The 55,495-nt window shown below is 69.7% G+C and carries 53 protein-coding genes (2 of these 53 cut by a window edge); 30 read left to right on the top strand and 23 right to left on the bottom strand.

Features of this window, described 5'->3' with window-relative positions; translation table 11 throughout:
- Window positions 1-461 carry the 5' portion of a response regulator transcription factor gene (locus BLV57_RS37715; RefSeq protein ID WP_218134969.1) on the bottom strand. The gene continues 247 nt to the left of window position 1, outside the view, so the window shows 461 of its 708 coding nt (coding positions 1-461); its start codon is at window positions 459-461; its stop codon lies off the left edge, out of view.
- Between the two features lie 106 nt (window positions 462-567).
- On the opposite strand from BLV57_RS37715, the gene BLV57_RS37710 reads away from it, so the two are divergent.
- Both BLV57_RS37710 and BLV57_RS37705 read left to right on the top strand, forming a co-directional pair.
- Entirely contained in the window at window positions 568-1,440 is an 873-nt protein-coding gene (locus tag BLV57_RS37710; RefSeq protein WP_091298088.1) for a hypothetical protein, read from the top strand.
- Window positions 1,437-3,650, top strand: coding sequence for a heavy metal translocating P-type ATPase (locus tag BLV57_RS37705; protein ID WP_091298086.1), 2,214 nt, complete (start codon window positions 1,437-1,439; stop codon window positions 3,648-3,650). The genes BLV57_RS37710 and BLV57_RS37705 overlap by 4 nt, the downstream gene beginning before the upstream one ends.
- 7 nt (window positions 3,651-3,657) lie before the next feature.
- Here BLV57_RS37705 and BLV57_RS37700 read toward each other — a convergent pair whose 3' ends face one another.
- Complete coding sequence (locus tag BLV57_RS37700) at window positions 3,658-4,251, bottom strand: hypothetical protein (protein ID WP_245757673.1); 594 nt, start codon at window positions 4,249-4,251, stop codon at window positions 3,658-3,660.
- 155 nt (window positions 4,252-4,406) lie between these two features.
- Here BLV57_RS37700 and BLV57_RS37695 point away from each other — a divergent pair, with 155 nt between their 5' ends.
- From BLV57_RS37695 to BLV57_RS37685, 3 genes are read left to right on the top strand one after another with little or no spacing between them, the layout of a single operon-like run.
- Window positions 4,407-4,949: a DUF1453 family protein gene (locus BLV57_RS37695; RefSeq protein WP_091298085.1), complete on the top strand. Its 543-nt coding sequence runs from the start codon at window positions 4,407-4,409 to the stop codon at window positions 4,947-4,949.
- A gap of 15 nt (window positions 4,950-4,964) precedes the next feature.
- Entirely contained in the window at window positions 4,965-6,086 is a 1,122-nt protein-coding gene (locus BLV57_RS37690) for a sensor histidine kinase (protein ID WP_091298082.1), read from the top strand.
- Entirely contained in the window at window positions 6,083-6,706 is a 624-nt protein-coding gene (locus tag BLV57_RS37685) for a response regulator (RefSeq protein WP_091298080.1), read from the top strand. Before BLV57_RS37690 ends, BLV57_RS37685 begins: the two co-directional genes overlap by 4 nt.
- Here BLV57_RS37685 and BLV57_RS37680 read toward each other — a convergent pair.
- Window positions 6,703-7,092: a hypothetical protein gene (locus BLV57_RS37680; RefSeq protein ID WP_091298077.1), complete on the bottom strand. Its 390-nt coding sequence runs from the start codon at window positions 7,090-7,092 to the stop codon at window positions 6,703-6,705. The genes BLV57_RS37685 and BLV57_RS37680 overlap by 4 nt on opposite strands.
- A gap of 253 nt (window positions 7,093-7,345) precedes the next feature.
- Here BLV57_RS37680 and BLV57_RS37675 point away from each other — a divergent pair, with 253 nt between their 5' ends.
- Together BLV57_RS37675 and BLV57_RS37670 are read left to right on the top strand one after the other, a co-directional pair.
- Complete coding sequence (locus tag BLV57_RS37675; RefSeq protein ID WP_091298076.1) at window positions 7,346-8,830, top strand: PKD domain-containing protein; 1,485 nt, start codon at window positions 7,346-7,348, stop codon at window positions 8,828-8,830.
- Between the two features lie 23 nt (window positions 8,831-8,853).
- Complete coding sequence (locus BLV57_RS37670) at window positions 8,854-10,275, top strand: hypothetical protein (RefSeq protein ID WP_143047248.1); 1,422 nt, start codon at window positions 8,854-8,856, stop codon at window positions 10,273-10,275.
- A gap of 51 nt (window positions 10,276-10,326) precedes the next feature.
- Here BLV57_RS37670 and BLV57_RS37665 read toward each other — a convergent pair whose 3' ends face one another.
- Window positions 10,327-13,959: a CARDB domain-containing protein gene (locus BLV57_RS37665; protein WP_091298071.1), complete on the bottom strand. Its 3,633-nt coding sequence runs from the start codon at window positions 13,957-13,959 to the stop codon at window positions 10,327-10,329.
- 572 nt (window positions 13,960-14,531) lie between these two features.
- On the opposite strand from BLV57_RS37665, the gene BLV57_RS37660 reads away from it, so the two are divergent.
- The 4 genes from BLV57_RS37660 to BLV57_RS37645 all read left to right on the top strand — a co-directional run bounded on the left by BLV57_RS37660 (window position 14,532) and on the right by BLV57_RS37645 (window position 17,894).
- Window positions 14,532-14,732 carry a tautomerase family protein gene (locus tag BLV57_RS37660; protein WP_091298070.1) on the top strand — a complete coding sequence of 67 codons (201 nt, stop codon included), beginning with the start codon at window positions 14,532-14,534 and terminating at the stop codon, window positions 14,730-14,732.
- Window positions 14,733-14,803: 71 nt separating this feature from the next.
- Window positions 14,804-15,835: an L-threonine 3-dehydrogenase gene (tdh, locus tag BLV57_RS37655; RefSeq protein WP_091298067.1), complete on the top strand. Its 1,032-nt coding sequence runs from the start codon at window positions 14,804-14,806 to the stop codon at window positions 15,833-15,835.
- Window positions 15,835-17,013, top strand: a complete 1,179-nt coding sequence (locus BLV57_RS37650) for a glycine C-acetyltransferase (protein ID WP_091298063.1) — start codon at window positions 15,835-15,837, stop codon at window positions 17,011-17,013. Before tdh ends, BLV57_RS37650 begins: the two co-directional genes overlap by 1 nt.
- Window positions 17,013-17,894 (top strand): LysR family transcriptional regulator, encoded by an 882-nt coding sequence (locus BLV57_RS37645; RefSeq protein ID WP_091298061.1) that lies wholly within the window; start codon window positions 17,013-17,015, stop codon window positions 17,892-17,894. Before BLV57_RS37650 ends, BLV57_RS37645 begins: the two co-directional genes overlap by 1 nt.
- On the opposite strand, the gene BLV57_RS37640 is transcribed toward BLV57_RS37645, so the two are convergent.
- Window positions 17,891-18,877 carry a LysR family transcriptional regulator gene (locus tag BLV57_RS37640; protein ID WP_091298058.1) on the bottom strand — a complete coding sequence of 329 codons (987 nt, stop codon included), beginning with the start codon at window positions 18,875-18,877 and terminating at the stop codon, window positions 17,891-17,893. The genes BLV57_RS37645 and BLV57_RS37640 overlap by 4 nt on opposite strands.
- 84 nt (window positions 18,878-18,961) lie before the next feature.
- Between BLV57_RS37640 and BLV57_RS37635 the strand changes: the two genes are divergently transcribed.
- Window positions 18,962-20,356 carry an aminopeptidase P family protein gene (locus tag BLV57_RS37635; protein ID WP_091298056.1) on the top strand — a complete coding sequence of 465 codons (1,395 nt, stop codon included), beginning with the start codon at window positions 18,962-18,964 and terminating at the stop codon, window positions 20,354-20,356.
- Between the two features lie 57 nt (window positions 20,357-20,413).
- Here BLV57_RS37635 and BLV57_RS37630 read toward each other — a convergent pair whose 3' ends face one another.
- Entirely contained in the window at window positions 20,414-21,553 is a 1,140-nt protein-coding gene (locus BLV57_RS37630; protein WP_091298175.1) for a metalloprotease, read from the bottom strand.
- Between the two features lie 196 nt (window positions 21,554-21,749).
- Between BLV57_RS37630 and BLV57_RS37625 the strand changes: the two genes are divergently transcribed.
- Genes BLV57_RS37625 through BLV57_RS37600 form a run of 6 tightly spaced genes read left to right on the top strand, consistent with a single transcriptional unit; the run spans window position 21,750 to window position 27,017 of the window.
- A complete protein-coding gene (locus BLV57_RS37625) occupies window positions 21,750-22,349 on the top strand; it encodes a helix-turn-helix domain-containing protein (RefSeq protein WP_176968989.1) in 600 nt (199 codons plus the stop codon).
- Window positions 22,350-22,409: 60 nt separating this feature from the next.
- The gene (locus BLV57_RS37620) at window positions 22,410-23,570 is read left to right on the top strand and encodes an NAD(P)/FAD-dependent oxidoreductase (protein WP_091298053.1); all 1,161 of its coding nucleotides are present in this window, start codon (window positions 22,410-22,412) and stop codon (window positions 23,568-23,570) included.
- Between the two features lie 5 nt (window positions 23,571-23,575).
- A complete protein-coding gene (locus BLV57_RS37615; RefSeq protein WP_218134971.1) occupies window positions 23,576-23,827 on the top strand; it encodes a (2Fe-2S)-binding protein in 252 nt (83 codons plus the stop codon).
- Window positions 23,824-25,107 carry an NAD(P)/FAD-dependent oxidoreductase gene (locus BLV57_RS37610; protein ID WP_091298047.1) on the top strand — a complete coding sequence of 428 codons (1,284 nt, stop codon included), beginning with the start codon at window positions 23,824-23,826 and terminating at the stop codon, window positions 25,105-25,107. Before BLV57_RS37615 ends, BLV57_RS37610 begins: the two co-directional genes overlap by 4 nt.
- On the top strand, window positions 25,104-26,015 hold the full coding sequence (locus BLV57_RS37605; RefSeq protein ID WP_091298044.1) for a dihydrodipicolinate synthase family protein: 912 nt from the start codon (window positions 25,104-25,106) through the stop codon (window positions 26,013-26,015). The genes BLV57_RS37610 and BLV57_RS37605 overlap by 4 nt, the downstream gene beginning before the upstream one ends.
- Entirely contained in the window at window positions 26,016-27,017 is a 1,002-nt protein-coding gene (locus BLV57_RS37600) for a proline racemase family protein (protein ID WP_091298043.1), read from the top strand.
- A 197-nt stretch (window positions 27,018-27,214) separates the two neighbouring features.
- On the opposite strand, the gene BLV57_RS37595 is transcribed toward BLV57_RS37600, so the two are convergent.
- Complete coding sequence (locus BLV57_RS37595) at window positions 27,215-27,550, bottom strand: hypothetical protein (RefSeq protein ID WP_143047247.1); 336 nt, start codon at window positions 27,548-27,550, stop codon at window positions 27,215-27,217.
- Window positions 27,551-27,696: 146 nt separating this feature from the next.
- On the opposite strand from BLV57_RS37595, the gene BLV57_RS37590 reads away from it, so the two are divergent.
- A complete protein-coding gene (locus BLV57_RS37590; RefSeq protein WP_143047246.1) occupies window positions 27,697-27,951 on the top strand; it encodes a hypothetical protein in 255 nt (84 codons plus the stop codon).
- Window positions 27,952-28,152: 201 nt separating this feature from the next.
- Complete coding sequence (locus BLV57_RS37585; RefSeq protein ID WP_245757672.1) at window positions 28,153-31,287, top strand: TIM-barrel domain-containing protein; 3,135 nt, start codon at window positions 28,153-28,155, stop codon at window positions 31,285-31,287.
- A 117-nt stretch (window positions 31,288-31,404) separates the two neighbouring features.
- Here BLV57_RS37585 and BLV57_RS37580 read toward each other — a convergent pair whose 3' ends face one another.
- The 11 genes from BLV57_RS37580 to BLV57_RS37530 form a co-directional block, all read right to left on the bottom strand.
- The gene (locus BLV57_RS37580; protein ID WP_091298036.1) at window positions 31,405-32,172 is read right to left on the bottom strand and encodes a DeoR/GlpR family DNA-binding transcription regulator; all 768 of its coding nucleotides are present in this window, start codon (window positions 32,170-32,172) and stop codon (window positions 31,405-31,407) included.
- Window positions 32,173-32,201: 29 nt separating this feature from the next.
- The gene (locus BLV57_RS37575; protein WP_091298034.1) at window positions 32,202-34,037 is read right to left on the bottom strand and encodes a DUF5107 domain-containing protein; all 1,836 of its coding nucleotides are present in this window, start codon (window positions 34,035-34,037) and stop codon (window positions 32,202-32,204) included.
- Window positions 34,034-35,098, bottom strand: coding sequence for an ABC transporter ATP-binding protein (locus BLV57_RS37570; protein WP_091298032.1), 1,065 nt, complete (start codon window positions 35,096-35,098; stop codon window positions 34,034-34,036). The genes BLV57_RS37575 and BLV57_RS37570 overlap by 4 nt, the downstream gene beginning before the upstream one ends.
- Window positions 35,099-35,106: 8 nt before the next feature.
- Window positions 35,107-36,036: a carbohydrate ABC transporter permease gene (locus tag BLV57_RS37565; protein WP_091298030.1), complete on the bottom strand. Its 930-nt coding sequence runs from the start codon at window positions 36,034-36,036 to the stop codon at window positions 35,107-35,109.
- A gap of 19 nt (window positions 36,037-36,055) precedes the next feature.
- Complete coding sequence (locus BLV57_RS37560; RefSeq protein ID WP_091298028.1) at window positions 36,056-36,976, bottom strand: carbohydrate ABC transporter permease; 921 nt, start codon at window positions 36,974-36,976, stop codon at window positions 36,056-36,058.
- Window positions 36,973-38,373 carry an ABC transporter substrate-binding protein gene (locus BLV57_RS37555; protein WP_245757671.1) on the bottom strand — a complete coding sequence of 467 codons (1,401 nt, stop codon included), beginning with the start codon at window positions 38,371-38,373 and terminating at the stop codon, window positions 36,973-36,975. Before BLV57_RS37555 ends, BLV57_RS37560 begins: the two co-directional genes overlap by 4 nt.
- Window positions 38,374-38,407: 34 nt before the next feature.
- Window positions 38,408-39,247, bottom strand: a complete 840-nt coding sequence (locus tag BLV57_RS37550) for a class II fructose-bisphosphate aldolase (RefSeq protein WP_091298026.1) — start codon at window positions 39,245-39,247, stop codon at window positions 38,408-38,410.
- Window positions 39,248-39,257: 10 nt separating this feature from the next.
- Window positions 39,258-40,139 (bottom strand): 1-phosphofructokinase family hexose kinase, encoded by an 882-nt coding sequence (locus BLV57_RS37545; RefSeq protein ID WP_091298023.1) that lies wholly within the window; start codon window positions 40,137-40,139, stop codon window positions 39,258-39,260.
- Window positions 40,136-41,020, bottom strand: coding sequence for an ROK family protein (locus BLV57_RS37540; protein WP_091298021.1), 885 nt, complete (start codon window positions 41,018-41,020; stop codon window positions 40,136-40,138). Before BLV57_RS37540 ends, BLV57_RS37545 begins: the two co-directional genes overlap by 4 nt.
- Before the next feature lies 1 nt (window position 41,021).
- Window positions 41,022-41,903 carry an SIS domain-containing protein gene (locus BLV57_RS37535; RefSeq protein WP_091298019.1) on the bottom strand — a complete coding sequence of 294 codons (882 nt, stop codon included), beginning with the start codon at window positions 41,901-41,903 and terminating at the stop codon, window positions 41,022-41,024.
- 927 nt (window positions 41,904-42,830) lie between these two features.
- Window positions 42,831-43,412 carry a TetR/AcrR family transcriptional regulator gene (locus BLV57_RS37530; RefSeq protein ID WP_091298016.1) on the bottom strand — a complete coding sequence of 194 codons (582 nt, stop codon included), beginning with the start codon at window positions 43,410-43,412 and terminating at the stop codon, window positions 42,831-42,833.
- Between the two features lie 196 nt (window positions 43,413-43,608).
- On the opposite strand from BLV57_RS37530, the gene BLV57_RS37525 reads away from it, so the two are divergent.
- The 5 genes from BLV57_RS37525 to BLV57_RS37505 all read left to right on the top strand — a co-directional run bounded on the left by BLV57_RS37525 (window position 43,609) and on the right by BLV57_RS37505 (window position 48,850).
- Window positions 43,609-44,061: a (2Fe-2S)-binding protein gene (locus tag BLV57_RS37525; RefSeq protein ID WP_091298014.1), complete on the top strand. Its 453-nt coding sequence runs from the start codon at window positions 43,609-43,611 to the stop codon at window positions 44,059-44,061.
- Window positions 44,048-45,007, top strand: coding sequence for an FAD binding domain-containing protein (locus BLV57_RS37520; RefSeq protein WP_091298012.1), 960 nt, complete (start codon window positions 44,048-44,050; stop codon window positions 45,005-45,007). The genes BLV57_RS37525 and BLV57_RS37520 overlap by 14 nt, the downstream gene beginning before the upstream one ends.
- Window positions 45,007-47,175 carry a xanthine dehydrogenase family protein molybdopterin-binding subunit gene (locus BLV57_RS37515; RefSeq protein WP_091298010.1) on the top strand — a complete coding sequence of 723 codons (2,169 nt, stop codon included), beginning with the start codon at window positions 45,007-45,009 and terminating at the stop codon, window positions 47,173-47,175. Before BLV57_RS37520 ends, BLV57_RS37515 begins: the two co-directional genes overlap by 1 nt.
- A gap of 113 nt (window positions 47,176-47,288) precedes the next feature.
- The gene (locus BLV57_RS37510) at window positions 47,289-48,395 is read left to right on the top strand and encodes an acyl-CoA dehydrogenase family protein (RefSeq protein WP_091298008.1); all 1,107 of its coding nucleotides are present in this window, start codon (window positions 47,289-47,291) and stop codon (window positions 48,393-48,395) included.
- Window positions 48,392-48,850 (top strand): winged helix-turn-helix transcriptional regulator, encoded by a 459-nt coding sequence (locus tag BLV57_RS37505; RefSeq protein WP_091298006.1) that lies wholly within the window; start codon window positions 48,392-48,394, stop codon window positions 48,848-48,850. Before BLV57_RS37510 ends, BLV57_RS37505 begins: the two co-directional genes overlap by 4 nt.
- On the opposite strand, the gene BLV57_RS37500 is transcribed toward BLV57_RS37505, so the two are convergent.
- Window positions 48,840-49,664, bottom strand: a complete 825-nt coding sequence (locus tag BLV57_RS37500; RefSeq protein WP_091298004.1) for a family 1 encapsulin nanocompartment shell protein — start codon at window positions 49,662-49,664, stop codon at window positions 48,840-48,842. The genes BLV57_RS37505 and BLV57_RS37500 overlap by 11 nt on opposite strands.
- A 1-nt stretch (window position 49,665) precedes the next feature.
- The gene (locus BLV57_RS37495; RefSeq protein ID WP_091298001.1) at window positions 49,666-50,229 is read right to left on the bottom strand and encodes a hemerythrin domain-containing protein; all 564 of its coding nucleotides are present in this window, start codon (window positions 50,227-50,229) and stop codon (window positions 49,666-49,668) included.
- 128 nt (window positions 50,230-50,357) lie between these two features.
- On the opposite strand from BLV57_RS37495, the gene BLV57_RS37490 reads away from it, so the two are divergent.
- The 4 genes from BLV57_RS37490 to BLV57_RS44290 are packed head-to-tail and all read left to right on the top strand — an operon-like array spanning window position 50,358 to window position 51,607.
- A complete protein-coding gene (locus BLV57_RS37490) occupies window positions 50,358-50,564 on the top strand; it encodes a hypothetical protein (protein ID WP_091297999.1) in 207 nt (68 codons plus the stop codon).
- A 54-nt stretch (window positions 50,565-50,618) separates the two neighbouring features.
- Entirely contained in the window at window positions 50,619-51,089 is a 471-nt protein-coding gene (locus tag BLV57_RS37485) for a DUF6328 family protein (protein ID WP_091297997.1), read from the top strand.
- A 21-nt stretch (window positions 51,090-51,110) separates the two neighbouring features.
- Window positions 51,111-51,443 (top strand): DUF3140 domain-containing protein, encoded by a 333-nt coding sequence (locus BLV57_RS37480; RefSeq protein ID WP_091297994.1) that lies wholly within the window; start codon window positions 51,111-51,113, stop codon window positions 51,441-51,443.
- Between the two features lie 29 nt (window positions 51,444-51,472).
- Entirely contained in the window at window positions 51,473-51,607 is a 135-nt protein-coding gene (locus tag BLV57_RS44290) for a hypothetical protein (RefSeq protein ID WP_281244467.1), read from the top strand.
- 58 nt (window positions 51,608-51,665) lie between these two features.
- Here the strand turns inward: BLV57_RS44290 and BLV57_RS37475 are convergent, their stop codons facing one another.
- Window positions 51,666-53,243 carry a tannase/feruloyl esterase family alpha/beta hydrolase gene (locus BLV57_RS37475; protein ID WP_091297991.1) on the bottom strand — a complete coding sequence of 526 codons (1,578 nt, stop codon included), beginning with the start codon at window positions 53,241-53,243 and terminating at the stop codon, window positions 51,666-51,668.
- 65 nt (window positions 53,244-53,308) lie between these two features.
- On the opposite strand from BLV57_RS37475, the gene BLV57_RS37470 reads away from it, so the two are divergent.
- Window positions 53,309-53,884 carry a CGNR zinc finger domain-containing protein gene (locus tag BLV57_RS37470; RefSeq protein WP_091297988.1) on the top strand — a complete coding sequence of 192 codons (576 nt, stop codon included), beginning with the start codon at window positions 53,309-53,311 and terminating at the stop codon, window positions 53,882-53,884.
- Here the strand turns inward: BLV57_RS37470 and BLV57_RS37465 are convergent.
- Window positions 53,871-55,409 carry a cytochrome c biogenesis protein DipZ gene (locus BLV57_RS37465; RefSeq protein ID WP_091297985.1) on the bottom strand — a complete coding sequence of 513 codons (1,539 nt, stop codon included), beginning with the start codon at window positions 55,407-55,409 and terminating at the stop codon, window positions 53,871-53,873. The genes BLV57_RS37470 and BLV57_RS37465 overlap by 14 nt on opposite strands.
- Before the next feature lie 48 nt (window positions 55,410-55,457).
- Window positions 55,458-55,495: the 3' end of a YdcF family protein gene (locus BLV57_RS37460; RefSeq protein WP_091297983.1), read on the bottom strand. It continues 976 nt past the right edge of the window; the window shows 38 of its 1,014 coding nt (coding positions 977-1,014); its start codon lies beyond the right edge, outside the window; it ends in the stop codon at window positions 55,458-55,460.

Below are 55,495 nucleotides of genomic sequence, written 5' to 3'. Positions count from 1 at the left end.
CGGCGGCCGCGGCGGTCGATGAGCAGCCGCCCGCCCGCGTAGCTGTCGGGCCGGTACTCCGTGGTCTTGGCGCTCTGGCTCCGGCGCAGCACCGCGCGCATCCTGGCGACGACCTCCCGGACACCGAACGGCTTCGAGACGTAGTCGTCCGCGCCGATCTCCAGGCCGACCACGCGGTCCACCTCGTCGGACCGCGCGCTGATCACGATGATCGGCACGTCGTCGCCCCGGTTCCGGAGCTGACGGCAGACGTCCAGTCCGTCGGTGTCCGGCAGCCCGAGGTCGAGCAGCACCAGCCCGGCGGGCTCCGCGCTGAGCGCTTCGGCGCCCGTCTTGACCCATTCGACCTCGAAGCCGTACCGGCTGAGCCCGCGCCGCAGCGACTCGGCGATCGGTTCGTCGTCTTCGACCAGCAGTACGCGCACGCGGCGATCATGCCAGCAGACCGGCCGGTAACCCATTCGTCGTCCACTATGGATACCTCGGCCAATACGGTACGGGGGTATAGATCTCGTTGACACGGGTACCCCCTATGGGTATATCTTCGCAGGGTCGAGAGGACGTGGAATGCAGACAGCAGCGAAGCTCTCCGCCTACGGGGTGGCGCTCGCGTTGATCGCCGGGGGTGCGTGGGCGGTGGGAGCCGCCGTCGGTCCCTTCGAAGGCGAAGCCGGGGCGCACACCGAGGAAGCCGGGCATGGGGACGCCCACACCACCGAAGCACCCAGTGACGATCTGCCCGGCGGGCTGGCGTCGTCGACGGGCGGCTACACCTTCACGCCTGCCGTCACGACGCTGACGCCGGGTGTGACCAGCACTTTCTCCTTCCGCGTGACCGGTCGTGACGGGCACGCGGTCACCGCGTACGACCTCAAGCACGAGAAGCTGATGCACCTCATCGTGGTGCGGCGCGACGGCTCGGCCTTCCAGCACGTGCACCCGTCGCTCGCCGCCGATGGCACCTGGAGCGTCCCGCTGAGCTTGCCCGAGCCGGGCAGCTACCGGGCCTTCGCCGACTTCGCGCCGACCGGGGACGAGGCCACGACACTAGGCGTCGACCTCGCCGCGCCCGGCGATTTCCGGCCGGTGACCCACGAGCCCGCGCGAGTGTCCGATGTGGAGGGTTACCAGGTGCGGCTCGACGGGGAACTGTTGCCTGGCAAGGCTTCGAAGGTGACGCTGACCGTCACCAAGAACGGCACGCCGGTCACCGATCTCCAGCCGTACCTGGGCGCCTACGGGCACCTTGTCGCGCTGCGCGGCGGCGATCTGGCGTATCTCCACGTGCACCCCGACGGCACGACGGCGGCCGGGCCGTCGGTCACCTTCTTCGCCGAGGTGCCGTCGGCGGGCACTTACCGGCTGTTCCTGGACTTCCAGCACGAGGGCAAGGTGCGGACGGCCGAGTTCACCGTGCCTGCCGAAGGGGCGACGTCATGACCGCGAACCTGGACCACGCGACGGCGATCGAACTCGACATCACCGGGATGACCTGTGCGTCCTGCGCGACGCGGATCGAGAAGAAGCTGAACAAGCTCGACGGCGTCACCGCCACCGTCAACTACGCGACCGAGAAGGCGAAAGTCTTCTACGGCACCGGAATCGAGCCACGGCAGCTGATCGAGCAGGTCGAGGCCGCCGGCTACTCGGCCGCGCTGCCCGTCAAGGAGGAAGCACCCGAGCAGGAGGCCGACGAGACCGCGCCGCTGCGGCAGTGGCTGATCGGGTCGGCCGTGCTGTCGGTGCCGGTGATCGTGCTGGCGATGGTCCCCGCGTTCCAGTTCACCTACTGGCAGTGGATCTCGCTGACGCTCGCCGCGCCCGTGCTGGTGTGGGCGGCCTGGCCGTTCCACAAGGCCGCCTGGACGAACCTGCGGCACGGCGCGGCCACCATGGACACGTTGATCTCGATGGGCACGCTGGCCGCGTTCCTGTGGTCGCTGTACGCGCTGCTCTTCGGGACCGCGGGCGTGCCGGGGATGACGCACCCGTTCGAGCTGACCGTCCAGCGGATGTCCGGCGACGGCAACATCTACCTCGAGGTAGCCGCGGGCGTCACCACGTTCATCCTCGCCGGGCGGTATTTCGAGGCCAGGTCGAAGCGCCGCGCGGGCGCCGCGCTGCGTGCGCTGCTCGAACTCGGCGCGAAGGACGTCGCCGTGCTGCGTGACGGGCGCGAGGAGCGGGTCCCGACCGACCGGCTCGTTGTCGGCGACCTGTTCGTCGTGCGGCCAGGCGAGAAGATCGCGACCGACGGCGTCGTCACCGAAGGCAGTTCCGCGGTCGACGCGAGCATGCTGACCGGCGAGAGCGTCCCGGTCGAGGTCGGGCCCGGCGACGCCGTGGCGGGCGCGACGGTGAACGCGGGCGGCAGGCTGATCGTTCGCGCGACGCGGATCGGCGCCGACACCCAGCTCGCCATGATGGCCAAGCTGGTCGAGGACGCCCAGACCGGGAAGGCGCGGGTCCAGCGGCTCGCGGACCGGATCTCGGCGGTGTTCGTGCCGATCGTCATCGCGCTCGCCGTGGGCACGCTCATGTTCTGGCTCGGCGCGGGCGGCTCGGTCTCGGCCGCCTTCACCGCGGCCGTCGCCGTGCTGATCATCGCCTGCCCGTGCGCGCTCGGCCTCGCGACGCCGACCGCGTTGCTCGTGGGCACCGGCCGCGGCGCGCAGCTCGGCATCCTGATCAAGGGCCCGGAGGTCCTGGAGTCGACGCGCCGGGCCGACACGGTCGTGCTGGACAAGACCGGCACCGTCACGACCGGGCAGATGTCGCTCGTCGAGGTCCACGTCGCCGAGGGGGTCGACGCCGACGAGGCGCTCCGGCTCGCGGGCGCGCTGGAGAGCGCGTCGGAGCACCCGATCGCCCGCGCGATCGCCCGTGCCGCCGGGGACGGACTTCCGAAGGCCGAGGAGTTCACCAACCTCGAAGGCCTTGGCGTGCAAGGGATCGTGGACGGCAAGGCGGTGCTCGTCGGACGGTCCGCGCTGCTGGAGCAGTGGAGTCACCGGCTGCCCGAAGCGCTCGCCGAGGCGAAGGCGGCCGAGGAGAAGCTCGGCCGGACCGCCGTGGCCGTCGGCTGGGACGGCCAGGCCCGCGCGGTGCTGGTCGTCGCGGACACGGTCAAGCCGACGTCCGCGGACGCCGTGCGACGGCTGTGCGCGCTCGGGCTCACCCCGGTACTGCTCACCGGCGACAACGAGGCCGCCGCCCGCGCGGTCGCCGCCGAGGTCGGCATCGACCAGGTCATCGCCGAGGTGCTGCCCCAGGACAAGGTCGACGTGGTCACCCGGCTGCAGCGCGAAGGCAAGGTCGTCGCGATGGTCGGCGACGGCGTCAACGACGCGGCCGCGCTCGCCCAGGCCGACCTCGGCCTCGCGATGGGCACCGGCACCGACGTCGCGATCGAGGCCAGCGACCTCACGCTGGTCCGCGGTGACCTGCGCGCGGCGGCGGACGCGATCCGGTTGTCACGCCGGACGCTGCGCACGATCAAGGGCAATCTGTTCTGGGCGTTCGCCTACAACATCGGGGCGCTGCCGCTGGCGGCGGCAGGCCTGCTCAACCCGATGATCGCGGGCGCGGCGATGGCCTTCAGCTCGGTGTTCGTGGTCAGCAACAGCCTGCGGCTGCGCGGCTTCCGCTGACCGGCGTTCAGAGGCACGGTGGCCGGTAGCCGTCGATGCGCAGACCCCGGAAGTCGAGCTTGTTCGGGGTCTTGCCGACGAAGACGAAGCCCCGTGCCTCTGCCAGCGCCGAAGCGAACGAGTAGGACGGCTTGCCCAGCTCGGGCAGGAACGTCCACTGGGCGGGGGAGAAGCTGAAGAACTTGGTCACGCGCTTGCCGCCGGTCGACGGGACGAGGGTGAGCCACTTGTCGCCGCCGCTCCAGTGCGACGCGGGCCGCAGCTGGACGTACAGGTCGTCGGTCGCGCTGTAGGTCATCCAGAAGCCCGACGACTTGGCCAGGTCCGCCTGCGCCTCGAACTGGTTGCCGAGCCAGACGACGACCACGTGCCACTCGGCGTTCAGGAAGGTCACCTTGGCGGCGTAGCGGTCCCGCTCGCGCACGAGCAGGCTCCCGGTGGCCGGGACGGTGGTGCCCTCGCCGCTGGCGATCCACTGCTGCAGCCGGTCGATCGACGGTGTCGCGCACTCGCAGCCAGGACTCGCCGTCGCCGGGCCGGGCAGGGAAAACGCCAGCAGGCAAGCGAACACGGAGACCACCGCACGACCGAAAAGGCGCATCTCACGAAATGTAGAGGCGCGCGTCCAGGTTGTCTAGACCATGCTGCCGGGTGGAGAAGATCTCCACCCGCGGATACGGCGTGCGCCTCAAGACCCGGGCGGTGGTCCGGACCTAACTTCGGGGTACATCGAAAAACCCTGGAGGGGAACACATCATGAGTGGCGTCACGCAGATCGTGCTCATCGTCGCGGTCATCGGCTACGTGCTGGTCAGGCGGATGGCCGGGCAACCGGCGGAGGCCAAGCGGATGCTGGTGCTGCCGGCGATCCTGGTGGTCATCGGCCTCTCGGACATCGGCTCGGTCACCCGATCGGGGATCGCGCTGACGTTCCTGGTCGTGACCACCGCGCTCGGCGTGGCACTCGGCGCGCTGCGCGGGCTGAGCATCCGGCTGTATCACCAGGACGGCCTCGTCTTCATGCGCTACACCTGGGTGACCGTGCTGCTGTGGGTGGCCAACATCGGCGTCAAGGTCGGGTCCGGCGCGCTGCTGGCCGCGCTCGACAAGGGGACGGATTCGAACAACGCGATGTTCGTGTCGCTCGGCCTCGGGCTGCTCGCCGAAGGTGTCGTCGTGCTGGCGAAGGCACTGCGCTCGGACCACCAGATCGTCTGGAAGACGGGCAAGGACGGCGCGCCGCACGAGCGGTCGCCGTTCCTCGACGACCTTCAGCGGCGCGCGAGCCGTCGCGGCTAGCTACGCTGAGCGACGATGACCGACGACGCGAAGGAGCCGGGGACGCGCGGGCCCCGGTTCACCGACGAGTGGCTGCGCCCCTTCATCATGGGCACGCTGGTCGTGGTGACGGTGGTGCAGTTCACCACGCATCCGCTGATCGCCCCGCCGCTCGCGATCGCGCTGCTGGTGGTCGTCTCGGCCATCACCATCGGCACGCTCTTCTCGTGGCCGCCGAGTGCGACCTTCCCGATCGCGCTGGCGTTCGCGGTGTGCTCGGCCGTGCTGCTCGCGGTCGCGCAGTCGACACTGGCGCCCGCGTTCGCGTTCGTCGCCAGCGGCAGCGCGGGCGCCCGGCTTCGCACCCGGGTGGCGATCGGGGTGGCCGTCACGGGCGCGCTCATCGCGGTCGGCGCCGTGCTGCTGGTCGACGAGCTCCACCCGCTCGACCGGCAATGGCCGTGGTGGCTCGGGTTCGCGGCCGCCGCGCCGGTCTACATGGGCATCGCCCGCCGCGAACGGCGTGAAGCGCTGCTCAGCGCCGAGCGGGCGGTCCGCTCCGAAGCCCGCGAGGCCGCGCTGCTGGAACGCGGGCGCATCGCGCGCGAGATCCACGACGTGCTCGGGCACTCACTGTCCGGCATCGCGATGCAGCTGGACATGGCGGATGCCTTGTACGGCAAGGGACGCGGTGACGAAGCCACCCAGGCCGTGCGCCGCGCGAGGGCACTCGCGGTCGACAGCATCACCGAAACCCGGCACGCGATCCACGCGCTGCGCGAGGACACCCTGCCGCTGGAGCGGACACTGGAACTCATGGCGACAGGGGAGGGCGTCGCCTTCGAGATCGACGGGACGCCGTCGCCCGTGCCGAGCGAGGTCGCGCACGCGGTGATCCGCGCCGCGCAGGAGGCGCTGACCAACGCGGCCAAGCACGCGCCGGGCGCCGACCGTTCCATGAAACTGGGCTTCGCGGGCGAAACCGTCTCGCTCACCATCGAGAACGGCCCCGCCCGCAAGCCCGCCGACCCAGGGCTCGCCGGCGGCGGGCTGGGCCTGCCGGGGATGCGCGAGCGCGTCGCGCTGCTCGGTGGCACACTGCGAGCCGGACCGTCCTCTGTGGACGGCTGGACGGTCGAGCTGGAGGTGCCCCGATGACGATCTCCCTGCTCGTCGTGGACGACCAGGCCTCCGTCCGCGAGGCGCTCGCGGTGATGCTCGACCTCGCCGACGGCATCCACGTGGTCGCCACGGCCACCAACGGCAAGGAGGCCGTCGCCGCGGTCGCCGAGCATCACCCCGACGTGGTCCTGATGGACCTGCACATGCCGGTCATGGGCGGCGCCGAGGCCACCGGCCACATCCGCGCGGCCAGCCCGGACACCCAGATCGTCGTGCTCACCACGTTCGACGACGACGATTCGATCCTCGCCGCGCTGCACGCGGGCGCGAGCGGCTACCTGACCAAGGAAGCCGACCGCGCCAAGATCGAGCAGGCCGTGCGCAGCGCCGCGTCGGGGCAAGCCGTGCTCGCCCCCGAGGTCCAGCGCCGCCTGCTGTCTCTCGCGAGCCGCCCGGCCCGCGTGGAGGAGACCTTCACGCTGACCGCGCGGGAGCGCGAGATCCTCGGCCTGATCGGCGAAGGCCTGCGCAACCCGGAGATCGCCGCGCGCCTGGTGATCAGCGAGGCGACCGTCAAGACGCACATCAACAACCTCTTCGCCAAGGCCGGTTTCCACTCGCGCGCCGACGCGGTCAGGTACGCGCTCGGGCGCTAGACCTTGCGCGGGAACTTGGCCACGAACTCGTTGCTGCCCTTGTAGGACAGGTAGACCTCGACGGCGCTGATCCCGCCCGCCGGGCCAGGCTCGGTCCAGCCGAACTTCCTCGCCTCGTTCGTCGCGGTGCGCGTCTGGATGTCCAGCAACCGGCTGCCCGAGTAGAACTTGAACGTCACGGTCGTGCTGCCGGCCGGTTCGCGGTCGAACACCGCGCCGCTCACCCCGACCGAGCGCTCGTACCAGGTGAACGTGCCGTCGACCGTCCCGCCGTCCCGGCTGGCGGTGTCGCCGCCGAAGTCCGACTTGGGGTAGGCGGCGGACGCGGTCCCGGCGGTCGCGGCCAGCAGGGCGAGCGTGGTGATGGCTACGGCTGTGCGCCTCATGAGCGTGGTTCTCCTTGATGATCTTCCGTACCGACGCCCGCATGGTAGCCGTGCGGGGACCGGCTTTCGGGCGCTTTTCCGCGGCAAGCGATCTGGGCGGAATCTGGGCGGGACCTGTGCTAGCCGCCGGCACCGCTACGCCACGCGGCGCAACTTCACGCCGGATCGGTTGCGTTCGGCCGGAACGCGGCGATGCTCAGTTCAGTAGCCTCCGCAGCGAGGTTGGGGGCAGAGGGTCCATGGGGGGACAACAGTGCTGCTGTCTTTACGTTCGCGCGGCCGGATCGCCGCGCTCACCTCGATCAGCGCCTTACTGGCCGTCTTGACCACGGGTGTCGCGAACGCGGCCCCGCCGTCCAACGACGACTTCGACAACTCGACGGCGATCACCGCGCTGCCGTTCAGCGTGCAGCAGGACACCAGCGAAGCCACCAAGGGCGGCGACGACCCGTTCGCGTGCCAGGGCTACAACGCGGAAGGCAGTGTCTGGTTCCACTACACCGCGACCGAGACCGGGCTGCTCCGCGCCACGACCGCGGGCAGCGACCACCGGACCGTGCTGTCCGCGCTGGTCGGCCTGCGCCACGAGCTGCGGGGTGTGCGCGACGGCTGCTACAGCGGGCAGGACGCACAGATCACCTTCGCCGCGACCGCCGGGACGACCTACCACTTCCAGGTCTCCGGCTATGACGTCGCCGGTGGTGCGCTGAAGTTCGCCGTGGACACCATCGCACCCGCTCCCAACGACGCCTTCGGGCGGGCCGAGGCCATTTCCAGCCTGCCTGCCACGAAGACGCCGGACCTTTCGACCGCCTCGTTCGAGGCCGACGAGCCGGATTCGACGTGTGTTTACAACGAGACCGAGCCTTCGGTCTGGTACGCCTACACCACTGCGGGACCCGCGCTTTCGGTGACCGCGCAGACCGAGTCGTACGACACGGCCGTCACCGTCTACACCGGTGGCAGTCTGCCCGAGCTGCGGCAGGTCGCCTGCCAGGCGTACTCGTACGGCAGCCGCGCGGTGTTCCGCGCGAACCCCGGCACGACCTACTACGTCCGTGTCACCGGCGACCACGACCAGCCCGTCAAGCTGGACCTGGCCGAGGCGCCCCCGCTCCAGGCGGAGATCGACCAGGGGCCGTCGAACCCGACCGTGTTCGACAACGTCCGGTTCGCCCCGCATTCCTGGCAGACGATCGACAACCCGCTTTCCGCGGACTGGGATTTCGGTGACGGCACCAAGGCGCCCGCGAGCACCGAGGGGGTCACCCACCACTACGCCGCCGATGGCGTCTATCCGGTCACCATGCGCGCCACCTCGCCCGACGGCCGCACCGCCACCCGGACCACCCAGGTCACGGTGAACACGCACGACGTCGGCATCACCCGGTTCGACACCCCGGGCACCGCGCGTGCGGGCCAGAGCAAACCGATCACGGTGTCCGTGGCGAACGCGCGCTACGGCGAAACGGTGACCGTCGTACTGACCAAGCACGACGGGACGTGGTGGAAGGAGGTCGGCAGGCTGACGCTGGCCGTGCCCGCGCGGCGGGACCGCACAGTGCAGTTCCCGTTCTCCTACACGTTCACGAACGACGACGCGCTCAAAGGCAAGGCCACGTTCCGAGCGGTGGCCGAGCTGCAGTACCCGGTGCAGGACGCACTGCCGGTCGACAACGAGGTGATCGCCATCGCGACGACCGTCAAACCGCGTGCCGCCAGCTTGGTCATGGACTGACTTTCCGAGGGGGAACGAACATGATGCTGTCCAAGAGAACGGCGGTCATCGGCTTCATCGCCGCCGCGATTTCCGTGCTGACGCCCGGATTCGCGCACGCCGCCCCGCCGTCCAACGACGACTTCGACACCGCCACCGCCATCACCGCGTTGCCGTTCCGCACGAACGCGAACACGGCGGGGACCGTCGCGGCCGCCGATGACCCGACGTCGTGCAGCACGCAGGTCACCGGAAGCGTCTGGTACCGCTATACCGCGCCCGCCGACGGCATCGTCCGCACTTCGCGCGGGAGCGGCCGGTACGGGCCGTTCATCGCGGTGTACACCGGCGAGCGCGGCGCACTGACCCAGGTGCCCGGCGCGTGCACGAATCCTTACAACGGCCCGCCGTTCACCACCTTCCACGTCACGGCGGGCACGACCTATCACGTGATGCTGTTCGAAGAGTTCGGCAGCTCGGGCACCGTCGACTTCGACTTCATGTCGGTGCCACCCGAACCCAACGACGCCATCGCGGCCGCGACGGCAGCCGGGCTGCCCGCGGAGTACACGGGCGACCTGACCCGCGCGTCGGCCGAGCCCGGCGAACCGGCGGCGAGCTGTGATCCCGAGGCCGTTCAGTCGGTCTGGTATCGCTACGTGCCGGAGCGCACGAGGTCGGTGAGCGTGGAGAAGGTATTCGGAAAGGCTCCCGCGATCAGCGTGTACCGGGACGGCGCCGAACTGGACTGCGTGCCAGGAGGAAACCACCTGGCGTCGGTGTTCACCGCCACCGCCGGGCAGGCCTACTACATCCGGGTGGCCGACTCCGCCGAACGGGCGGCGTGGTTCGACCTGCGCATCGCGACCGCGCCCGCGTTGCGGCCCAACGGATACTTCACCAACGATCGTCCGTCGGTGTACAGCGAGATCGGCTTCACGCCGACTTCGGGTGACCCGCTCGGGAGGTCACTCGTCAGCGGTGAGGTGCGGTTCGGTGACGGCACCTCCGCGCCCATCACCGGCGGGGAACTCCGGCACCGGTACACAGTGGACGGTACGTATCAGGTCGAGTTCACGGGGTCGACCAACGACGGCCGGACCGGCACCGGTGTCAAGACGCTGAAGGTCGAGACGCACGACGTGAGCCTGACCGGCTTCTCGGTGCCCGCGACCGCCCGCGTCGACCAGACCAAGCCGCTCAAGGTCTCGGTCGTCAACGCCCGCTACGGCGAGACGGTCAAGGTGACCCTGCTCAGGCAGACACCGGAGGGCTATTTCACCGAGGTCGGTGCGCTCACCCAAGCGGTGTCGGCGCCCGGGAAGGTCGACTTCCCGTTCGCGTACACCTACACCGCGGCCGACGCGGCGGCGGGCAAGGTGACCTTCAAGGTGGTCGCCACCCTGGACAACAAGGACGACGCCCGCCCGTCTGACAACGAGCTGATCGCCGCGACCAAGTTCTGAGTCGTGAGTGGTACGGCCGGTTAGAACCGGCCGTACCACTCACGACCCCTGTCAGCCGGTGGTGAGGACGAACGTCGAGCCGGGCTGCTTGACGATGTCTCCCTTCGCGGAGTTGGTGATGGTCACGTTGGTCAGCGTCGCGCTGCCGCGCGCCCCGCTCATCGCGAGTACACCCGCGCCGTTGTTCGACTTGTCGATGCGGACGTTCGTGACCGCCACGTCCGGGATGTTCCCGCCGCCGGTCTTGAACTGGATCCCGTCATAGGTCGAGTCGGCGATGTCGGTGTCGCGGATCGTGACACCCGGGATGTCCAGGTTGGCCGCGAACAGCGTGATGGCGCCGAACTCCTGGTCCTCGTTCCAGAACGCGCCGCCCGTGCGGTAGAGCCCGTTGTTGGCGATCAGTGTCTGCCCGGAGAACGGCAGCGGGTCGTGATCGGTCGCCAGCATGATGCCCGGGTAGTTCATCGTGTCGTAGACGAGGTTGTTCTCGATCTTGTTCCCGTACCCGCCGTAGATCGCGATCCCGTTGGCACGCCAGGGAAGCTGGATCGTGTTGTTGGTGAAGGCGTTGTCGTGGCCGATGTCGGTCGACGGGTCCTTCACGTACTTGTTGGCCCACACCGCGAGCGCGTCGTCGCCGGTGGTGCGGAACGAGGAGTTGAACACGCGGGAGTTGCGGCTGCCGTTGCTCAGGTTGATGCCGTCCGCGTAGGTGTCGCGGATCCGCATGCCGCTGAACTGCAGCCCGTCGGCCGGGCCCCACAGCGCGGGGATGTTGTCGTAGTCCCGGCCGACCCAGACGCCGACGTTGGCGTGCTCGATCCAGACGTTGGAGATCTTGGTGTTCTTGCCGAACCGCCCGTTGAGGCCGACGCCGCCCTCGGCGCCGTCGGGGCCGCCGCGGATGCGCCCGGAGCCGAAGATCGCGATGTCGGAGATCTGGACGTTGTTGTCGATGTCGAACCCGAAGTTGCCTTCGTGCGGATGGTTGATGCCGTGCGCGTTCTGCGGCTCGGTCAGCGTGTAGAACTGCGAGTACCACATGCCCGCGCCGCGGATGCTGACGTTGCTGATGCCCACCTGGTTGTACTGACCGCGGTTCTCCGGGTCGTCGGTGAGGATCTTCTGCTCCTGCCGCCACTGACCGGCCGGGATCCAGACACAGGAGATGACGCCGTTCTGGTCGTCGGTCACCGCGCGCTGGATGGCGGCGGTGTCGTCGCCGCCGTCATCGGGAATCGCGCCGTACTGGGTGATCGACGTGCACTCGGCCGGCTTCTCCGACGGCGGCGCGACCTGCTCGAGGTCCACCAGGTCGACGATGTAGAACGACGCCGTGTCGCTCGCGTCGCGCTGCAGCCGGAACTTGGTGCCCGCCGGGTAGCTCGACGGGAGCAGCGCGTGCGCCTCGTCGAACAGCCGCCGCGCGTCGGCCTGCGGGGTGTTGGTCAACGCCTCGGGGCCGTCGGTGTTGCCGTAGAGCCAGCTGTGTTTCGACGACAGGTTCAGCTTCTGGACGAACGTGTCGTTGACGTACAGGCTCAGCGTCGCGTCGATGCCGCCGCCGTTCGGCGCGTCGGGGATCGAGTTGCGCACGACGATCGAGTTGGCGGCGGCCGCCGAGGTGACCTCGACGAACTGGCCGGTGCCGGTCAGCCTGACCGACTGCCTGCCGGACGACTCGGTCGCGAAGTTCGTGTGCCCGAAGGTGCGCAGCGGGTCGGTGGTGAGCAGGGTTCCCTGGTAGCGCCCGGCTTCCGCCTCGTACTCGGTCCACGGAACGGCGGCGCCGCGTCCGACCACAATGGACTGGGACAGCGAGTTGTTGGTCTCGTTGGTCTCCGCGACGACGCCGGTCGCGTCCGCGGTCGCGGTGATCGTGGCGCCGCCGCTGGTGGCCGTCCACGTGCCGGTGGTGGTCACGCTCGCGGTCGCGCCCGCGTTGATCGGCGCGGTCGTGGTGTCGAGCGTGGTGCCGCCCGCGACCACCCTGGTGACGGTGTTCGCGCCGGTGCCAGTGGTGCCGCGGTTGTGCACCGAAACGGTGAAGCGGACGGCCGTGCCCGCCGCCGGGTTCGGCGGATTCGCCGTCACGGCGAGAACTTGCAGGTCAGGACCGGGTGCTTGCGAGACCACGAGCTGCGAGGACGCGGTGAAGCTGTTGTTGTCCTCGTTCTGCTCGAAGATGGTCTTGGCCGGATCGACCACCGCCGAAGCGCTGTAGCTGCCCATAGCCTTGCGGCCCGCGGACGTCGTGACCGTCGCCGAAGCACCTGAGGCCAGCGCGGCGACCGGCGCGGTGCCGGCGACCGAACCACCCAGCAGGAAGTTGACCGAGGTCGCGCCCGCCGGCGCGGTGCCGGTGTTGCGGACCGTGGCCGACAGCGTGATCGGGTCGGTCTCCGACGGGCTGGCCGGCGACCAGGTCAACGCCGTCACGGTCAGATCGGGGTTGGGCGACGGCGTGCCGACGACCTGCAGCTCGGCGACCTGGCCGCCGGGCGCGCCGCTGTTGGCGGTGAATCGCAGTTGCAGATCGGCGATGCGGCCGGTGACCGGGATCGTCACCGAGTTCTGGTTGGTGGCCGGGTTGAACGCGTAGTTCGCGCCCGCGACCAGCGACGTGAACCCGGCGGCGGACTGCTCACGCCCGAGCACCTCGATGCCCTGCGTCCTGGGGCCCCACACGGCATCCGGGTTGAGCTTGACGACGACCGAGCTGACATCGGCGTTCGCGCCGAGCTTGACGGTCAGCGTCGACGGATAGCCGGACGACTCCCAATAGGTGGCGAGATTGCCGTCGTTCGCGTTGGCCGCGACGAAGTTGAAGGCCGCCGACGACGCCTCGATCGGCTTGCCCCGCGCGAGATCCGTGCCGCCGCCCTGGCCTGCCCTGAGCACGTGGTTGCTGTCGCCGGACACATTGCCCGCGGCGTCACGCGCGCGGACGAAGTACTCGGCCGACGCGGTGGACGGCTGCGTGTCGGTGTAGGTGAGCGCGTCGCCCGCGACGGTCGTCACGAGCGCGTTGTTGCGGTAGACCGCGTACCCGGTCACGCCGACGTTGTCGTTCGCCGCCGACCAGGTGAGCCGGATCTGGCCACCGCCCGGCTCGGTGAACGCGAGGTTCGACGGCGGGCTCGGCGGCTGGACGTCCCCGGTGACCGGCCCGTACACCTCGAACTCGGAGATCTGCGCGGCGGGCCAGCCGGTGTTGCCGGTGATGTTCAGCCGCAGATAGCGCGTGGTCGTCGTACTGAACGTGAGCGAGACGGTGTTGCCGGCCGCAGGGCTGAAATCCTGCCCGGCCAGCGCGCTGACCTCGGTGAACGCGGTCCCGTTCGTGCTGGCCTGCACCCCGAGCGTCTGCCTGCGCGCGCCCCACGAAGCGGGCAGTTTCAGCACGACCCGGTTCACGGCCGTCGCGGCGCCGAGATCGGCCTGCAGCCATTGGGGGAACGCGTTGTTCGTGCTTTCCCAGTAGGTGTTCTGGTCGCCGTCACCGGCGTTGCCGACGGGATAGCCGGGCAGCGCGCTGCTGGCCGACAGGGTCTTGTCCGCGACGAGCCCCGCGGCTTGGGCCGGTGGCGGTGCGGTGCTGGGGGCGGCGGTGGCGGCGGAGACCCCGGCGGCGATCAAACCCGCCGCGAGTAGGGCGCTGAGCAGCTGCTTCCGGTGCATCGTGTCCTCTGATCCTCATTGATGACAGAGACGGGGGAGCCCTGAACTTGCGTGAGCCAGTCGATTTCTTGCGGGGAGAAGTTTAAATGTTGCAGACAGATCACCGGTTCGTCAACGCCCTGTTCCCCGCCGCCGGATCCGGGTCGTGAGTGTTGCGGGCGGTTAGAGCGAACCGGTATTCGACGACCTGCCCGTGACGTGGCCTTGGCTGGCGTGCACGGGTGGGGCTTGTGTCACGCTCAGCGGAACGAAAGTGACTTATGTGTGGTGGTGTGTGGGAAACGTGGCGTTCAACGCTCCGTTTCCCACACCCCGGGCCCCGGTCTGGGTGACGCGGGCGGCCCTTGTCACCCAGAGCGTTGCAAGGGCGACCCTTGTCACGTGCCCAGGGTGGACGAGCTCGAGCGAGTGGAAGAATTTCTGCATCTAACGGAGCAAACCTTCCACTCGCGCCGAGACTCGGGCGGTAGGTAGCCAGGTACCGGTCCGCTAGAACCGGCCGGAACACTCACGACCCCCAAGGAGCGGCGGGCCCTGGCATGATCGGGTCGCTCACCAGTGGGAGGAAACGAATGCCGTTCGTGGAGATCAAGCTCGCCGAGGGCCGCGACCCCGAGATGCTCCGGGCTTGCCTCGCCGCGGTGCACGACGCCGTGCGTGACAGCCTCGGCGTCGACGATCAAGCCATCAGGGTGCACATCACCGAGTTCAAGCCCGAGCTGTGGAGCGCGGGCGGGGTGACGATGGCCGAGCGCAGGGCGCAGTCCTTGTGAAGCTGAGCTAACAAGGAACTGCAGAAACTCGCGATGGACCGCACAGCGGGTGGCGGGCGAGACTTCGCGCCATGAAGGCATTGGTCAAAGTGGACCGAGCACCCGGACTGCAGCTCACCGACGTGCCGGACCCGGTCGCCGGGCCAGGCGACGTCGTCGTCCGCGTGCTGCGCACCGGCATTTGCGGTACCGACCTGCACATCGAGGCCTGGGACGCCTGGGCGGCGAAGACCATCGAGGCGCCGCTGGTCGTCGGGCACGAGTTCGTCGGCGAGGTGGTCGAAATCGGCCGCGCGGTGACGTCCGTGCAGGTCGGTGACCTGGTCAGCGGCGAGGGGCACCTCGTGTGCGGCAGCTGCCGCAACTGCAAGGCCGGGCGCAGGCACCTCTGCGCGAGAACGCGCGGGCTCGGCGTGCACACCGATGGCGCGTTCGCGCAGTACGCCGTGCTGCCCGAGCAGAACGCCTGGGTGCACCGGACCCCGATCGACCTCGACATCGCCGCGATCTTCGATCCGCTGGGCAACGCCGTGCACACCGCGCTGTCGTTCCCGGTGATCGGCGAGGACGTGCTGATCACCGGCGCCGGGCCGATCGGCATCATGGCCGCCGCCATCGCGAAGCACGCGGGCGCGCGCAACGTCGTCATCACCGACGTCAGCGAGCACCGCCTCGAGCTGGCGCGCAAGGTCGGCGTCGACCTGGCGCTCGACGTCTCGGCCGCGACCATCGCCGACGCGCAGGCCAAGCTGAAGATGGCCGAGGGCTTCGACGTCGGCATGGAGATGAGCGGGCGCCCCGAGGCGCTTCGCGACATGATCACCAACATGTCCCACGGCGGCCGGATCGCGATGCTCGGGTTGCCCGCGAGCGACGTCTCGGTCGACATCGCCGCCGTGGTGCTGAAGATGATCCAGCTCAAGGGCATCTACGGCCGCGAGATGTTCGAGACCTGGTACTCGATGTCCGTGCTGCTGCAGGCCGGGCTGGACATCGCGCCGGTGATCACGCACCGGTTCAGCCACACCGAACACGAGAAGGCGTTCGCGACGGCCAGGGAAGGCCGTTGCGGCAAGGTCATCCTGGATTGGACGGAGAACTGATGTACGGCGCGATGCGCGACGACCTCAAGGCCGGGCTCGCCGAGATCCGGGAAGCCGGGCTGTACAAGGGCGAGCGGGTGATCCAGAGCCCGCAGCGGGCCGCGGTCAGCGTGACCGGCGGCGAGGTGCTGAACTTCTGCGCCAACAACTACCTCGGCCTCGCCGACCACCCGGCGCTGATCACGGCCGCGCACGAGGCGCTCGACCGCTGGGGCTTCGGCATGGCCTCGGTGCGGTTCATCTGCGGGACGCAGCAGCCGCACAAGGAGCTCGAAGCGAAGCTGTCCGAGTTCCTCGGCACCGAGGACACCATCCTCTACAGCTCCTGCTTCGACGCCAACGCCGGCCTGTTCGAGACCCTGCTCGGCGAGCAGGACGTGATCATCTCCGACGAGCTCAACCACGCGTCGATCATCGACGGCGTGCGGCTGTGCAAGGCGAAGCGGATGCGCTACCGCAACCGCGACGTCGCCGACCTGGAGCAGCGCCTCCAAGAGGCGGCGGGCGCGCGGTACCGGCTGATCGCCACCGACGGCGTGTTCTCGATGGACGGCTACCTCGCGCCGCTCGACAAGATCGTCGAGCTGGCCGAGCGCTACGACGCGCTGGTCATGGTCGACGACTCGCACGCGGTCGGCTTCACCGGCCCGACCGGGCGCGGCACGCCCGAGCTGTTCGGCGTGCGGGACAAGGTCGACATCGTGACCGGCACGCTCGGCAAGGCGCTCGGCGGCGCGAGCGGCGGCTACACCTCGGGCCGCGCGGAGATCATCGAGATGCTGCGGCAGCGTTCGCGGCCGTACCTGTTCTCGAACTCACTGGCGCCGTCGATCACCGCGGCCGCGCTCGCGACGCTGGAGTTGCTCGAGAAGTCGGGCGAGCTGCTGGAGCGGCTGCGCGCCAACACCGAGCTGTTCCGCCGCCGCATGACCGAGGAGGGCTTCGACCTGCTGCCCGGCGAGCACCCGATCATCCCGGTGATGATCGGCGACGCCGCGAAGGCGGGCAAGATGGCCGATCTGCTGCTCGACCAGGGCATCTACGTGGTCGGCTTCTCCTACCCGGTGGTGCCGCACGGCAAGGCGCGCATCCGGACCCAGATGTCGGCCGCGCATTCGGCCGACGACATCCACCGTGCGGTCGACGCGTTCGTCACCGCGAGGTCCATGATGGACTGATGATCGATCCGCGACGGCTGCGGGTTCTGCGTGCGCTCGCCGACCACGGCACCGTGACGGCGGCGGGCCGGGCACTGCACCTGACCCCGTCCGCGGTGTCCCAGCAGCTGGCCGCGCTCGAAGCCGAGTGCGGCCAGCAGCTGTTGCGCCGCTGGGGCAGGCGCGTCTCGCTGACCGCCGCCGGTGAGCTGCTGGTGGTGCACGCGAACGCCGTCGCCGCCGAGCTGGAGCGCGCGCAGGCGACGCTGGCCGAGCTGGGTTCCGGCGTGCGCGGCCTGGTCCGCCTGGCGAGTTTCGCCTCGGCCATCACCACTGTGGTCGCGCCCGCTATCGGCGCGCTGCGCACGTCTTCGCCGGGCGTGTCCGTCCAGGTCCAGGACGCCGAGGGGCACGCGAGCATCCCGCTGCTGCTCGACGGCGAGGTCGACTTGGCGATCACCGAGGAGTACCGGCTCTCGCCGCGCACCCACGAGGGCAGGCTCACCCGCACGCCGCTGTATGTCGAACCGTTCGACGTGGTGCTGCCGTCGGCGCATCGGCTCGGCTCGGAGTCCGAAGTGGACATAGCGGAGCTGGCCGACGACGAGTGGATCGCGCCCAGGGAGGGCAATCCCTGCCGGGACGTGCTGGAGATCGCCTGCGCGAATCCACGCATCCGCCATGTGTCCGACGACTTCCGCGCGATCACGACGCTGGTCGCCGCCGGTGAGGGCGTGGCGCTGGTGCCGCGCAACGCGGTCACCGCCGTGCCCGGCGCGGTCGCGATCCCGCTGCGCGGGGAGGCGCCGTTGCGGCGGGTTTTCGCGGCGGTCCGACGGGGGAGCGCCGACCACCCGCTCATCAAGACGGTGCTCGGCGCGTTGCTGACGGCGGCGTCCTAGGACACGGCCTCGCCGAAGAACCCGACCAGCCCGTCCCAGGCCTGGGTGGTCCGGCGGCGGTCCCACCACGACCGGAACGGCGTCGACGCCATCGCGTGGCGGGTGTACGAGGTCATCGCCGCGCGGTAGACGTGCTCGGTCTGGTCCCAGGTCAGGCGTTCCTTGCGCCACGCCAGCACGAGGCGCATGCGCATCGGGTCGCCCTTCAGCGGCTTGACGACCATGCCGGGCAGCTCGGGCGCGGTCGGCTCGACCAGCTGGACGGCCTGGCCGGCGGCGATGAGCTGGCGGCCGCCGCCGTTCGGGCATTCGAAGCGGATCTTCGGCGTGAAACCCGCGCGGTGCGTGGCCGCGCGCAGCGAGGTGAGGGAGCCGTCCTCGGGACCGGGCGGGCCGATCCAGGCGTCGTCGGCGAGGTCGGCCAGGTCCACTTCGGTCTCCCCGGCGAGCCGGTGCCGGGCGGGCAGGCCGATGAAGACCGGGATCCAGGGGAACAGCACGCGGTGCCCGAGGTGCTTGGCCAGCGGCACTTCCTGGTCGTCGGACATGGCAATGACGGCGATGTCGAGCGTCGCGTGCGCGAGTGCCTGCGCCAGCACGGAACTGGACGGTTCGATGTGGACGGTCAGCTCGATCGAGGGCAGTGCCTCGTCCAGTCGCTCGATGAAGGTCGGCAGACAGTCCATTTGGGACGATCCGAGCCGGACGGGGCCGTCGCCCGCGGTGCCGAGCACGTCGGCCTCGAAGCGGTCGAACTCCAGCAGCAGCACCAGCGCCCGCCGCAACGTCTGCTCGCCGACCGGGGTCGGCGTGACCCCGGTGTGGCTGCGCACGAACAGCGGGGTGCCGATCTGCCGTTCGAGACGCTGGAGCAGCGAGGTCAGCGACGGCTGGGACATGCCGAGCGCGGCGGCCGCCTGCGAGAGGCTGCCCGCCTCGGCGATGGCGCAGATCGCCCGCAGATGCCGGATCTCCAGTGCCATAGCCGGAGTCTATCGCCGCCGCTCATTACCCCCGGCGCGTGCGCGGTGCGACGGTACGGCGAACCCGACGCACGAGGAGAGCCGATGACCGACCGGACCCGCCCCGACCTGAACGCCCTGCTGGCCGCGAAGGGTTTCCGAGACTGGATCCGCGAGGGCTGGGAGCCCGACGCCGAAGTGGTGGAGAATCCGCCGGGCACCGCCGAGGCGGCCGCGGCCCACCGTGCCCGGCTGGCCGCCGAGCTGCCGGGACGCCGGATCGCGCTCGCGGCCGGGCGCGCGAAGGTCCGGGCCAACGACACGTTCTACGAGTTCCGCGCGGACAGCGACTTCGTCTGGCTCACCGGTTGCCAGCGCGAAGGCGCGATCGTCGTGATCGAAGACGACAAGGCGGTCCTCTACGTCCCGAAGCCCGCCGAGCCGGACGAGCCCGACTTCGTGGGCGACGCGAACAACAGCCCGCTGTGGGTCGGCTCCGCGCCCGGCCCGCGCGCGTACGGCGAGGCTCTCGGCATCGAATGCCGTCCGCTGGAGGACCTCGCCGCCGGGCTGCGCGGCCTCAACCCCGCGGTGCTGGTCGGCGCGGGTGTCGACCCGATGCTCGACGCGTTCGGCTTCGGCCACAGCGAGCGGCTGCGCACGGTCCTCGCGGAGCTGCGGCGGATCAAGGACGACTGGGAGATCGGGCAGCTGCGCGGCGCGGTCGACGCCACCGCCCGCGGGTTCGCCGACGTGCTGGCCGCGCTCCCGGAAGCCGTGCGCGGCGGCGGCGAGCGCTGGCTGCAGGGCACTTTCGACCGGCGTGCCCGTGCTGAAGGCACCGGCCCCGGCTACACCTCGATCATCGCGGCCGGTCCGCACGCGCCGATCCTGCACTGGACGCGCTGCTCCGGCCCCGTGTCCGACGACAGCCTCATCCTGCTGGACGCCGGAGTCGAGCTGGATTCCTTGTACACGGCGGACATCACCCGCACCTTCCCTGTCGGCGGCGAGTTCACCGACGCCGAGCGCAAGGTGTACGACCTGGTGCACCAGGCCCACGTCGCCGCGCTGGCCGAGGTGCGGCCCGGGCAGGACTACGGCGCGTTCCAGGCGACGGCGCTGCGGGTGATCGCGACGGGCTTGCACGACTGGGGCCTGCTTCCGGTCTCGGTGGACGAGGCGCTGTCGGCCGGCGGGCAGCAGCACCGGCGCTACATCGTCTGCGGCACCGGGCATTTCCTCGGCCTGGACGTCCACGACTGCGCCGCGTCGAGCCCCGCCGCTTACCGGCAGGGCGTGCTGGCCGAAGGCATGGCGCTGGCCGTCGAACCCGGCCTGTACTTCCACGCGACCGACCTCACGGTCCCGCCCGAGCTGCGTGGCGTCGGCATCCGCATCGAGGACGACGTCGTGGTCACCCCCACGGGTCACGACCTGCTGTCGGCGGCGTTCCCCTCGACCGCCGCCGAAGTCGAGGCCTGGGTCCGCGCCGCGTGATTTAGCGGGCTTTATCCCGGGTGCTTTTCCCGGGATAAAGCCCGCTAAATCCCGTTCTCAGTAAGCGATCGTGTGCCCGGCCAGTATCTGCTTGGCCACACCGCTCGTCGACAGCCCGTCCGCAGGCCGGTCGACCGTGAAGTACTCCCGGAAGTCCTGGCTGAACCGCCGCGTCATCAACGCGATCGTCCTGTCCCAATTCCCGCCGTCCGGCCCGTTCGACGCCCACAGGTCCAGTAGCGACGACCCGACCCGCCCCTGCACGGTGTCACCCCGATCCCAGCCAGGAGTGGAGGCGTCATTGACGAAGCTGTACGAAGCCCCGCTGTCGAACACATAGCGGTAGTCGCCCAGCGCATAGGCCGCGACAGCGTCGGCGAAACCTTCGGTCCACGCGCACGACGTCGAGCTGCTCCGCTCGATGTAGTGCGGATTGCACCCGGTCACCACGGGAAAACCGTGACCGTAGAGCTGCCACTGCAGCCAGTGCCCGGCTTCGTGGAGCACGAGGTGCTTCGAGTCGGGCATGGTCGCGCCGAGGAAGACGTAATTGGTGCCCCCGTAATCCCAATAGCCGCCGTCCGCGACCTGCGGGTCCCAGACGAAGGTGATCTCGTCGCACCGGCCGTCGGCCTGCCGGGCCGTCCAGCAGCCCGACACCGGGTTGGCGCGCTTCCAGTACAACAGGTTGAGCGTGTCGACGACCTTCCACGCGCGTTGCAGCGAGGCGGGCACCTTGACGGTGCCGAGGTTCACCGTGCCACTCACATTGGTGCGGTGCGGCGAGTCGAAGGTGTACTCGGCGGTGTTGTCCGCGGCCTTGATCACCCGCCAGGTCGCGGTGCTGCTCGACCGGAACCGGACGTAGGCCTCGGTCAGCGATCCGTTGGCGCAGGCGGAAAAGCGGCCGTCGGACGCGCCGGTGATCCCCGAGGCGAGACGCGTCGTGGCGCCTGAGGTGCGGCCCCAGAGTTCCCAGTTCGCGTTGCGCGCGACCTGGGTGCGCAGCGGCTTCGCGGTCCCGGCCTCGGCGTCGAGATGGTCGTAGGCGAGCGTGCCCGTCAAGCAGGCGGACGCGGGCGCGGCCGTGGCTGTGGCTGTGGCGGGGACGAGCACGGTCACGAGGGTCGTGGCGAGTGCCGCGCCGAGCGCGCGGAGCCTGCTGCCGGACGATGAGGGTCTGCGGAGCAACTGCACGTGTTTCTCCTCGCTCAAGATGGGTGTGTCGCCGGTCACACGCCGGTTGGTGAAGGAGTTTCACCCCGCCTGGTACCGGTCACCATCGCGTCGCCCCATCGGCCGCGGCTATGCCCTCGTTGTCGTGGGCGCGTGGCATGATGATCGCCAAAGCGAACGACGTTCGTACGGTTTGCCGAACGCTGAGGGAGACGTGGTGGAGGACGAGGCACCCTCGATCCGGGACATGCTGGCGGTCAACCTGCGGGCCGCAAGGTCGGCGCGCGGCCTGTCGCTCTCGGAGCTGTCGAGGCGTTCGGGTATCGGCAAGGCCACGCTCTCGCAGCTCGAATCCGGCGGCGGCAATCCGACGATCGAGACGGTGTTCAGCCTCTCCCGGGTGCTCGAAGTGGCGATCTCCGACCTGCTCGACCGGCGCGCGGGCGGCGCGTTCACCGTGGTCAGGGGAGCCGACGTCGAAGTGCTCCGCGGCGAAGGCGTCGACCTGCGCCAGCTGCGCCGGATCGAAGCGGGCGACGGGGTTTTCGAGCTGTACGACCAGGTCGTGCGCGGTGACGCGGCCCAGCGCTCGCAGGGGCATGTCGGGATCGAGCACACGATCGTGCAGACCGGGCGGCTCCAGGTCGAGGTCGCGGGCCGGACGGTCGAGGTCGGCCCCGGTGACTACGTGGCGTTCGACGCCCGCGAGCCGCATTGCTACACCGCGCTCGAGGCGCCGGTCCACTCGGTGCTGTTGTTGCAGTACCGCGCGGACGAACGGCTCGACGGCCAAGCGCACCCCGTGCTGAACGGTTGACACCCTCCCGGCACTCGACTTACCCTCCGATCGTTCGCTTTATCGAACGTCGGAGGCTCAATGAACCGAACGCGGGTGGTGGTGCTCGGCGCGGGCATCATCGGGTCCGCGTGCGCGCGTGAGCTGAGCCTGGCCGGCTTCGACGTGCTCGTCGTCGACCGCGGCAGACCGGCGGGTGGCACCACATCGCACGGCGAGGGCAACATCCTGGTGTCCGACAAAGGCCCCGGCGCCGAACTCGCGCTCGCGCGGTTGTCGGCGCGCTTGTGGCCCTTGGTCGTCGCCGAACTCACCGCCGAAGACCCGCATGCGGCGATCGAGTACGACCCCAAGGGTGGCATCGTGGTCGCCACGACCGACGGCGGCGCGGCCTCCCTCACCGCGTTCGCGAAGTCGCAGAGCGAGGCCGGTGTGGTCGCGAACCCCTTGTCCGCCAACGAAGTCGCCGCCGCCGAGCCCGCGCTCACCCGTGATGTGACGGCGGCGTTCCACTACCCGCAGGACGCCCAGGTGCAGCCCGCCGGAGCCGCTTTGGCGTTGCTGGGTTCCGCTTTGCGCCACGGCGCCCGGCTGCGCGCCGACACCGAAGTGCTCGGCTCGGTCGTCGCGAACGGCCGGATCACCGGCGTCCGTGTGCCGGGCGAGGTGCTCGGCGCCGACGTGGTGGTGAACGCGGCGGGCCCGTGGGCGGGGGAGTTGTCGGCTCGCCTCGGCTCGCCGATCGCGGTCCGGCCGAGGCGCGGCGAGGTGCTGGTGACCATGCCGATGCCCGGCGTCGTCCGGCACAAGGTCTACGACGCCGACTATGTCGGTGCGGTCGGCGCCGGGTCCGGCGAGCTGCAGACCTCCGCTGTCGTCGAGTCGACTTGGGGTGGCACCGTGCTGATCGGCTCGTCACGCAGGCGCGTCGGCTTCGACGCCACCATCCGCCCACAGGTGCTGAGCGCCATCGCCGCCAAGGCGGTGCGGCTTTTTCCGGCGCTCGCCGACGTCGCGGTGATGCGCGCGTACGGCGGGTTCCGGGCCTATGTGGACGATCATCTGCCGGTGCTCGGCGAGGACCCGCGCGTCGCGAATCTGTGGCACGCCACGGGACACGAGGGCGCCGGTATCGGCTTGAGCGTCGGCACCGGGCTGCTGCTGCGTGAGTCTTTGACCGGGGCGACGCCGTCGATGCCGCTTGAAGAGTTCACTGTGGACCGTCCGGCGGTGCTCGCGTGACGACGATCCGGATCACCGTCGACGGCGAACCCGTGACCGGCCTCGACGGCCAATCGGTGGCGGGCGTACTGCTGGCCTCAGGACGGATGTCTTGGCGCACCACGCGTTCCGGTGCGCCGCGTGGCGTCTTCTGCGGTATCGGCGCCTGTTTCGACTGCCTGCTCACGGTCAACGGCGTGCCCGATGTCCGCGCCTGCAGGCGGTCCGCGGCCGACGGCGACGAGATCCGCACCCAGACCCGGCAGGAGGACGCGTGAAGCACGTGGTGATCGTCGGCGCCGGGCCCGCCGGTCTCGCGGCGGCCGAGCACGCGCTGCGCGCCGGAGCCCGGGTCACGATCCTGGACCAGTCGGAGGTTCCCGGCGGCCAATATCACCGCGGGCAGGCGAACTTCGACTCCCTGCTGGCCCGATGCGAGTGGTGGCCGAGCGGCACGGTCTGGGCCGTCGAACCGGAACTCCGGCTCCACGTCCTGCGCGGGCCCGCCGACGGCACCGATCGGGAACGGCTCACGCTCACTCCCGACGCTGTGGTCCTGGCGACCGGCGCGCACGACCGGACGTTGCCGTTCCCCGGCTGGCACCTCCCCGGCGTCTACACCGCGGGCGCGGCGCAGGCCCTGGCCAAGGGGGAACGCGTGGCGATCGGCCGCCGTGTGCTCGTCGCCGGTGCCGGACCGTTTCTCCTACCCGTAGCGGAATCCTTGCTTAAGGTGGGCGCCGAAGTCGTGGCCGTACTTGAGGCCAATCCTCTTGCGACTGTCCTCAAAGGATGGTCTTCACCTGCTGCCGTTCGCCCGGACAAGGCGGGCGAGCTGATCCGGTACGCGATGGCGCTGGCCCGGCACCGCATCCCGTACGGGATGGGCAGGGTGGTCGTCGAGGCACGGGGCGACGACCGTGTCCGGTCGGTCGTGACAGCCCGGGTGCGCGCGGATTGGTCGGTCGTCGCGGGTAGCGAGCGGACGTACGAGGTCGACGCCGTCTGCGTCGGCCACGGTTTCGTCCCGCAGCCCGAACTGGCCGTCGCCGCCGGGTGCGCGCTCGACGGCGGCTTCGTGCGCGTCGACGCGGCGCAGCGCACCACGGTCGGTGGCGTCTTCGCGGCCGGGGAGATCACCGGCATCGGCGGCGCGGTCACCGCGGCGGCGGAAGGCGCGGTCGCCGGTCGCGTCGCCGCCGGGGGAGAACCGGGTCGTCTACTCCGGGAACGTGATCGTGCCTCGGCTTTCGCCGCCCGGCTGGCGGTCGCGCATCCGATCGGCCCGGCCTGGCGCGGCTGGCTGCGCGAGGACACCATCGTCTGCCGCTGCGAGGAAACCACGTACGGCGAACTCACCCGGGTGTCCGCCGATCCGGCCGCGCCCGGGTCGCACGCGCTCGCACTCGGCACCCGCGCGGGCCTCGGCCCGTGCCAGGGCCGGATGTGTGGACCCACCGTGAGCGAACTCTGTGGCTTACCCGAACGCCACCACCGCCCGATCGCCCAGCCGATCCGGCTGGGCGAACTCGCCGACCAGAAGGAGAATCCCGGATGAGCACCCCCGACCTCGGCGGCGTCGTCGTCGCGACCGCGCTGCCGTACCGCGCGGACGACTCGGCGCCCGCGGGCCTCGCGGTGGACTACGACGCCTACGCCGAGCACTGCCGCTGGCTGGTCGACAACGGCTGCCGCGGTGTCGGCCCCAACGGCTCACTCGGCGAATACTCCTCTTTGACAGACGAAGAACGCCGCCGCGTCGCCCGTACCGCGATCGAGGCGGTCGGCTCCGACGGCATCGTCGTCGTCGGCGTGCACGGCCCCGGTTCCCACCAGGCCAAGCACTGGGCCGAAGCCGCGGCCGAAGACGGCGCGAACGGCCTGCTCTGCCTGCCGCCCACCCTGTACCGCGCCAACCGCGGCGAAGTGCTGGCCCACTTCGAAGCAGTGGCGAGCGTCGGGCTGCCGGTCATGGTCTACAACAACCCCTTCGACACCAAGGTCGACCTCACCCCCGAGCTGCTGTCGGAGATCGCCCAGATCGACAACGTGGTGGCGGTCAAGGAGTTCTCCGGCGACGTCCGCCGCGTGCTCGAAATCCGCGAGCGCGCACCCGGCCTCGACGTGATCAGCGGCGCCGACGACGTGGTGCTGGAGAGCCTGCTGATGGGCGCGACCGGCTGGTTCGCCGGTTTCCCCAACGTCTTCCCCGCCGAGTCGGTCCGCTTATTCGACCTGGCGACCTCCGGCAAGCTCGCCGAGGCTCGCGCGCTGTACGAGCCGCTGGTCGCCGCCTTCCGCTGGGACTCACGCACCGAGTTCGTCCAGGCCATCAAGCTCGGCATGGACCTCGTCGGCCGCTACGGCGGCCCCTGCCGTCCGCCGCGCGGCGCGCTGACGGACGAGCACCGTGTGCAGGTCACCGCCGACATGCGCCGCGCGCTGGCTTCCCTGGGGGTGTCGTAGGTGCGCTCGACCAGGGCGATCACGGCCGTCGACTCGCACACCGAGGGCATGCCCACCCGGGTGGTGACCGGCGGCGTCGGCACCATCCCCGGCGCGACCATGGCCGAGCGCCGCCGCCATTTCATGGCCGAGATGGACGACCTGCGCCGGTTCCTGATGAACGAGCCCCGCGGCCATTCCGCCATGAGCGGCGCGATCCTCCAGCCCCCGTGCCATCCCGACGCGGACTGGGGCGTGGTCTACATCGAGGTCTCCGGCTGCCTCCCCATGTGCGGCCACGGCACCATCGGCGTCGCGACGGTCCTCGTCGAGACCGGCATGGTCGAGGTCACCGAGCCGAAAACCGTGGTCCGCCTGGACACTCCGGCTGGCCTCGTCCACGCGGAGGTCGACGTCCACAATGGCCGCGCCTCCCGCGTCACCCTCCGCAACGTCGCGTCCTTTTTGGCCGACCGCGACGCCGTGGTCGACGTGCCGGGCCTCGGCGAGGTCCGCTACGACCTGGCCTACGGCGGCAACTTCTACGCGATACTCGAACTGTCCCAAGTGGACATCCCGTTCGAGCGTTCCGAAAAGGACCGGATACTGGCGGCCGGCCTGTCGATCATGGACGCGATCAACGCCCAGCGCCCGCCCCGGCACCCGACGGACCCCTTGATCGGCGGCTGCAAGCACGTCCAGTTCCTCGCCCCGGGATCCGACGCCCGCGTGTCCCGCAACGCCATGGCGATCCACCCTGGCTGGTTCGACCGCTCGCCCTGCGGCACCGGCACCTCGGCCCGGATGGCCCAGCTGCACGCCCGCGGCGAGCTGCCGCTGCACACGGCGTTCGAGAACCAGTCCTTCATCGGGACCCGGTTCACGGGGCAGCTGGTCGCTTCGGCCACCGTGGGGGACCTGCCCGCGGTGATCCCCGAGTTCTCCGGCCGGGCCTGGATCACGGGCACGGCCACGTACCTGCTCGACCCGGACGACCCGTTCCCAGCCGGCTTCGTGCTCTGACCGAGCCTCGGGTGTCGTGCGCGTTGCGGGCGGTTAGAACCGCCCGCAACGCGCACGACCCCTGTGTCCCTGGCGAGGGAACGCGCGAGTGGTGACTCTGCTCCGTTGGATGCAGCAGAGTCGTCACTCGCGCGCTTCCTCGAGAGGAGGAGCTCACTCAGGATGACCAGCCGCCCAGGACCTTGGCCTGATCGGTTTCAGGAGTGGTCGAACCAGTCACCGATCGACTTCCACTCATGTGCGTTGCGCCAGCTGGTCTCGCCCCGGGACCAGGCGACGAACGCGGTGACCACATCGTCGGAGTTCGCTGTGAAGGTCTGGTAGTGCTCGGCCGGCCCGCCGGCCCGGTACTCGAGCTGGTAGTCGCCCTCTGGGCGGCGCCGGACCTGGGAGTAGTGGACGTTCGGATCACCGGACGGCGGGTCGTCGTCATATTGGACGATCAAGTACTCCTCAGGCCTCAAACCGTTGACCATCAAGCGGATCATGAACTCGTCCAGGCTGTGCATGGTCATGCCGCTGGATGTACGCATGATGACTTCGCCTGCCACCTCAACCGCCCCCTTTCGCGGACATCACCCTACTTACGGCAGCCCATGGTCCGGCCACAGCCGGGCTGGAAAATCACTAACATCGGTCTGGTGAGCCGTGTTGTCGAAGCCCTGCGGTGGGTGAACCCGTGAGTTCGAAAGAGTTCGGACTGTCCCGCAAGACCCGGCTCAGTCTTTACCTCAGCAGCGCGTTCTTCGTGGGGGCCGCGATCGTCGGGTGCGTGGTGAACGTACTCGGCGACGCGGGCCCCAGTGCGTGGGTGCTGACCGTGGTCATCGCGTTCCTGGGCGGCATGTCGGTGATGGCGTGCTCGGTCGTCAAGTGGACCAATGCGCTCCTGCGCAGCCCCGGCGAGCGCGCGTACTCCGACGATCCGGAGTGACCGGGCGCCTGAGCTAGACGACGTGAACGCCCCGTTCGCAACGATCAACGTTGTGAACGCCCCGTTCACAACGTTCGAACCCGCGCGGGGGCCGTTCGCACCCCTACGGAAGTCTGCTGCACCGGTTCAGGTGGCGACTTTGCGCGAAGCATGCGCTATACAGAGCACATCATGCTTGTTCATGCGTGAAAGGTGCCATAAATGAGCAGAGTTGCGCATTCGCTCGGGTGTTTGGCCGCGGTGGTCACACTCGGGCTGGCGCCCGCCGCGGCCTTGGCCGACCCGGCCGCGGGGCCCGCGGGAAGGCTTGGCGATCTGAGCGGGATCGCCATCGAGGGCGCCACCGTCACCCTGAAATCGGGGGCCGCCGCCGTGCGCGTCAGCTTCCCCGCGGAGTCCGCCGTGCGGGTCTGGCTGGCGCCGGACGGCACGTTCACCGATCCCGCCGGCAGCAAGATCGTGCTGCCGCGCGGCACCAGCCCCGTCACGCCCACGCGCACCGACAAGGGTTCGTACTGGGCTATTTCCACTGGTAAGGCGACTTTGCGCGCCTACAAGCATCCGCTGAAGTTCGCGCTCTACGACGGCGCGGACCGCAAGCAGCTGTGGGCGGAGTCGGCGCCGCTGTCGTGGACCACCAAGACCACCACGCAGAGCTTGAGCCGCGGCGCGACCGAGCAGTTCGTCGGCGGTGGCGAGCAGAACGGCCGCTACAGCCACCGCGGCCAGACGATCAAGATCTTCGCCGATGACAACTGGAACGACGGCGGCGCGCCGAACTCGCAGCCGTTCTACGCGTCGACCGCCGGGTACGGCGTGCTGCGCAACACCTTCGCTCCTGGCAGCTACTCGTTCAACGAGCCGGTGGCGACCACGCATGACGAGCGGCGGTTCGACGCGACCTATGTCGTCGGCGCGGGGCTCAAGGATGTCATCTCGGGGTACACCGATCTGGTGGGGAAGCCTTTCCTGCCACCGATCTACGGCCTCGAGACCGGTGACTCCGACTGCTACCTGCACAACGCCAACCGCGGCGAGCGGCACACGCTCGACGCGCTGAAGGTCGCCGACGGCTATGTCGCCAACGGGATGCCGAACGGCTGGATGCTGGTCAACGACGGCTACGGCTGTGGGTACGAGAACCTGCAGCAGACCGGCGAGGGCCTGCGCAAGGACGGGATGCAGCTCGGCCTGTGGACCGAGAACGGCGTGCCGAACCAGGCCGACGAGGTGAAGGCGGGCGTGCGGGTGCGCAAGCTCGACGTCGCGTGGGTCGGGCCCGGCTACCAGTTCGCGCTCGACGCCTGCGACACCGCGTACAAGGGCATCGAGGACAACAGCGACGCACGCGGGTTCGTCTGGCAGCCGGTGAGCTGGGCGGGCGCGCAGCGGTGCGGCGTGCTGTGGAGCGGTGACCAGTCCGGCTCGTTCGACTACATCCGCTGGCAGATCCCGACCTACGCGGGCGCGACGACCTCCGGTATCGCCTACAACACCGGCGACATCGACGGCATCTTCGGCGGCAGCCCGCAGACCTACGTCCGCGACCTGCAGTGGAAGACCTTCCTGCCTGCCGCGATGACCATGGACGGCTGGGCCTCGGCCGACAAGCAGCCGTGGCGCCAGGGTGAGCCGTACACGTCGATCAACCGCAAGTACCTGATGCTCAAGGAACGCCTGCTGCCCTACACGTACAGCTACTCCGTGCAGGCGCACCAGACCGGCGTCGGCCAGGTCCGCCCGCTGGCGCTCGAGTACCCGGACGATCCGAACGTGTGGACCGACAAGGCGAAGTACGAGTTCCTGTCCGGCACCGACTTCCTGGTCGCGCCGGTGTACGAGAACTCCACCGTGCGCAACGGCATCTACCTGCCCAAGGGCACGTGGGTGGACTACTGGAGCGGCAAGACCTACACCGGACCGACCACTGTGGACGGTTACGACGCGCCGCTGGACACGCTGCCGTTGTTCGTCCGCGCCGGCGCCGTGGTGCCGATGTGGGCCGAGGGCACGAAGTCGTGGCAGACCCGGGACAAGGGCGTGCTCGACCTCGACGTCTACCCCAGCGGCAAGGGCGGGTTCACGCTCACCGAGGACGACGGCGTCACGCGTGGCTACAAGACCGGCGCCCAGGCCAAGCAGGAGTTCACTGTGGACGCTCCGGCGTCCGGTCCCGGCACGGTGACGGTCGGCATCGGCGCGAGCACCGGTTCCTACACCGGGAAACCGGCGTCGCGGAACTACCAGCTGGCCGTCCACACGGGAACCAAGCCGGGTTCGGTGCAGGCGGGCAACGGTGTGCTGCGCCAGTACGGCAGCAAGGCCGAACTGGACGCCGCGCCGTCAGGCTGGTGGTTCGATCCGGCAGGGCAGGGCGTGGTCCGGGTCAAGACCGCCAAGCTCGGCGCCGGCGAGCGCCAGGACGTGCGGCTGATCGGCGCGAGCGCGGTCGGCGGGATCTTCCCGGAGGACAACAAGGGTTCGGTCACGCTGGCCGTGCCCTCGCTGATCGCGCCCGGGCAGTCCGTCGACGGCACGCTGAGCTTCACCAACGGCACGCCGCTGCCCGTGTGGGACGTCGCGCTTTCCTTACCCACCAAGGGTTTCCGCGTTGAGGCCGCGGCGGCTCCCCGATTGGTGATGCCGGGCCAGACGGTCAAGGTGCCGGTGAAACTGACACCCGAGGCGGGGCTCAAGCCGGAGGACTACCAGCTCACCGCGTACGCGACCTATCAGGCCAGGTTCGCCGAGCATCGGGTCACCGACTCGGCGACGGTCACGGTCCCGCACGCGTCCTTGGCGGCGGCGTACGGCAACGTCGGGGTAACCGATGCCGCGCACGCCACGGGCGGCGATCTCGACGGCCAAGGCAGCAGCTTCCGAGCGGAAGGCCTCGCCGAAGCCGGGCTGAAGCCGGGCGCCTCGTTCACGGCCGGGGGAGCGAAGCTCACGTGGCCGTCGGCGGACGGCTCCAAGCCGGACAACGTGGTCGCGGCCGGTCAGACCATCGCCGTGACGGGGACGGGCGCGAAACTGGTGCTGATCGGCACCGGAACGGGCACGGCCAAGGGAACGGTCGTCGTCCGTTACGCCGACGGCACCACCAGCCAGGCCGATCTCGGGCTGCCCAACTGGTGCTGCGTCGACCCGGCCCAGTACGGCGCGGCGACCGTCGCGACGGTGCTGGGCAAGAACACCCGCACCGGCCCGGCGTATCCGACCGTGCCGTACCGGGTGTTCGCGAACACGGTCCCGCTGACCGCGGGCAAGCAGGTCGTGGCGGTGACGTTGCCGTCCAACTCTGCCCTGCACGTCTTCGCGGCGGGTATCGCCTGACCACCCGTGGCCGGGCGGGCGACCATCTCCCCGCCCGGCCACGGGCTTCACGCAACAAGGGGTCGTGAGTGGCTAGGCCGGTTAGAACCGGTCAGAACACTCACGACCCCAAGTGCTTTAGGCGACCAGGACCTCGATGCCCGCCGCTTCGAACGCGGCCAGGGTTTCGGGGTCCGCGTCCGTATCGGTGACCAGGGTGTGCACGCGCTGCGGAAGGCAGATGCGGGCGAAGGCGCGGCGGCCGAGCTTGGAGCCATCGGCGACCGCCACGACGCGTTCGGCGCGCTCGACCATGAGCTGGTTGATGCTGGCCTCGCCCTCGTGGTGGGCGAACGCGCCCGCCTCGGGATCGAAGGCGTCGACGCCGAGGAAGAGCAGGCTGATCGTGAGCTCGCCGAGCACCTTGGTGGCCAGCGGGCCGCTGAGCTCGAAGGACTGGGGACGCGCCACGCCGCCGGTGACCACGATCTTGACGTGCGGCCGGACCGCGAGTTCGTGCGCGATGTTCAACGCGTTCGTGACCACGGTCAACGCGGACAGGTCGGAGCGCAGCGAAAGCGCGCGGGCGACGCCTGCGGTCGTGGTGCCGCCGTTGAGGCCGACGACCATGCCGGGCGTCACGAGCGCGGCCGCGGCGGCGCTGATGCGCTGCTTTTCCGGGACGTGGCGGGCCGTCTTGTAGCGCAGCGGGAGATCGTAGGCGAGGTCGTTGGCGACCGCGCCGCCGCGGGTGCGGGTGAGCAGCTGCTGTTCGGCGAGGTGATCGAGGTCGCGCCGGATGGTCGCGGCCGAGACGTCCAGCTCGGCCGCGATGTCCTCGACCTCGATCTTCTCCCGCTGCCCGAGCAGGTCCAGCAGGGTACTCAGCCGTTCGTGCCGGGCCATCAAGCGATACTCCTAGCGTGCCTCGGGGCTCACGAGCCCGTCATACGGAAATCGTAGCGCGACGGCAGTGTGGCTTCGGTCAACGCGGCCCAAGTGTCCGAAAGCGACGTTTCGCCCTCGCGGATGTTCGGGATCTCGAACCCGTCCTCGAAGATCGCCAACGCCCCCGCCCGATCGCCGAGCGCGAGCAGCGCGCGGGCGTGCAGAAGCCGGGCCCGGCCGGTAGTCAGTCCCTTCACCAGCGACACGACGCGCGCGGGATCGGCCTGCGCCTCCGCGGCCTCCAGTATCAACGGGACCAGCGACGGAGCGAGTTCCAGCGCCCGGTCGTACCAGCGGGGATCCGAAGAAGCGACCGCGAGATTGCGTAGTGCCCAAGGGTTCTCGGACGCTTCGACCGAAGCCTTCCACGCCGCGACGGCCTCGTCGTGCCGACCGGCGCGCCAGCGCGCGACCCCGCGTTGATACCAGGTCAGCCAGTTGTCCGGGGTGTGCTCGAGCAGGTCGGACCAATAGGCGTTGACCAGCGTCGGCGGGGGAGGAGTCAGCGGGTCACCGGTCAGCGGTTCACCGTCGAGCAAAGCGAGCCACGGCTCCTGGTCTGGACCAAGCGACTCGGCGGGGAACGGCGTGCCCGGCAGGTGCGCGATCATCCGCCGGGTCTCCAGCGCGCCCCAGCCGGAACCCTCGTGCAGCAACGGTCCCGGTTCGGCGTCGGCCACCTTCCGCCACGCCTCGAAGCACGACTCGATCGTCTCCTCGGACGGAAGCAGGCGAGCCACCGAGTCCACAGCGGACGTCCACTCCGTACTGTGCGCGGACTCGGCGGTCACCGGGCCGTAGGCCTCCAGCCAGTCCCAGGATTCGCCAGCGGGAAGCCGGAGATGCTCCAGCTGGGTGCGGGCCAGACCGGCTTGGATCTCGAGGTAACCGCCCGCGCCGGGCGCCAGCCACTCCTGCCAGCGCCGTCCGCCCGCCGACTCGCCCCAGACGAACAGCTTGCGTCCGCGCAGCCGGTCGGTCGACACCTGCGCGAGGCCCGAGCCATCGCCGTCGACGGCGGCGATCCACGGGCGCGAGTCCACCTCGAAGAAGTAGTCGGCGGCCGCGTCCGCGCGCGCCGGGTAGGTCAGGTCGCCGGGTACGTCGACCAGGTCGAGCCGCCCGGTGTAGCCGTAGTGCCACGCGCCGGTCGCCGGGGCGAGCACGCGGGTGTCCGGGGTCTGCGGCACGGCGATGTTCGACCACCAGTACACCGGGACCTCATGCGGATGCGGGTTGCGGATCCGCACGCCGACCAGCAGGAAGTCCGAGCCGTCCGGCAGGAAGAAGTCGAGTTGGTACGGCAGGTCGCGGGTGCGTTCCCACTCCCAGAGCCGCAGCACCGGCGTCCCGTCCGGACCGTCGACGCGCGCCGCGAACATAGGCGCGCAGGTCAGTGTCGTGTGACCGGTGGTGCCGAGGTTCCATTCGACGCCACCGGCGAACCACGCGTCACGCAACGCCAGGTTCGCGGGCTGGAACACCGGGTTGCGATACAGCAGCTCGCGCCCGGACGGTTTGTGGAACAGCGAGTACAGCCGCCCGCCCAGCGACGGCAGCACGGTCGCGCGCACGCGGTCGTTCTCCAGCACCAGCGCCGGTAACGACCGCTCCTCGCGCGAGCGCGTGTAGCCGTCCTGCAGATGGCAGGGGAGCACGGTGTCCAGCCGCCCGTACCGCAGGCCGTCCGCCATTTCGGCTGGCAGCTCGTCCACATTGGACACGGACTGTGGCGCGACCGGTTTCACCAGCGGTGGCAACGGGTTCTCCGCGCCGAGTTCGGCGGCGGGCAACCGCACTGAGGTCACATGCAGCTCGGTCATGGAAGCCGGTCACCCGTCGCCTGGTCGAACAGGTGCGCCGCGCCCGTCTTCGGAGCCAGCTCGATCTTCTCGCCGCGCTGCCACGGCGCCATGCCCGGCGTGCGGACCGTCAAGACCTGGCCGCCTGCGGTGCGGCAGTACAGGTACTGGTCGCTGCCGAGTTCCTCGATCACCTCGACGGTCGCGGTCAGCCCGGTGCCGCCGATTTCCCAGCCCTCCGGCCGGATGCCGACGACGATGCCGGGACCCGTCAACGCTGAGCGCTGCTCGGGCGTGAGCGGCAGCCACGAGGAGCCGACGATCGCGCCGTCGCTGTCCACTGTGGTCTCCAGCAGGTTCATCGCGGGTGAGCCGATGAACCCGGCGACGAACACGTTCACCGGGCGTGCGAACAGTCCGACCGGGGTGTCGCACTGCTGCAGGATGCCGTCCTTCAGCACCGCGACGCGGTCGCCCATGGTCATCGCCTCGACCTGGTCGTGTGTGACGTAGATCGTGGTGATGCCGAGCCGCCGTTGCAGTGACGCGATCTGCGTGCGGGTCTGCACCCGGAGCTTGGCGTCCAGATTGGACAGTGGCTCGTCCATCAGGAACACGCTCGGCTCGCGCACGATCGCCCGGCCCATCGCGACCCGCTGCCGCTGGCCACCGGAGAGCTTGGCGGGCTTGCGGTCGAGGTACTCGGTCAGATCGAGCACCTTGGCCGCCTCGCGGACGCGGCTTTCCCGTTCGGACTTGGCCATCTTCGCGATCTTGAGATGGAAGCCGATGTTCTCGCCGACCGTCATGTGCGGGTACAGCGCATAGTTCTGGAACACCATCGCGATGTCGCGGTCCTTCGGCGCCAGGTCGGTGACGTCGCGGTCGCCGATGTGGATGGTGCCGTCGTCGACGCCCTCCAGCCCGGCGAGCATCCGCAGCGTGGTCGACTTGCCGCAGCCGGACGGGCCGACCAGCACCAGGAACTCGCCGTCGGCGACTTCGAGGTCGAGCCCGTCCACCGCGGGCTTGGCGACCCCGGCGTAGAACCGCGTGGTGTCGCGGAAGGTCACGGTTGCCATGGGAGTTCCTACTTTCCGGCGCCGAGCGTCAGGCCGGTGATGATCCGGCGGGCGAGCACGAGGTAGAGCACGAGCATCGGGAGCACCACGATGGCGACACCGGCGATCAGGCCGCCGTATTCCGACTGGTAGCTCGCCGCCCCGTAGAAGGTGAACAGCGCACGCGAGAGCGTGAAGTGGGCCTGGTCGTGCAGGAAGACGATGCCCAGCAGGGTCTCGTTCCACAGCCCGATCGCGTTGAGCGTCAGCGCGGTGATCAAGCCGCCGCGTGCCAGCGGCAGCATCACCGAGAAGAACGTGCGCACCGGGGACGCGCCGTCGATCGCGGCGGCCTCCTCCAGCTCGTCCGGCAGCGAGCGGAAGAACCCGGTCAGCAGGAACACGGTGAACGGGATCGACAACGCCACGTACACCACGAACAACCCGTACTCGTTGTCCATGTGCAGCTTGGACAGCACCACGAACAGCGGGATGATCACCGTCTGGAACGGCACGCCCATGCCGATGGCGACGAAGTTCGTGATCCCGTTCGAGCCGCGTTTGCCGAGCCGCGTCAACGCGTACGCTGCCGGCGCCGACACCGCCACAGTCACCACAGTGGACAGTCCGACCAGGACTACCGTGGTGGTCACCGCGTCGCCGAAGCCCGCGTTGTTCCAGGCGTAGACGAAGTTCCGGAACGGCTTGCCCTGCTTGAACCATTGATACGGCAGGGCGAACGGCTTGGTGAAGATCTCCACCGGTGTCTTGAACGCCGCGGTGACCAGCCAGTACAGCACGAGCAGGTTGCCGGCGGTGAACAGCCAGACGATACCCGAGCCGAGCAGCCGCAACGGGCTCAGCTTGCGTGAGCCCGGCGCGGGTTTGGGCTTGCGTGGCACCTTGCGTGCCGGTTTCGGCGCGGTGCGCACCACCGGTGGGGTGTCCGTTATGGACATCGTTTCTCCCTCAGAGCCCTCAGAACTGGATCGCGTCACGGCGCATCAGCCGCCGCAGCAGCACCACGAGCAGCGAGACCAGCGCGATCATCGCGACCGCGCAGGCACAGGCCGCGCCGAAGTCCGGCGTCCCGTTGGACCCGAAGGTCCGGTCGAACACGTACACGCCGAGCGTCCACGCCTGGTTGGGCGGGGCGTAGGTGCCCGGCCCGGCCAGCACGAACACCAGCTCGAAGATCTTGAGCGCGTTGATCGTCCACAGCACCCCGGCCACACCGACCACGTCCCAGGTCATCGGCAGCGTGATGTTCCGGAACTTCTGCCACGGCGACGCGCCCGCGAGCGAGGCGTCCTCGTAGAGATACGGCGGGATCCGGTCGACCGCGGCCATCAGGATGGTGATGTAGAAGCCGGAGCTCGCCCAGATCAGCGACGCGGTCACCACACTGGTCACATTGGACGGTGCGAGGAACTTCGCCGCGTCGGCGCCGGCATGCTCGAGCAGGTAGTTCGCGAGGCCCTGTTTCCCCGGCTGGTACTTGAAGACGAAGCCGAGGAACATGCCGAGCGCGACCGGGGCGACGATGTTCGGGAAGAACAGGATCGCCCGCACCACCTTCCCGCCGCGCATGTCCCGCAGCACCATGGTGAACAGGAACGCCAGCGCGAACGTGCCGATGCCGCCCACGAAGACGTAGAAGAGCGTGTTCCGGAAGGCGTACTGGAACGAGTCGCTCTGCCACATCTGCGTGTAGTTCGTGACGCCGTTGGCCTGGGGCGTGTCGCCGGCGCCGGACCAGCTGGTGAAGCTGAGCACGACCGTGGCGATCGTCGGCAGCACGAGGAAGGCCAGGTAGAGCGCCAGCGCGGGGACGGCGAACGGCCAGAACAGCCGCCGTTTCCGCCGCGCGTGCGCCCCACCCATGGTCAGCGTCGTCATCGGCCTTGGCTCTTCCAGAACTCGGCGCCCTTGGCCGCGAGCTGCTCGACGAACTGCTGCGGCGTCAGCGTGCCCTTGAGCAGCGCGGTGTCGGCCGGGTCGAACACGTCGGTCTGCCACTTGCCGCCCGCGATGCCGTCGATGCCGTCGTACTGGAGCACGTGCTCCTTCTTCGGGTCGTCCATCGCGGCCTTGACCTGCTTCAGGTCGTCCGGCACGGCCAGGTCGGTGCGCGGCACGAGGTTGTCGGCGACCGCCGGGATCCCGGAGAGCAGGTCCTTGTTGAGGAAGTAGGCGATGAACGCCTTCGCCGCCTCGGCGTGCTTGGCCTGCTTCGGCACGGCGAAGCCGATCGACATCTGCTCGACCGTGTCGTGCGTGGCCTCCGGCGGCATCGGGAACTGGAACGAGCCGTAGGCGACCTTGGTGCCGGAGCCCTGCTTGTCGAGGTACTCGCGGGTCTCGCTGGGCGCCCAGGTGCCGACGTAGAGGTACTGCGAGTCACCGTCGGCCCAGCGCTGCTGGATCTGCGGGAACTTCGCCGCGTCCCAGCCGTCGATGAAGTACTTGGGCAGGCGCGCGGTCTGCGTCGCGGCCTTGAGGAAGCCGGGGTCGGTCAGCCAGGCCTGGCCGGTCTTGTCGGTCGCCGCCTTGTACAGGCCGCCCGAGCCGACGTACCGCTCGGCGAGCTGGGTGAAGAAGTACATGTTGTAGAACGGGATGTCCCCGTCCTGGCTGATCGCGGCCTTGCCGTCGGCCTTCGCCTTGTCGAACAGGCCGATCAGGTCGTCCATGGTCTTGGGCTCCTTGAAGTCCTTGACCCGGTCCTTGCCGTACCACCACGCGCTGGACTGCACGGTGTACGGGACCATGAAGTTGTGGCCGTCTTTGTCCTTGTTCTGCGGGAAGTCGTAGGAACTCGGCGTCAGTACATCCTTGACCGTCTTGTCGCCCTCGCCGACCTTCATGGCGAACACGTCGTCGACGCTCTGCGTGCCGCCGGGCGCCATGATGGCCGCGCCGACCTTGCTGACGTCCTGGTCGAACAGGTCGGGGACGGCGCCGGTGTTGAGCGCGGGCACCAGGTTCTGCGTGTACGCCTTGCGCCCCAGCCACTGGACGGTGACCTTGACGCCGGTCTTCTCCTCGAAGCACTTGAAGGCCTTCTGCAGGACCTTGCCCTGTGGCTCGTCGGCCGTCCACATCGCCCAGTAGGTGAACTCCTTGTCGGTGGCGGGTTTCGTGCCCGCCTCCGGACAGGGCGCGGAGAGGAACTGCTCGACACCGGGCAGCGCGTTCTCCCCGGTGCTGGGGGTTTCGGCCGCTCCGTCCCCGCAAGCGGTGAGGGAAAGCCCGAGCGCGGCCGTGGCCGTCATCGTGATGACCTTGCGTCGCATGGCAACCTGCCTTTGTCTTGTGTCGAGCATCTTGTCAACAACTCCGCTCAAGGACCGTGAGCAACCGCTGGACCTCGGCGGTGACAGCCTCGCGTCCGGCGCCGAGATAGCGGCGCGGGTCGACCCGGTCCGGGTGCGCCCGCCAGTCACCCGCGGCGGCCGCGGTGAACACCTTGTTCAGCTGGGTGGCGATATTGATCTTCGTCATCCCGGCGTGGACGGCGGCGGCGAGCCCGTCGTCCGGCACGCCGGAAGAACCGTGCAGTACCAAGGGAACCGGCACGCTGTCCCGCAGGCGCGCGATCAGCTCGACGTCGAGCGCCGCGTCCCGCGTGAGCATCGCGTGCGAACTGCCGACCGCGACCGCGAGCGCGTCCACGCCGGTGGCCGCGACGAATTCGGCGGCCTCGCCGGGGTCGGTGCGCGCGCCGGGTGCGTGCACGCCGTCCTTGCCGCCGACCTCGCCCAGCTCGGCTTCGACCCAGACCCCGGCGACGTGGCAGTACTCGGCGATCTCGCGGGTCGCTGCCACGTTGTCCGCGTAGTCCAGTGTGGACGCGTCGAACATGACCGAGCTGAAGCCGAGCTTGACCGCCTCGCGGACCAGATCCGGTGATTCGGCGTGATCGAGATGCACCGCGACGCCGATGTCCGCCTCGCGCGCGGCGGCCAGCGCCGCCTCGCCGACCGGGGCCAGCGCGCCGTGATAGCGCACCGCGTTCTGGCTCAGCTGCACGATCACGTCGGTCTTCGCGGCGGTCGCGCCCGCGATGATCGCGGTGATGTGCTCGAGCTGGATGGCGTTGAACGCCCCGCAGCCCCGGCCCCGCGCACGCGCGGCACCGACGATCTCGCCGGTGGACACCAGCGGCATGACGACTCCTTCAAGAGGGGTGAACGGAGACCAGGTCTCGTTCGCGGCGGAAGTAGGGGAGGTCGACGTCGCCAGCCAGCGCGCCGCGGACGGCGGCGGCGGACAACGCGACGGCGTCGCGGAGAATGCACGGCCACGAGTCACGCCTGAGCAGGCCGAGCGCGATCGCGGCGACGGCCGCGTCGCCCGCGCCGGTCGGATTCCCGGTCAGCACGGTGCTCGGGGTGGCGTGCCAGGTCCCGCTCGGGGAGACGGCGAGCATGCCGTCCTTGCCGAGCGAGACGACGACCGTGACCGCGCCTGCCTTGCGCAGTTCGGTGGCGGCCGACTCGGCGTCGGCCAGCCCGGTCACCTCGCGCAGCTCGTCGAGATTGGGCTTGACCACGGTGGGTTTCGCCTTGAGTCCGGCCAGTAGCGCGTCGCCCGAAGTGTCCAAGATCGACAGTCCACTGAGGAGCGACGCGTAGCCTTCCTGCGGACATCCCGGCGGCAGGCTGCCCGAGCAGACCAGCACGTCAGGGGCCTGGCCGTGGACAGTGCGGCCGAGCGTGGCCCACTCGGCCTCGGTGACCTCCGGGCCCGGCTCGTTGAGCAGGGTGGTGGTGTCGCCGAGCACGGTCGTGGTCCGGCGCGTCTCCCCGGCGATCGGCACCAGCTTGGCGGGGATGCCCGCCGCGGCGAGGTCGTCGGAGAACGCGTGGCCGGTGCGGCCGCCGATGGTGGCGATGGCGCGGACGTCGACACCGAGCGTGTGGAGCACGCGGGCGACGTTGACGCCCTTGCCGCCCGCGCGCTGCCGTACCGAGCGCACCCGGTGCGTCTCGCCCGGCTTGAGGCTGTCCACTGTGTACGTGACGTCGAGTGCGGCGTTCGGCGTCACGGTGACGATCATCGGGTCGCTCCCAGCGCGAGTAACCCGGCGCCGAGGCACCCGGCCTCATCGCCGAGTTCGGCCCGCCGCAGCTGCGGCTTCCGCTGGAAGGTGAGCTGGGTCTTGTCGTCGATCCGTTCCAGCAGGCCCGGTGCCTCGAACAGGCCGCCGCCGAACACGACGACCTCGGGCGCGAGCAGCGTGGCCAGCAGCCGGAGCGCGGCGGCGAGCGCGTCGACCGCTTCGGCGATGACCGCGTCGGCGTCCGGATCCCCTTGGCGGGCAAGGACTTCGCGGGCGCCGTCGACCGGGATGCCGGATCGCTCCGTGAAGCGTCGCGCGATCGCGGACGCCGAAGCGACCGCTTCGAGACAGCCGGTCGCGCCGCAACCGCAGGCGTCGTCGTGTCCGATGTCGACATGCCCGAGCTCGCCGGCGCGGCCGTCCGCCCGGTAGGGCCGCCCGGCGAGCAGTAAAGAGGCCGCGATCCCGGTGCCGACCGGGACGAAGGCGATGTCGCCGAAGCCCCGCGCGGCACCGAGCCGGTGCTCGGCGACGCCACCGGCGGTCACGTCGTGCCCGAACGCGACCGGCAGGTCCAGCCGCTCGGCGAGCAGGTCGGCCATCGGCACGTCGCGGAACCCGAGGTTGGCGGAGAACTTCGCCAGTCCGTTGTGGACGATCCCGGGCACGACGACACCGGCCTTGGCGATCGGACCGGCCGTTGCGCCGAGCTCGGTGATCATCGCGGCGGCCTGGTCGGCGACCGCGCTGCCGGGGTCCGCCCCTCGGGCGGTCGGCCGCCGGAGTTCGGCGACCCGCTTGAGGCCGTCGCCCACCGGCTCGTACACCGCGGCCTTGACCGTGGTGCCGCCGACGTCGACCGCCGCGACCCTGTTCATTTCAGCTCAGCACGACGGAGCGGGTGAGGCCCCGTGGCTGGTCGGGATCGAGACCCTTGCGCGCGGCGATCGCGCCCGCGACCCGTTGCGCCCGCACGAGATCGGCGAGCGGGTCCAGTCCACTTTCGACGAAGGTGCCACCGGCGCGGCGGACATCATCGGCCAGGCCATCGGGCGCGGCGCCGAACATCCAGGTCACCCGCCCGGGCTCGGCGATGCTGATCGGGCCGTGCCGGTAGTCCCACGCCGGGTACGACTCGGTCCAGAACAGGCACGCCTCGCGGAACTTCAGCGCGGCCTCGTGCGCGATGCCGACCGACCAGCCGGTGCCGAGAAAGCTGAACTGCTCGGCGGACAGCAGCTCCGGCGCGAGCGGCTCGGCGAGCACCTGCTCGGCCTGCTTCGCGACGGGTTCGATGTCCTCGCCGAGATGCGTGCGCAGCAACGCGAGCGCACTGGTCGCGAACCGCGTCTGCACGACCGAGCGCTCATCGGCCGCCGACAGGTCGACCACCGCGTCGGCGGTCCCGTCGACCTCGGCAGGCACCCCGGTGATCACGGTGGTCGGGCTGACCCCGCGCATCTTCGCCAGCAGCGACCGCACCTCGGTCGTGGTGCCGGAGCGGGTCAGCGCGATGACGTGGTCATACCGCCGCTGAAGCGGGAATTCCGACGCCGCGAACGCGTCGGTCGCGCCGTGTCCGGCCTGCTCACGCAGCACCGCGTAGGCCTGCCCGATGAACCACGACGTCCCGCACCCCGCGATCGCCACCCGTGCCCCCGGCTCGGGCAACAGCCCGGCGACGGAGCCGGCCAGCGTGGCCGCCTCGCGCCAGCAGTCCGGCTGGCTGGCGACCTCGGCCGCCATGTAAGTCCCGCTCATGTGCTCCCCATCAGTGCCCGGTCCTGCGCAATGACCACACCGTAGGTGCAAGTTCATGCAACGTCAATGCATGTTTCGAGCAACTTCGCGCATCAACTGTGCACACTGGCCGTGACGGGAAACGGCGCGAGCAGTCCGGTCCAGCGGGGCCCGGGCACCCGGAAGCGGTGGTCACGGTCAGCGCGAGGACCGCGGTGGTCACTGCTCGGCCGGATTGCTCGGCCAAGGCGAAGTGGCTGAGGGGTAAATGCGTCGTTCAACGCCTCGAATGCCCCTCAGTCAAGCTGCTTGTCTTGTTGGCCGAGGGGTCGTGAGTGTTCCGGCCGGCTAGAGTGAACCGGTCTTCGACGACCTACCCGTGACGTGGCCTTGGCTGGCGCGCATGGACGGGGCGTTTCCCACTCACCCGGCCGCGGTCTGGGTGACAAGGGGCGCCCTTGTCACCCAGAGCGTGACAAGGGCGCCCCTTGTCACGTGCCACGGTGGACGAGCCACGCGAGTGGAAGAATTTCTGCACCCAACGGAGCAAACCCTCCACTCGCACCGACACTCGGGCGACAGGTAGCCAAGTAGCGGTCCGCTAGAACCGGCCGGAACACTCACGACTGTCTTCGAGTGAGGCGTTGCCGTGCGAAACCCGAGTTTGGGCCATCCAGTGGCCCAAACTCGGGTTTCGCGAAGATCGACTTCCTCGAAAGTCGCCGGTCTTGCTGCGGCGCGCGTCCACAAAGGACGGAAAGCCCGCCGCTCTGCCCCTTGGGTCGTATTTGTCCTATTTCGCGTGGTCTCCGGAGGGAATGAGCGGGGCGTTTGCGTCGCTCAACGTTGTGAACGTGGCGTTCATGCGGATCGGGGCGGCCAGGGCGCGCGGGGGTCGTGAGTGTTTAGGCCGGTTAGAACCGGCCGGAACACTCACGACCCCAAGGGTCAGTCGCAGTGGCAGGTGCGGCGCAGGCCTTGCCAGAGGAGGTCGGCGAGCGCGGCCGCCTGGCCGCGCCAGTCGCCGGCCGGGTCCAGGTACAGCAGGCCGCCGAGGCCGCGCAGCACGGTCTCGGGGTCGAGGCCCGGCCGGACCGTGCCCGCGTCGACATTGGCTTGCAGCAGCGCGGAAATCGCGCCGATCATCGCTTCGAAACCCTTGGCGGGCAGTTCGCTGGGGGAGACGGCGGCCGTGCGCAGTGCGTTCGCCAGGCCGCGTTTGGTCATCATGTAGTGCGCCAGGTGGTCGGTCGTCCAGGCGCGGAAAGCCTCTTCCGGCGGATACTGCTCGAGTAGCGCGGGGACGACGTCGACCAGGTGGGTGACCTCGCGGCGGTAGACGGCCAGGATCAGCGCCTCGGGGGTGGGGAAGTGGCGGTAGACCGTGCCGACGCCGACTTCGGCGCTCTTGGCGATGGCGTTGAAGGAGAGCTCGTCGGATCTGACCAGTGACTCCGCGGCCGCGACGAGGATGCGCTCGTGGTTGCGGCGGGTGTCCGCGCGGCGGGGGCTGACCGATCCCGTCGTCATCTGCCCTCCTGGTCGTGTCATCGCAGCTGAATGTAGTGCAAGCTGGAGTTACTCCGGGGGTAACTTCGTTGCGGAGCGGATTCTATTCCGCTAGCCTCGAGTTTAAAGCGGATTACTATCCGGTTCGAGCGCGGCCACGATTCGCTGTGGCCGCGATCCCGTGTACTCACTGCGCCCACCACGCCGAAAGAGACCTGTGGACATCTCACTTGAAGTGAACGGCACTACCGAACGGCTGAGTGTCGACCCCGGCGTCACCCTACTCGACGCCCTGCGCGAACGCCTGTCCATCACCGGCCCGAAGAAGGGCTGCGACCGCGGCCAGTGCGGTGCGTGCACCGTGCATGTCGGCGGCAAGCCCGTGCTCTCCTGCCTGACACTGGCCGCGACCGTGAAGCAGCCGGTGACCACCATCGAAGGACTGTCCACTGAGGACGACCTGCACCCCGTGCAGCAGGCGTTCGTCGAGCAGGACGCGCTGCAGTGCGGATTCTGCACCTCCGGGCAGATCATGTCGGCCGTCGCCGCGGTCCGCGACGGCGTCGAGGACGTGCGCGAGTTCATGTCCGGCAACCTCTGCCGGTGCGCGGCGTACCCGAACATCGTCGCGGCCATCGACCAGGCGAGGAGGGCCGATGCGTCCGTTTGAGCTCACCGCGCCCACGACCGTCGAAGACGCGCTCGCCACGCCGGGGACCTTCCTGGCAGGCGGCACCACGCTGGTCGACCTGATGAAACTCAACGTCCTCACCCCGCAGCAGGTGCTGGACATCAACGAACTCCCGTTGCGCGGCATCGAAACCGGCGACGGGCTGCGCATCGGCGCGCTGGAGCGGATGAGCGACATCGCCGCCCACCCCGGCGTCTACCCGATGATCTCCCGCGCGCTGCTGCTGAGCGCTTCGCAGCAGCTGCGGAACATGGCCAGCATCGGCGGGAACCTGCTGCAGCGCACGCGCTGCTCGTACTTCCGCGACGTCGCGACGCCGTGCAACAAGCGGCAGCCGGGCAGCGGCTGCTCGGCGATCGGCGGCGCCAACCGGATGCACGCCATCTTCGGCGCGAGCGACTCGTGCGTCGCGACGCACGCCAGTGACGTCGCGGTCGCGTTCACCGCGCTCGACGCCCAGGTCAAACTGGCCTCGGCGGACGGCACGCGCACGGTCGCGCTGGCCGATTTCTACCGGCTGCCCGGCGACACCCCCGACGTCGAGAACGACCTGCGCCCGGGTGAGCTGATCACCGAGGTGCTGGTGCCGAAGCTGGACTGGGCGTCGAAGTCCACCTACGTCAAGGTGCGTGACAGGCAGTCCTACGAGTTCGCGCTCTGCTCCGCCGCAGTCGCGCTGGACATCCAGGACGGTCGCGTCGCCGATGCCCGCGTGGCCGTCGGCGGTGTGGGGACCGTGCCGTGGCGGCTGCCCGCCGTCGAGGAGGCGCTGCGTGGCGCGTCGCTGACGCAAAAGTCCTTCGAGGACGCCGCGGCCGTGTCGGCCGACGGCGCCAAGTCGTTGCCGGACAACGGTTTCAAGCTCTCGTTGCTCAAGCGCACGATCATCCGCGCGCTGCTCGAACTGACCGAAGGGGACCGCTGATGGTCAACCGGGTGGACGCCCCGCTCAAAGTCACCGGGCGGGCCAAGTACGGGACGGATCGCGATTTCCCGGGCATGCTGCACGGCTACGTCGTGGTCAGCACGGTCGCGAACGCCGAGATCGAGGCCATGGAGGTCACCGCGGCCAAGAGCGCGCCCGGTGTGGTCGCCGTATACACACCGTTCGATTCGCTCAAGCTGAACACGCCGAACGGCATGCTCGGCGAGACCTGGGTTCCGTTGCAGACCAGGGAAGTCACCTACTACGGCCAGGCGATCGGGTTCGTCGTGGCCGAAACCTACGAGCAGGCCAGGGACGCCGCGATGCTGGTCGAGGTCTCGTACCTCACCCGGCCCGCGCTGACCTCGCTGGCCGACGGCCTCGCCACGGCCCAGGAGCCACCGCCCGGCCGCGGTGGCGAGGGCTCCGAGCTGAGCATCCTCGCGCCCGGTGTCGAGTCCATCGAGGACGCGCTGGCGTCGAGCCCGGTGGTCGTCGAAGCGACGTACACCACCGCGACCCAGAACCACGCCGCGATGGAACCGCATTCAGCTGTCGCGCTGTGGGATGACGACGGCCTGACCGTCTACAGTGGAAACCAGGGTTCGGACATCCAGGCGTCGCAGCTGGCGCACGCGCTGGACCTCGACCCCGAGATCGTGCACGCGGTGAACCCGTTCGTGGGCGGTGCTTTCGGCGGCAAGGGCCACACGTCGACGCCCGCGTTCCTCGCCGCGGCGGCGGCCAAGGCACTCGGCAGGCCGGTGAAGGCCGCGCTCAGCCGCGAGCAGGTCTTCACCGCGACCGCCGGCCGGGCCGCGACCGTGCAGAAGGTCGCGCTCGGCGCGGACCGCGACGGCAAGCTGATCGCCGTCCGTCACGACTCGTGGTGCAGCACGGCGGCGGACGGGTCGTTCGTCGAACCGACCTCGCACGGCACCTCGCGCGAGTGGTACGCGACGCAGAACCTGGCGATCAGCCAGAAGATGGTGCCGCTCAACATCCCGCCGACCACGTTCATGCGCGCGCCGGGCGAGGCGCCGGGCTCCTTCGCGCTGGAGAGTGCGGTCGACGAGCTCGCGGTCGCGCTGGGCATGGACCCGATCGAGCTGCGCATGCGGAACAACTCGTTCGCGCCGCCCGGCAAGGACCTGCAGTGGTCGAGCAAGCACCTCGACGAGTGCTTCCAGATCGGCGCCTCCCGGTTCGGCTGGGCGGAGCGCACGCCGAACGGGCGCACCGACGGCGACTGGCTGGTCGGGCTCGGCACGGCCACCGCGATGTTCCCGGCGCTGCGGTTCCCGGCCAGCGTCGAGATCGTGCTCAACGCGGACGACACGGCGACCGTGTCGACCAGCGGCGCGGACCCCGGCACCGGGTTGCTGACCGTGCTTTCCTTGGTGGGCGCCGAATCGCTGGACATCGCGCCCGAGCGGATCACGCCACGCCTGGGCGACTCGCGGTACCCGGCTGGCGGTATGTCCGGCGGCTCGACCGCGACGGCGAGCGCGGGCACGGCCATCATGGTCGCCGCGAACAACGTGCTCGACGACCTGCTGAAGCTGGCGTCGTCGGCGGGCGCGCCGTTCGAGGGGCTCGAAACCTCGTACGCGGATGGTCAGGTGCAGGCGGACGGCCGGTCGATGACGTTCGGCGAACTGCTGCGCGCGACCGGCCGCACCACGCTGGCGGCGACCGGCTCGTCGGCGCCGGGCGAGGAGCTGACCAAGCACTCGTTCAGCTCGTTCGGGGCCCAGTTCGTCGAGGTCCGGGTGCACAAGTGGACCCGCGAGGCGCGGGTGTCCCGGATGCTCGGCGTGTTCGACGCCGGCCGGATCATCAACGCCCAGTCGGCACGCAGCCAGATCATCGGCGGCATGATCTGGGGTGTCTCGGCCGCGCTGCACGAGGGTCTCGAGATCGAGCGGAACGGGCGGCTGGCCAACGGCGACTTCGCAGGCTACCTGCTGCCGGTGAACGCGGACATCGGCGAGGCGGACGTCCACTTCATCGAGTACCCGGACACGTTCCACAACGCGGTCGGCGCGCGCGGGGTGGGTGAGATCGGCATCGTCGGCATGGCGGCGGCGGTCGCCAACGCCGTCTACAACGCCACCGGCATCCGGGTCCGCGACATCCCCATCTCGATCGAAGACCTGCTCGACTGAGGTCGTGAGTGGTATGGCCGGTTAGAACCGGTCATACCACTCACGACCCTTGACACGGCTCCCTCCGGTAAGAATATTGAACCGGTAACGGAAATGAACCGGTTGGAGGGTGCATGCTGTCGAGTGCGCGGAAGGTCGCCGTCCTGGCGCGGGAGCTGGCCGACGAGACCGAGCAGGCCAGGCAGCTGGCGCCCGCGCTCGTCGAGCAGCTGAAGGCCCACGACCTGCTCCGGCTCGGGCTGACGGCCGACCTCGGCGGCGCCGAGCCGACCACCGCCGAAGTACTGGAGATGGCCGAAACCCTCGCCATCGGCGACGCGTCCGCGGGCTGGTGCGTGTCGATCGCCGCGACCAGCAGCCTGCTCGGGGCGTATCTGCCCGCGAAGGGCGGCCAAGAGGTGTTCGGCGACCCGCGCGCGGTGGCCGCGGGCGTGTGGGCGCCGCGTGCCAAGGGAACGGCCGTCGACGGTGGGGTGCGGATCAGCGGGCGGTGGGGATTCTGCAGCGGGATCCGGCATTCCGAGTGGATCTTCCTGGGGTTCGTGCAGGACGGGCAGGTGCGGACCGCCGCGTTCGCCACGGCGGAACTGACGGTGCTCGACACCTGGAAGACCACCGGCTTGCGGGGGACCGGCAGCACCGACGTCGTCGCCGATGACGTGTTCGTGCCGGATCACCGCGTCTTCTCGGTGCTCGACGGGCCGCCCGCCGGCGCGCGGGCGCTGCAAAGGTTTCCGCTGTTCGGGTTCTTCGCCGCTTCGATCGCCGCGGCCGCGCTCGGGAACGCGCGTGGCGCGATGAACGAGTTCGTCGAACTGGCGACCGTGCGCAAGCCGTCCGGCTCGAACCGCAGCACCGCCGAACGCTCGGCGACGCAGAGCGCGTTCGCCGCGGCCGAAGCGGCGCTGCGGGCCGCGCGAGGCCTTTATTACCAAGCGATCGACGATGCCTGGCAGGCCGCGGTGGCGGATGAACCGGTTTCCGTCGAGCTGCGGACGTCGCTGCGGCTGGCGTGCACGCATGCCGTGCGGACCGCCGCCGAGGTGGTGAGCACCGTGTACGACCTCGGCGGCGGGTCCGCGATCTACGAGGATTCCCCGCTGCAGCGGCGATTCCGCGACGCGCACACGGCGACAGCGCACTTCCAGGTCAACCCGGCGACGTTCGAACTGGCCGGGCGGCTGCTGCTCGGCCTGCCGACCGAAACGGGCCAGCTGTGAGCGAACGGGACTTCCGGCATCGGCTGACCGCCGACTCCGTCGGCCGCGCGCTCGAACTCGTGGGCGAGCGCTGGACATTGCTCATCCTGCGCGAGACCTTCTTCGGCGTGCGGCGCTACGGGCAGCTCGCGCGCCACCTCGGCATCCCGCGGCCGACCCTCTCCGCCCGGCTCAAGAAGCTGGTCGAGGCCGGGCTCCTGGAGAAGGTCGCCTACGAGGAGGACAAGCACGAGTACCGGCTCACCGACTCGGGCAAGGCGCTGTTCCCCGCCGTGATCGCACTGATGAACTGGGGCGACACGTACCTGCCAGCACCCGAAGGGCCGCCGATCCTGTTGCGGCACAACGAATGCGGCGAGCACGCGGACCCGTTCCTCGCCTGCGGTCACTGCGGGGGCGAGATCACCGCGAACGGCGTGACCCCCGAGCCGGGGCCGGGTTTCGTCACCCGGTGAAGGTGAGCGCGATCGCCGCGTCCGGCTCGTTCACGCGGAACGCGAAGCTCTCCTCGAGGTAGAGCGTGACCGTTTCGGCGTCGTGGTGGCTGTAGCCGACCGAAAGGTCTTGGCCGAGTTCCAGCACGAAGTCGCCGCCGCCGAGGCTCACGACGGCCGCGCCGTCGAGGCCGGGTGTCCGCACGACCTTTCCGTTGCCGAGCGCGCGGCGTACGTGGTCGAAGACGAGCTGGCCGCCGTGCTCGGTGCTTTCGACGATCTTCGTGTAGCCCTCCGGGCAGATGGCCAGCGCGTACGGACCGCCGATGCCCGCCTGCCGCAACGTGTCCACGGCCTTGGCGACCACGCCGGGGTAGCCCGCGGCGTCCCCGCCGAGCGTGGTGGCCTCGTACGGGCTGGCTTCGGCGATGCCGGTCATGCCCGCGTCGGCCCAGCCGTGGTAGACCGCCCGGTTTTCGATCAGCGCGATCTGCCGCGCGGCGCGGTCGAGATCGTCGAACTCGAGGTCCTGCGCGCCGCGCTCGGCGTTTTCCAGCTCGGCGCGGGAAACCGTGAACGAGACGCGGACCTCGGACAGCGGCAGCACCTGGCGCTGACGGGTTTTCACGCCCTTTTCCGGCGATTCGAGCGGTGACGAGGCGAGCGCGTGCACCCGGCCGAGATCGATGGCCGAGTGGTCCCAGCCGTGCGGGCCTTCCACGTCCACGAGCTGCCGGGCGGCGAGGTGTGTCTGCAGCCGCTCGCGGGCCTCGTCGTCGATCGCCTTCCAGCCGGTGGCCGTGATCGGGGCGACGTCGCGTAGCAGGTGGTTCATCTCAGTCCCGTCCTTTCAGGCCGCCGATGCCGAGTGACCCGTCGGCAGGCGCGGCATGGCCGATCTGTTCTTCGATCTCCTGGACGTACCCCTCGGGATCGAGGTCCATGACGTCCAGGTCGCGTCCGCCCTCGTGCTTCTTCTTGAACTCCAGGAAACGCTTGCCCAGCTCGTCGCGCAGCTTCGCGCCCGCGTGCCGCCGGAAGTCGGCGAGCCCGTCGTCCTCTTCCTCGGCCATGTGCTCGCTGTTGGCCTCGCGCGCCTTGCGCACCGCTTCGAGCCACGCCTGGCTTCCCGGCGGGTGTTGCTCGGCCTCCCGCACGGCGTCCCTGATGTCGTTGTGGTCGCCGATCGCGTCGAGCGTCTCGTCCTCGGCGTCGTCGCCGCGGCGGAGCAGATGCGGATAGAAGATCTCTTCCTCGGCGGCGGCGTGCACGTCGAGCAGGTCGGCCAGCGGCTGCCATACCTTCGCGAGTTCGTCCGGCTCGGTGAGGTCGTCGAGCCGGGCGAACTGCCGCCGGAACCAGTCGTGGTCGTCCAAGATCAGGCTGGTGATGTCGGGCATGTCGATCGTTTACCCCGCCTCGGCCATCTGGAAACGCCGGAGCCCGTCCGGGTGACGCAGGGAACTCGCCGGAGTGCCGTGCCGACTACCACCCCGTCCGAAACCCTTGCGCCCGAGGAGTGACCACCATGGCCTTGCGCCACATCGCGACGTTCTGCGGCGACTGCGACTGCGGCTGTCCCGAGCTCTACCTCGCCGAAGAGGCGCCGCCGGAGCGCCGCGTCGTCATCACCGACGACTTCGGCCAGAAGATCGAAATGAGCCTCGATCAGCTGAAAGTGCTGGCCGCCGACATCAAGGCCGGCGTGCTCGAAAGCGTGCTGACCTCGGCCTGAGCCCGTCCGGGATATCCGGTTTCACCCGATGGTGGCACCGGGTATCCCGGTCTCATGGTGGAGCACACCGGCGAGACCCGGAACGAGAAGCTGACGCGCAACGTGAGCGAGCTGCTCCAGGAACTGCGCGTGGCCCAGGCCGGAGTGCAGATCCTGTTCGGGTTCCTGCTGTCCGTGGTCTTCACCGACCGGTTCCACGACGCGTCCGGCTTCGAAAAGGCGCTCCACCTGGCCGCGGTCCTGCTGGCGGTCGCCTCGACCGCGCTGCTCACCGCGCCCGCGGCCTGGCACCGATTGCTGTTCCGCGACGGGATGCGTGAAGAGATCCTGACCGCGGGCAACCGCATCGTGCTGGCCGGTCTGGCCTGCCTCGCGCTGGCGATCACCGTGACGGTCGCGCTGATCGCGAAGGTGGTCTACGGCGTCGTCGCGCTGGTCGCTGCGGCCGTGGTGTGCACGGTGCTGTTCGGCGTGCTCTGGTTCGTCCTGCCCCGGGTTTTGCCGGACCGGACGCCGGGTAGGTGAGGGAGAGAAGGAGGTTTTCCCATGACCCACCAAGTCGACGAAGACCTGTGGACGGAGTTCCACCGCGTGGTGAACATGACCTCGCGCGAACTCGCCGACTGGTTGCGCACCCGCTCGGCGAGCGAGGACGAAGAAGTGCTGCCGGACCAGGCGGGCACGGAGACCGGGCGACACGTGCACAACATCCTCGGCAAGCGGAAGGTCGACCTGACCGCCGACGACGAGCGCGTGATGCGCAATGTGGTCGACCGGGTGCACGCCGAGCGGCGTGACGACCTGGAACCCACGCAGGGCCAGCCGAACTGGCGGCACCGCCTGATGACCATCGGTCACGACCCCCTCAAACCCGTTTAAGCCGGGCACCCAGCGGGCATCGCCTGAAGATGGACGGAACCGAGCGGAAGACCGAGCCGGACACCGGCGAGAAGACCAGCCAGGAGGAGAAAGAGGAGATCCGCGGCGAGCAGGGCACGACGCATGGTGACAAGCACGACGACACGGATCCGCAGTCCGGCTGACCCGGACCCGCACGTACGGAACGGCCGCGGTCGGGGTGACCGCGGCCGTCCGGGGTGATCAGCGGCAGTAGTAGCTCGACGCCACGGCCGGGTCGCCCTGGCCGTCATAGCGCGAGAAACGCGGGTAGGGGCACAGATTCCGGGTGGTCGTGGCGGTGGCCGCCGCGAGGGTGGCGGGCGCCTTGCCGTGCTCGACCCAGTCGACGAGCGCGCCCAGCGGGTTCACCGGCTGCGGTCCCGCGCCGCCGGCGCAGTACTCGACGCCGGGTGCGAGGAACAGGCGGTAGAAGTCGTTGACCGGGCCCATCCGCCGCTCGACCTGCTGGCGGTAGGCGAGGGTGCCACCGGGCGGGATGAGCTGGTCGGAGGTGCCGACGAAGGACAGCAGCTTGCCGCCCGACCAGCGGAACGCCGACAGGTCCGGGTTCGAGGTGCCGATGACGCCGTCGAACTCCCGCACCGACTGGCGGAAGAGGTCGCGGAACTGGCCGTACGTGAGCGTTGAGGTGTCGAAACCGGGCTGCTTCTTCAGGAAGGTCTGCACCCAGCCGACGGCCACCGCGAAGCCCGGCGCCGAGAGGTTGCCGTTGTCGTCGGCCTTCGTGCCGGCGAGCCAGGTGGGGTCGGCGCCCTTGGGGAGACCGTCCCAAAGCTTGCGGCCGTACTCATCGGTCGGGCCGTTCCAGATCTTGCGCATGACGTCCGCGTCGGCGACCGACACGGTGATTTCCTTGCCATCACAGAGAATCTTGGCGCCGACGAGTGAACGCGGGTCATAGCTGCACTCGTCGGGCCGGTCGACGATGCCGTTGACGACGCCGTCGCGCGGGTCGCAGGCCTTGATCGCGGCCTGCTTGAACGCGTCGAGCACGCAGTTGGCGAGGAAGTGGTGGTCGTTGTTCATGACCGTCTGCGGCCACAGGGTCGCGACGGCGAACTGAGACCAGTTCACGGCAGGAGCGTTGGCGAGGATGCCGTCGAAGTCGTGCGGGTAGTTCTGGGCTTCGGAGTAGCCCTGGCGGCCGCCGGTCGAGCAGCCGTTCCAGTAGGAGTAGGAAACCGCGCGGTGGAAGTACTGGCGGGCGACGTCCTTGCCGATCACGGCCGACTCGTGCACCGAGCGGGTGGCGAAGTTGGTCACCAGCGGCTTGTTCAGCGTCTTGTCGGGGTTCAACGCCCAGCTGGTGTCGAGGTACGTCAGCGGCACACCCGCGTCGGTCGTGACGCCCGCGTAGCCGTCCTTCACGGCCTGGACCAGCGGCGCGCCGAAGTCGCCCGCGGTGTAGGCGGAGCCGCCCGCGGCCTGCAGGCGTCCGGACCAGCCGGTCTCGGGCAGCGTGACCGCGACCTTGACGTGGTCGCCCGCCCCCGGGTGGGTCAGTGTCACGGTGACTGCGCAATACGCCGGGACGTTGGTGATCTCCCGCGCCGGGCCGAGGGGAGTGGCGGGGAAGGAGACGGTGCCGCCCTCATGACGCTGGGCCTGTACCGACTCGATTTCGGCGCCCGGCGGGGCGTTGACGGTCATCGTGGCGCACGGGGGCGCGGTCGTGGCGGCACTGGCCACCGGGGTCAGCTCGGTCAGTGCGAGTGGGATCAGCGCGGCGATCCCCAGGAACATCTTGACGCGTTTCATGGTTAATAACCTGTCAGAGTGGTTACGAGTTGCGCAAGTTATTCGTCACCTGTCAGAATGGTGACATGCACCACGCTTTTCCCTGCGGCAACGTCGCGCTGGACTTCGTCGGCACGCTGAAGGCGCGCCGCAACGCCGAGCCCCGCGAGACCCTGAATCGGCCGTACGACCTCGACACCTGGCTCGTCGAAGCCGGAGTGGCGGCCGCCGAGCCCGGCAGTGATCCGTCGGACCTGGCCGCCGCCTTGGCGCTGCGCGAGTCGATCTACGACCTCGTGCGCGCGCGGATCGTGGGGGAGGACCACGACCCCGATTCGATCACCGTGCTCAACCGGATGGCCGCCCGCCCGCCGGTGGTGCCCCAGCTCGCGCCGGACGGACTGGTCTTGGAGGCGACGCCGTCGCAGGCGCTGTCGTCGGTCGCGCGCGTCGCCGTCGAAATCCTCGGTGGACCGGAAGCCGAGCTGCTCAAGGAATGCGGCCGCCCGGAGTGCACCCAGGTCTATCTCGACACCTCCCGCGGCCTGCGCCGCGAGTGGTGTGCGATGGCCACCTGCGGCAACAAGATGAAGGCGTTGGCGCACCGGGCGCGGCAGCGTGGCAACCCGCCGCTGAGCCCGTCGCGGCTCACCCGAAGGTGAACGCGTAGGCCTGCACGCCGGGGCTGACCGTCATCGTCAGCGCGCCGTGCCCGGAGTGGCCGGTCAGCAGCGTGTACAGCGTGGGTGCGCCGGAGACGGCGATGGTCGTGCCGTTGTCGAGCATCACGGCGCCCGAGCCGCCGAGCACCCAGTGGACGGACGTGGCGTGGAAATCCAGCCGCAGCCGGGCATCGGGTCCTGCGGTGATGTACTCCTTTTCGGACGCCCAGGTGCCCGCGAGCGAGAAGGTGTCGGGCGAGACCTCGGAGGGAAAGCTGTAGGCGCGGGTCTGGCCGGTGGTGCCTCCGGCGTGTTCGGTGCCGAGATACGTCTCTGGCGTCAGTGAAGTCTTCGGGGTGGTGTCGGGCACGTCGGTGGGCTTGGGGAGCGAGTGGGCACCCGCGTCGCCGAGCGCCTGGCGGAGCTGCTGTTCGAACTCGGCGTAGTGGCCTTCGCCGAAGATGGACCGCCTGACCTGGCCGGAGCCGTCGACCAGGTAGGCGGCGGGCCAGTAGTTGTTGCCGTAGGCGTTCCAGGTGGCGTAGTCGTTGTCGATGGCGACCGGATAGGTGACCCCGAGCGCCTTGGCCTGGCCGGCCACGTTCGCGGGATCGTGCTCGAACGCGAACTCGGGCGTGTGCACGCCGACCACGGCGAGCCCGCTGTCGCGGTACGTGTCGTACCACTGCTTGAGGTGCGGCAGCGCGCGCTGGCAGTTGATGCAGCTGTAGGTCCAGAAGCTGACCACGACCACCTTGCCGCGCAACTCCGTCAGCGACAACGGTTTGTCGGTGTTGAGCCACTGGGTCACGCCGGTGAAATCGGGTGCGTGGGTGAGCTGATCGAGCTGTTTCTCGCCGAGCGCCTGCTGAGTCGTGGCCGTGTAGTCCGGCACGATGCGTTGCAGCGGCGCGGCGAGGTCGAACGCCGTGACGGCGGCGACCAGCACCAAGGCGGCGCCGGTGGTGACGCGCACCCGTCGCGCGTGCCTGCGCAGGAAGCCCGCGCGCCGCGCCAGCGCACCGCCCGACGCCGCGAGCACGAGCAGCGGAATGCCGGTCCCGACGCCGAAAGCGGCCGTCAGCAGGAGCGCGTCGAAGCCGATCTGGTGCGTCGACCCGACCACCGCGATGGTCGCCAGCACCGGCCCGGCGCACGGCACATACACCAGCCCGAGCGCGAGCCCGGCGACGAAGCCGTTGCTCTCGGGCTTGGCCGCTCGTCCCCGCAACCGCGCGAACGGCCGTTCCAGCAGCTCACCGGCCCGGGGGAAGATCAGCCCGAGCCCGAGCAGCACGAGCGCGGCGATCCCCGCGTCGCGCAGCAGCTCGCCGGGCAGATGCAGTGCTTCGAGGGCGAGCGAGCCGAACAGCGTCGTCAGGCTGAAGCTCGTCACCAGGCCGCCGACGACACCCCACGGCCGCCGCGCGCCCGCGGTCAGCACGACGGGCAGAACCGGCAGTACGCAAGGGGAGAGGCTGGTGACGATCCCGGCGAGCACGCCGACGAGAAGCAAGGTGGGCATGCTCGAAATAGTAACCGCTCAGAACGGTTACGAAATCTTACGTAAGAATTACGTCACAACCCGCAGCACCTGGGACAGCACGATCA

Source organism: Amycolatopsis xylanica (genome assembly GCF_900107045.1).
In the GTDB taxonomy this organism is placed as follows: Bacteria; Actinomycetota; Actinomycetes; order Mycobacteriales; family Pseudonocardiaceae; genus Amycolatopsis; species Amycolatopsis xylanica.
Note: the sequence above shows the minus strand (reverse complement) of the source record. Positions and strands in the feature narration are given on the sequence as shown.

What these genes read in the sequence shown, in the direction of transcription:
- BLV57_RS37465 (WP_091297985.1), bottom strand. Translation starts at nt 55,409, where the DNA reads ATGCCCACCTTGCTTCTCGTCGGCGTGCTCGCCGGGATCGTCACCAGC.
- BLV57_RS37475 (WP_091297991.1), bottom strand. Translation starts at nt 53,243, where the DNA reads ATGAAACGCGTCAAGATGTTCCTGGGGATCGCCGCGCTGATCCCACTC.
- BLV57_RS37550 (WP_091298026.1), bottom strand. Translation starts at nt 39,247, where the DNA reads ATGCCGCTGGTGTCCACCGGCGAGATCGTCGGTGCCGCGCGTGCGCGG.
- BLV57_RS37515 (WP_091298010.1), top strand. Translation starts at nt 45,007, where the DNA reads ATGGTCAACCGGGTGGACGCCCCGCTCAAAGTCACCGGGCGGGCCAAG.
- BLV57_RS37690 (WP_091298082.1), top strand. Translation starts at nt 4,965, where the DNA reads ATGACCGACGACGCGAAGGAGCCGGGGACGCGCGGGCCCCGGTTCACC.
- BLV57_RS37700 (WP_245757673.1), bottom strand. Translation starts at nt 4,251, where the DNA reads ATGCGCCTTTTCGGTCGTGCGGTGGTCTCCGTGTTCGCTTGCCTGCTG.
- BLV57_RS37535 (WP_091298019.1), bottom strand. Translation starts at nt 41,903, where the DNA reads ATGAGCGGGACTTACATGGCGGCCGAGGTCGCCAGCCAGCCGGACTGC.
- BLV57_RS37470 (WP_091297988.1), top strand. Translation starts at nt 53,309, where the DNA reads ATGCACCACGCTTTTCCCTGCGGCAACGTCGCGCTGGACTTCGTCGGC.
- BLV57_RS37580 (WP_091298036.1), bottom strand. Translation starts at nt 32,172, where the DNA reads ATGGCCCGGCACGAACGGCTGAGTACCCTGCTGGACCTGCTCGGGCAG.
- BLV57_RS44290 (WP_281244467.1), top strand. Translation starts at nt 51,473, where the DNA reads ATGGACGGAACCGAGCGGAAGACCGAGCCGGACACCGGCGAGAAGACC.
- BLV57_RS37605 (WP_091298044.1), top strand. Translation starts at nt 25,104, where the DNA reads ATGAGCACCCCCGACCTCGGCGGCGTCGTCGTCGCGACCGCGCTGCCG.
- BLV57_RS37705 (WP_091298086.1), top strand. Translation starts at nt 1,437, where the DNA reads ATGACCGCGAACCTGGACCACGCGACGGCGATCGAACTCGACATCACC.
- BLV57_RS37620 (WP_091298053.1), top strand. Translation starts at nt 22,410, where the DNA reads ATGAACCGAACGCGGGTGGTGGTGCTCGGCGCGGGCATCATCGGGTCC.
- BLV57_RS37480 (WP_091297994.1), top strand. Translation starts at nt 51,111, where the DNA reads ATGACCCACCAAGTCGACGAAGACCTGTGGACGGAGTTCCACCGCGTG.
- BLV57_RS37575 (WP_091298034.1), bottom strand. Translation starts at nt 34,037, where the DNA reads ATGACCGAGCTGCATGTGACCTCAGTGCGGTTGCCCGCCGCCGAACTC.
- BLV57_RS37495 (WP_091298001.1), bottom strand. Translation starts at nt 50,229, where the DNA reads ATGCCCGACATCACCAGCCTGATCTTGGACGACCACGACTGGTTCCGG.
- BLV57_RS37530 (WP_091298016.1), bottom strand. Translation starts at nt 43,412, where the DNA reads ATGACGACGGGATCGGTCAGCCCCCGCCGCGCGGACACCCGCCGCAAC.
- BLV57_RS37500 (WP_091298004.1), bottom strand. Translation starts at nt 49,664, where the DNA reads ATGAACCACCTGCTACGCGACGTCGCCCCGATCACGGCCACCGGCTGG.
- BLV57_RS37685 (WP_091298080.1), top strand. Translation starts at nt 6,083, where the DNA reads ATGACGATCTCCCTGCTCGTCGTGGACGACCAGGCCTCCGTCCGCGAG.
- BLV57_RS37555 (WP_245757671.1), bottom strand. Translation starts at nt 38,373, where the DNA reads ATGCGACGCAAGGTCATCACGATGACGGCCACGGCCGCGCTCGGGCTT.
- BLV57_RS37585 (WP_245757672.1), top strand. Translation starts at nt 28,153, where the DNA reads ATGAGCAGAGTTGCGCATTCGCTCGGGTGTTTGGCCGCGGTGGTCACA.
- BLV57_RS37485 (WP_091297997.1), top strand. Translation starts at nt 50,619, where the DNA reads ATGGTGGAGCACACCGGCGAGACCCGGAACGAGAAGCTGACGCGCAAC.
- BLV57_RS37640 (WP_091298058.1), bottom strand. Translation starts at nt 18,877, where the DNA reads ATGGCACTGGAGATCCGGCATCTGCGGGCGATCTGCGCCATCGCCGAG.
- BLV57_RS37510 (WP_091298008.1), top strand. Translation starts at nt 47,289, where the DNA reads ATGCTGTCGAGTGCGCGGAAGGTCGCCGTCCTGGCGCGGGAGCTGGCC.
- BLV57_RS37635 (WP_091298056.1), top strand. Translation starts at nt 18,962, where the DNA reads ATGACCGACCGGACCCGCCCCGACCTGAACGCCCTGCTGGCCGCGAAG.
- BLV57_RS37540 (WP_091298021.1), bottom strand. Translation starts at nt 41,020, where the DNA reads ATGAACAGGGTCGCGGCGGTCGACGTCGGCGGCACCACGGTCAAGGCC.
- BLV57_RS37560 (WP_091298028.1), bottom strand. Translation starts at nt 36,976, where the DNA reads ATGACGACGCTGACCATGGGTGGGGCGCACGCGCGGCGGAAACGGCGG.
- tdh (WP_091298067.1), top strand. Translation starts at nt 14,804, where the DNA reads ATGAAGGCATTGGTCAAAGTGGACCGAGCACCCGGACTGCAGCTCACC.
- BLV57_RS37570 (WP_091298032.1), bottom strand. Translation starts at nt 35,098, where the DNA reads ATGGCAACCGTGACCTTCCGCGACACCACGCGGTTCTACGCCGGGGTC.
- BLV57_RS37520 (WP_091298012.1), top strand. Translation starts at nt 44,048, where the DNA reads ATGCGTCCGTTTGAGCTCACCGCGCCCACGACCGTCGAAGACGCGCTC.
- BLV57_RS37695 (WP_091298085.1), top strand. Translation starts at nt 4,407, where the DNA reads ATGAGTGGCGTCACGCAGATCGTGCTCATCGTCGCGGTCATCGGCTAC.
- BLV57_RS37595 (WP_143047247.1), bottom strand. Translation starts at nt 27,550, where the DNA reads ATGCGTACATCCAGCGGCATGACCATGCACAGCCTGGACGAGTTCATG.
- BLV57_RS37545 (WP_091298023.1), bottom strand. Translation starts at nt 40,139, where the DNA reads ATGATCGTCACCGTGACGCCGAACGCCGCACTCGACGTCACGTACACA.
- BLV57_RS37645 (WP_091298061.1), top strand. Translation starts at nt 17,013, where the DNA reads ATGATCGATCCGCGACGGCTGCGGGTTCTGCGTGCGCTCGCCGACCAC.
- BLV57_RS37680 (WP_091298077.1), bottom strand. Translation starts at nt 7,092, where the DNA reads ATGAGGCGCACAGCCGTAGCCATCACCACGCTCGCCCTGCTGGCCGCG.
- BLV57_RS37670 (WP_143047248.1), top strand. Translation starts at nt 8,854, where the DNA reads ATGCTGTCCAAGAGAACGGCGGTCATCGGCTTCATCGCCGCCGCGATT.
- BLV57_RS37565 (WP_091298030.1), bottom strand. Translation starts at nt 36,036, where the DNA reads ATGTCCATAACGGACACCCCACCGGTGGTGCGCACCGCGCCGAAACCG.
- BLV57_RS37710 (WP_091298088.1), top strand. Translation starts at nt 568, where the DNA reads ATGCAGACAGCAGCGAAGCTCTCCGCCTACGGGGTGGCGCTCGCGTTG.
- BLV57_RS37665 (WP_091298071.1), bottom strand. Translation starts at nt 13,959, where the DNA reads ATGCACCGGAAGCAGCTGCTCAGCGCCCTACTCGCGGCGGGTTTGATC.
- BLV57_RS37660 (WP_091298070.1), top strand. Translation starts at nt 14,532, where the DNA reads ATGCCGTTCGTGGAGATCAAGCTCGCCGAGGGCCGCGACCCCGAGATG.
- BLV57_RS37490 (WP_091297999.1), top strand. Translation starts at nt 50,358, where the DNA reads ATGGCCTTGCGCCACATCGCGACGTTCTGCGGCGACTGCGACTGCGGC.
- BLV57_RS37650 (WP_091298063.1), top strand. Translation starts at nt 15,835, where the DNA reads ATGTACGGCGCGATGCGCGACGACCTCAAGGCCGGGCTCGCCGAGATC.